This is a genomic window from Roseovarius sp. EL26, from assembly GCF_900327775.1.
Lineage (GTDB): Bacteria > Pseudomonadota > Alphaproteobacteria > Rhodobacterales > Rhodobacteraceae > Roseovarius.
In genome coordinates this window covers 403487-460297 of record NZ_OUMZ01000005.1, presented here as the reverse complement: position 1 = coordinate 460297, position 56811 = coordinate 403487, and the positions used below count along the sequence as shown (strand labels likewise).

The window sequence follows — 56811 nt, the reverse complement described above, 5'->3', positions numbered from 1 at the left end:
GCTATTCTTCTCAAATTATTCGCACACAATCGGGGCAGCACTCCGGCGACATCCGGGCCTTTGCGCGGCACTCCGCCTACCGTAAACCTCTGAAAATAAGTCCCTTCAAAGCACATGCCACTCCGACCCGCTCCGCACATCAACACCAGGAATAGACGCCAAAGCATCGCGCATCAGCCGAGTATGATGCTCTGATGCTATCTGATCGAATTCGGCCAAGAAGGCATCGAACATATTCAAAAGCGCCTCTGGATCGCTAGAAGTACCTTCGCATCGCGTGATTTCCCGCCACATTGAAGCCGCACTCAATGGGGTCTCGTTCATCAGTTCATAAGGTTCTTCACCAGTGCAATCTTCAGATGCCACCTCAACAGCATCTGGCTGAGCATTGCTATCGGGCATGAGATCAGCCAATGGCATCACAGCACCGCTTGCAGTCAACGCTTCGGCAACCTCTGACAGCTCTACACCAGTAGTACTTTCCTCTGCTGCAAAAGAAATCTCATCTTCAATGCCTGCATCATCGGTTTGGGTATCTTCAATGTGTTCGGCTTTGGCCGTTGGTACGCCCAGACTTTCTGAAGCATTGGGATCAAAAGCCTCAGATTGCGCCGAAACCGACGTGGCAATTGAAGAGAGGATCCCTTTGATATCTGGATCATCATCCGACGTGTCTGCTTGCGCGCCGTCAACAGTTATTTCAGAAGGTTCAGGCGCGCTGTCGCTTTCCGACAAGCGGAAAGACAATGAGGCCAGCAAGCTGTTGATACCATCTTGGGAAGATAGCTCGGGCGTCTGCAGTTCGACATCTGCTTCTTCGAAAACATCGTTTTCTGCAGCACTGTGATCAGAGGCTTCGCATTCGCTACGACCCATTTTCTCAGATGTATCCGCTGTCTCGATATTCTGACTCTCTTCGTACTCGACATCTACGGAACCATCTGTTGAATCGCTTGCCGCTGGTTCAAAGAGAATTTCATCGACCATACGGCCATCTTCCTCATTTTCATAACCAGCAGATATCTCTTCGGCATCAGAAGCTACATCCACACCAGCCTCAAGGCTACCTTCTTCCGCCATTTCAATTGTATGGCTGCTCTCATCATCCTGCGTTTCGATCTCCAACGTAAGTGCACTTGCTTCATCTACACTGGTCTCGGAAGTAGAATTATCTTCTGACGCGGACGCCATATCGACATCATTTTCTGCGCCTTCTACATCCAATTCAGGTGTCGGACCTTCGGCCACAGAAAGCTCCGGCTTATGGGCCAGTTGCTCACGCAATTTCTGCGCTTCATCGACATCGATACGGGTCCGCTCTTCCCTGGGTGTGCGATCTTCCTCGCGTCTCAATACCCTTGCCGGGCGCACCGGAAAGATTGCAACAGAGTTATCAGATTGCGGCCGGACAGCGTTGCCTTGTGGGGTTACTTCATTCTCCTGGCGCAATAGGTAAGGCGATTGCGTCGCAACCGAGCCCGTTTTCTCAACATCATAACGCGCCAAGATTTGCGCCCTTGTGTTCATTATGCTCTCAGTGATTTCAGACAAGCTGTCGAACATCTTGCCGCTACCACTACGCAGGGCAAGCTCTGGATCGTCATCATTCACACGGGCATTTATCGCATCGCGTGCGGAAAACAGTATCAACCGGTTGAACAATGATCCGGTTTCACGGTTAAGCCGGCGCAATACCTTTTGCCGATCTTTCGCACCCAACGTATCTGATCGGGTGATAAGGAGTAGTGAATTCTGCTGCAACCGCTCAGGCAAAGACACCCAAGTAGCTCGTTCAGTCTCACGCCAGGCCTGAGTGGCATGGGTGCACCAGATTACGCCATTCGCTTGACCGACAGCGCGTTGCCAGACATCACCTGAAATCTTGGGGTCCGAAATGCCCGGTGTATCGATCAAATCAACCGCTTCCAGAATTTCAGCTTCCACAAAGATCCGGACAAACTGCGCATCTTCTACGCCGACCTCTTCCAGTCGGTCCAAGGTAATATCTTCGCGGCGCCCATCATTCCGCAACACATAAGGTGAACGATTGCCCCACGAAAACCATACAGGCGGCAACTGTGTTGCGGTCACCTGTGTCGGTAGTGTTTCTTTGCCAAGCAAGAAGTTCATCAATGTTGATTTTCCAGCGCTAAATTCGCCCATAAGTGCGAACACAGGCTTACGACGGGACCATTCTTCGATACGCTCCCACTGCTTGGAGTTAATATGGCGGGTTTTTTTGTTATCTAACATTTGTCTGTTCACGCCGCTTCATTATTGAGGTCTTTGAGGATATCTCCGAGAATATCATCACGAGATTTATCGGGCTGCGCCTTGGCCAACAGCCCCGCCTGATGCTGCGGGTTTTGATCCTTGGAATTGGCAATGCTCAACAAGGTTTCTTTTTGCTCATTCAGGAAATCCGCCAATGCAGCCCGAATATTTTCCAAGACCGCCGCGATCTGATTTTCCTCAAGATCCTTGGTGATTGAATTCGCCTCCGAGGCAATCAAGCGAGTGTAGTCCGCGGCAAAGGCTTCAAAGCCTTTGCGCCGCTGCCACCAGCGTTTCCACCACGTGCTTTGTAAATCCAATGCAATGGTTCGCCCAATGCCGAGCGGCGGTGGAACCTGAGGTACAATAGGTGCTTCAATCGCAAACTCACCCAGATGATTACCCAGTAACTGATGGTACAGGGCCTCGACATCTTTCGCGGCCGACGCATAGAGGCCGCCCGTTTCACGGCGCATTTTGCGGCCAAAACTGAAATAAGCTGCTTTTTGTAACGTCCGCAATCCCGCAGGGTCATATTGCCAAGTGCCTTGCTCACCATATTTTTCAAGGTGAGAGATCAAAGAATCGGTCGCACGTTTGACAAAGTTGTTTTCAGCCCCGGAAAGACGATGCATGACCTTTTCGCGCAACATCTTGCTTAAATCGGCGGCTTTTTCATCATACTCTTTGATCAAATTGGCGATCGCATCTTCCGGCGACAATCCATCAAGATCACGCTTCACATTATCCGTATCGGACAAGCCTTTTGCAACAGAGGTTGCGCGAATTTGGCTAGCAACGTTACGGGCCCGATTTTTGATCCGTTCGACCAAGCGTGCGCCCGCACCTTCGGCGATGCGTTCATTGATCGCATACAACAGGTCTGGCATACCCGACAGCGCCCAAATCTTATCCAAAGAGATGCTTTCGGAATCGAGTCCTGTTGCAACATAGAAGGTATTCAGCGCCTCGCGTGAATCTTCGGTAAGAATGTCAGGATTGCCTGTCAACGCCGCCTCGGCCCAAATCGCACTGCCGAAAACCACACTGGTTTCCGCCGAGATGTCGTTGCTTTTCAAAGTATCAAGGATCCGTTCGCGAATTTCAGGAACCTGTTTCACCGGGTCGTTCAATTCATCGATCCGATTGATGAAAAGGATCAGCTGGCGGTTCTCGAACTGAGCAATCACTCGCATCAGCGCCATATCCATAGTTGTCAGCGCCTGACTTGCGGCCAGGACCACAACGCATACTTCTGATCCGCGAAGGCTGCGCAGGGTGATCTGTTCACGTACCATGAAAGTATCGTTCACACCTGGTGTATCGCACAATTTCAATGAAATCGGATATTGCGGGATATCCATATATAGCTCAGCCGATTTGGTCACATCCGCAAACCGGCCGGTTTTGGGATCGATATCAGGATCATCTTCATCACCAAGACAGACATAGCGCTGGATCAATTCATCATCAAAATAGTCGTACTGATGGCTTTGTCCAAGAACCAAATCGAAGTGCTTACCCAAACGTTCTTCTGAGGCGGTCTTCATTTCGCCAATCTGACGGCGGATATCCTCCATCTCATCATCGGCGCCTGCACGATTGGCCAACTCACCCAATCGACCACCGCCTATCATCAGATTGTCCCATTCATCCTGATTGAAGAAGGTGAATTTGGATTTCATATCGCTGGGCGCACGAGTGTTGATGTTCAGCGTTGTCACCACCGAGGTCCATGGGTTCACATCCGACGGCAACAGTGCTGGACGGCCCGCCAGAATATTCACTGTCGAAGATTTACCAGCCTTGACCTGCCCGACAAAGGTCACACTTGCTGTGAATTCCTCCATCCGAGTTTTCAGCGTCGCAAGACGCGCTGATGTCCTTGCATCAGCAACTGATGTCAACTGGTCGATCTGAGCGGTCAGCCCAGATATCGCTGATGTCATAGGCTCTAACGCCTCGTTGCCGACAGATAAAAGATGTTCATTACGCGCCATATTCATTAACCTCCTGTGCCATTAGCAGCACACACATTTTCGACTTGCGAAACGAAACGTCCGACCGGCAGACTGGTCGGTGCCTCGATCTGTGCAATCAATTTCATAACATCCCCCAACAACGCGGCTTCTGCACGTGGATCACGAGCTTCAGCAGCTTCAATGTCGGCCAATACTTCCACGGCTTTGAACCGTGCACCGTTTTCCAAACACGCGATCGTACGTCCTGTGGGGAACCCTTTGTCTTTCGTATCTGGTAGCGGCATATTAACGTTAGCCAGCAAGTAGTGTTCGCCTGCATGGGTCTGCAACGAAACGCCGAAACCGACGTTCGGATGCTGTTTGGTAAGCGCCTTCAATTCACCAACAAAACTTTCACGAGCCACAAAAATTGGTCTCTGTTCTGCGATTGCATTATTCAGTATTTCGCCCATTACAGACCCCTCATTACTGCAGAGTGAAAACAGCGAGCTATTCGCCCCCAACCAGGAAAAAGACTCACTCCCCATCCTTTGCGAGCATGGCGTTCAAGGCGGTGTTTATTTGACCTAAATGGGAATTTTTAGCGCCTCAAATGAGGCGCAAATATGTCTCAGCATCAAACGTCTCTAAAAGCCCAATAAATCAAGGGAAGAACGTACTTGTGAATTTTCAATATGCGCCGATCACGAAGAAACAATTTCTAGAAAATGTCCCGTCTGTCCATGGAAATTCACTTCAAATCCAATGTTGTCACAAACTCAAGATGAGCGTCATCAGTACCCGCCGCCTTTGAAAACACCAAAATCACGGCACGTGACCGGATAGGGATGCTGGCGGACATTCCTCATCGGAACCTTCGCGCAATGGGCATGTGACTAGTTACTGGGCACAGTTGCCCCTCTTAGTTCTTGACTGAAAGGAACCGGATGTGGCCGCTTGCCTAGACGTGCCCGGTAAACCGGCAGGCTTTCGGCCACACGCATTACATAATTTCGGGTTTCCCGGAATGGAATATGTTCAATCCAGTCAACCACATCGACAGAGGTCGAGCGCGGATCGCCGCGATCTTTCATCCATCGAACGGGACGAGACGGCCCGGCATTGTACCCCGCAGACATTAGTACGACATTACCGTCAAACCTATCCGACAACCCAGCCAGATAGGCCGATCCAAGTCGCGCATTATAGCGCCAGTTCCTCAAAACCTGCGCCGGATCATGATTGATTCCCAGCTCGCGGGCTACATCCGCAGCCGTGCCCGGCAGGATTTGCATCAACCCTTGTGCCTTGGCTCCGCTGACAACATTCGGATCGAATTCACTTTCGCGGCGTGCAATCGCCAGCGCCATCTCAGTTGGAACAGGGAATTCCATTTTATACATTGGGTGCAATGCGTAATACGGCCCCGGCAACACCATACCGCGTTTGGCAGCAGCCTTGCCCATCATCACTTGCAAATGCGGTTCCTGCATCTCCTCCAGCGCTGCACCCAGCTGTCCTAATTCCGGGCGTGACAGAGTTTCAGCCATCTGCACCACGAAACGTTCCGCCAAATTCAGATCACCGGCAGATCGCGCCAGCGCCATGGCCTGAAACAGGTTTGATTTGGCGAAATCGGCCTGTTCCCAGCCGGAAAAATCTTCACGCCCGGCCAAATCGGGATCATGTGTCTGCTCCACTTTTTCCGCCGCCAGCAATCCATAATAACTAGTCTGATGTCGCGCGCCCTGCGCATAAGCAATCTTGGCCGCTTCGGGGTCGCCCAGCGCATCTTGCGCCCGACCTAACCAATAGCCGGCACGCCCCATGGAAATCGGTGACTTCACCGCCACCCGAAAACGTTGAAAATGATCCAACGCCAATTCAGGCTCATCCAGATAGGTTAAGGCGAGATAGCCAGCCAGCCATTCCAGATCTGCATAAGAGGCCCCGCTGGTCATCTGGTGTACAGACGCCAAATCATAGGCCAGCTGCGCATTTCCATCGAGCATATTCTGGCGCACAAAAACCCGCCGCCACCCAGCCCAGCGATCGGGTTCCCCCAGCCCTCCATTTATCCGGCTTTGATGCAGAATGGTTTTTATCGCCGCTTCTGGTACATCTCGGCGAATGTAATAGTTGAATGCCTCATACGCTACGCCTGGATCTTCGCGCGTCGCTTTTGGCAGGCCTTCGATATAATCTGAAAGGCCGCTTTTTCCGTTCTTCAACTTCAGTCTGATCTCAGCCAGTTTGCGTTTCTTCTCAGAGACCATGGGCAACATCTGCTTGTGATCTTTCAACCCACGCCACAGGGCCATATCCAACCGATCTTCGTGATGCACTTTCAGCTCATCACCGTAGACCGCCAAAATTGCATCATGCTCTTTGGTGGTTAGATCCAGTGACAACCAAGCCAGCGTGATAACAATCTCGGCTCGCTCCAGCCGTTCCGATGCTTCAAGTGCCCGCGCATAACTAAGCGCCCCTAACCCGGTTTGCGGCAGGTAACCATCATAGAATCGCAAGATTGTATCATTGTCCGCCGTGGACATCATAAATTCGCTTTGCTTGCGCAAATATGGAACCCCGGGCCAATCGCCATTGCGATCCAGAAACGCCAATATTTCAGCCGGTGCGCCGTTTCCTTCTCGCAGGCGGAACCATTCGATCATATCAACCGCAACCGGGCCATCCCGAACAGCGATTCTTGTGGCCACATCCCAACGATCCGCCCGCATGGCATGCAACGCGCTGGCCAACGGGCGTGGCGCGATCGGGGGTGGGTCTGCCGCCGGGGCCATTGTCCCCAGACACAGAAGACCAAACAGTATCGAAAAGCCGCACTTCATCTCTTGCATTTCCAGCTCAGGCAAAGGATAGACATCGCCAACCTATGTGCGCAGCGCGCGAAGGTCCACTCACAAGCTTGGCAGAGTGGCATAATAGCGCTAAATGTCACACGGATTTTACAACCGGGCCCTTCGCCCGCCACACGACAATGAAAGGAGCGTGTCATGTTCAAAGGATCTTTTCCTGCTTTGGTCACGCCGTTCAAGAACGGCGAGCTGGATCTGGAGACGCTCAAGAAGCTGGTTGAGTGGCATATCGGTGAAGGCAGCAGTGGGCTGGTTCCAGTTGGAACCACCGGTGAAAGCCCCACTCTGACCCACGAAGAGCACGAAACCGTGGTCGAAGAAGTTGTACGCGCCGCTGCAGGCCGTATTCCTGTCATCGCAGGAGCTGGCAGCAACAACACGCTGGAATCCATGCGTTTCATGCAGCACGCCGAAAAAGTCGGCGCCGCTGCTGCGCTGGTTGTAACACCGTATTACAACAAGCCCACCCAACGCGGGTTGATCGCACATTACACCGCGCTGCATGACTGCTGTGAACTGCCGATCGTGATCTACAACATCCCCGGTCGCTCGGTCATCGACATGACACCTGCAACCATGGGCGAGCTGGCCAAACTGCCTCGTATTGTCGCCGTCAAAGACGCCACTGGTGATCTGGCCCGCGTGTGCCAGCAGCGCATAACTTGTGGCAAAGACTTTGTTCAGTTGACAGGCGAAGACGCCACCGCGCATGCGTTCAATGCCATTGGCGGTCAAGGTGTGATTTCGGTCACTGCCAACGTGGCACCAAAACTGGTCGCACAAGTGCAAGCGGCCACTCAAGCTGGCGATTTCGCCACCGCGCTGGAGCTGCAAGATAAGCTGATGCCCCTGCATCAAGCGATCTTTACCGAACCGGGTCTAGTGGGCGCAAAATATGCCATGTCCAAACTGGGCCTGTGCAGTGAAGAGGTGCGCTCGCCCCTCACCAGCTTGAGCGATGAGACCAAAGTTCTGGTCGACGACGGGCTGCGCTTTGCCGGGTTGATGAATTAAGACTGAACAGCCCGAACGATCTGGAACCCCTGTACAGGTTGTACAACTTGTACATGGGTTTTGTACAAAAGTCAGGGTGTGGTGTGGTCTAGCCGCCAAAACGCGTCAGTTTGAGCGCGTGCGGAGTGGTAATGTCAGGTTAAGGATTGGTGGGCATATATTGCCCACCCTACTTACTACTTGCTAGCCACAGTTCAGAACAGCGGCTACTCCGACAATTACTCCGTAATTTATCTTTCGACTATACACACCTTTGCCCTTGATGCAGCCTGTCCATGCTGACATTTTTTCATTGATGACCTTCAAATCATCTCTCGAGAAGGGCCTTGGTATCAGCTGACCGTTGGCAGGCGTCACTACTCCAATCTCTGTACCGTCAACACTTATACGGCTCAACCTACGTTCTTTTCCGTTAACCGTTACGCTGGTCGCGGTCGTCTTTCGCTTGCCCGCTTTATTGATGGCTTCGTTAATTCTGCGTTCCAAAGTGCTTTTGCTGATTTTCTGTGACGCTGATGCATCGCCATAACTATGTTGTGGAACCGTTGCTGCTGCGGATGAGGTTTGTGCAACACTGCCTCCACCCAAGGGTTTGTAGGCATACCCCGTAGCGGATTGCGGCGCAGAGTAACTTGCCTCACTTCCAATACCGGTAAAGCCAACACCTTTCGTTGTGTTCTGGCTGCTACAAGCTGACAGTGTCACAACAGAACTCAACAAAATCACTTTAACAATTTTCATGACCATTCCCCATTATTCGCATTCTCGCTTTAGGGAACATCACTTCTCGTCACAATTATGGCGAGAAATAGAAATCCAACATTCCGCTTGAAGCACCAAACATTACCGCAGCTTCGGCGGCCTATCAGGGTCGCGACCCGGGGCCGTGGGGGTGAGGGCTTGGGGCTCTTCCGGTGTGGGCAGGTCGATCCTCAGAGCCTGCGCGGCGAGGGTTTGGACGGCCGGATCATTTGCGCGCAGAAAGCCAACGTCCATGGCGGCGGCTTCAAGGCCGGAAAAGGCCAGCACCTCGGCAATCATCTGGGCCAACGCGGATTGGGCGGCAATGGGCGCGCCGGTGAAGCCGACAAAGAACCCCTGCTCGCCGCTGTCGTAGGTGGCCTTGGAGATATAGGCGCTTTCAGCCAGACCAGCGGCGTGGCTTAGACGGGTGTCCAATGCGGTCAACACGTTTTCGGGCAGGCCTGCCGGGGTCTCGAACTGCACCGGACGACGGGTGATTTCATCGGGCGTGTCAGGCAGCATTTGTTGTAGCCACGCTAACGCGGCGGGTTCCAGCAAGTTTTGGGCGTCTTCAATGCCCAGATTGACGCCCATGCCAATCCCCTGCCCGGCCAGCATGTTGATCAGCGCCCGACCAGAGAGCGCGGCATAGGGGGCTTCGCGTCCGACGAAACCCGCCAGACGCTCAGGTTGATCAAAGGTCAGCGCGAACCCAGTGCCCTCGACCTCGAACAGGTCGGGCGAGATGTTGTCGCCTTCAGGTTCCTCTGTCAGCAGCAAGAACAGCTCGGACCCAGCAAGATGCTCAAAATAGCGCAGCTCAGCCTGCGCGTTGTCTGGCGCGGCCTGCATCGCGGCAAAGGCATGATCGAGCGGGGTATCAGGCATTTAGGGCGTCCTTTACACGGGCGCGCAGGACGGGCAGCAGCTCCGCCTCGAACCACGGGTTTTTCTTGAGCCAGCCAGTATTGCGCCAGCTAGGATGTGGCAGGGTGAAAACATCGGGCGCGTGGTCACGCCATGCTTTGACCGTCTCGGTCACGCCGGTTTTGGTGCCTAGGTGGTATTTATGGGCATAACCACCGACCAGCACGGTGGTGCGCACCTGTGAGAGGGTCTGCATCACGCGGGTGTGCCATGTCTGGCCGCAAATCTTGGGCGGTGGCAAATCCGATCCCTTGGCATCATAGCCCGGAAAGCAAAAGGCCATCGGCACCACCGCCACGCGGGAGGTGTCGTAGAATTCCTCGGGGCTGAGACCCAGCCAATCGCGCAGGCGATCACCGGAAGGGTCATCAAACGGTTTGCCTGATTTATGCACTCGCATTCCAGGGGCTTGACCGGCGACAAGAAGGCGCGCGGAGGGTTGGAACCAGGCCACAGGGCGTGGTTCATGCGCCGTGTGAGTGGCGGCGAAGCGGTCTTCGCAGATCCGGCAGGCAGTGATTTCGGTGGTTAGATCAGGCAAACGTGACCCCGGCTTGTGTCATCGCATCGGTGGCCGCTTTGAGCGAGCCATCCAGATCAATCGAGCGGCAGAGATCGGTGCGCACGGTGGTAACGTAGCCGAGTTTGGCCGCATCTTGCGCCGAGAAGCTGACGCAGAAATCAGTGGCAAGCCCAACCATGGTCAGGTCGGTGATACCGCGGGTTTGCAGGTAGCCATGCAGGCCGGTTGGGGTTTTTTGATCGTTTTCAAAAAAGGCTGAGTAGCTGTCGATTGCTGGGTTATACCCCTTGCGCACAATCATATCGGCACGGTCGGTGTTGAGACCTGCATGGAAGGCGGCGCCGGTGCTGCCCTGAACGCAATGATCAGGCCATAGAACCTGCGGGCCATAGGGCATCTCAATCATCTCAAACGGGGCCTTGTCCTCGTGAGCACTGGCGAAAGAGCTGTGGCCGGCAGGGTGCCAGTCTTGCGTCAGGATCACAGCAGAGAAATCCGCCATCAGGTCGTTGATGCTCTGCACGATCTCATCGCCCCCTGCCACGGCCAGCGCGCCACCGGGGCAGAAATCATTTTGGACATCAATCACGATCAATGCTTGCGTCATTTTAGGCCCTCCCTTTGCGCCAAAGAGGTAGGGGGTTGGGTGGAGGGGGTCAAGCGCAACGAGAGGGCGACGCCCGGAACGAACCCAGTCGGGTAGCATATTGAGGAACCAATTTGACCCACATCAAAGACCGCCCTCTTGATCATGCGGCATGAGAGGCGTATTGCCGCCTGTCAAAGGCGGTTTTGTCGTGCCTTGCTCGAACTGCCCACTCTCATAGCTGAATGATCTGACCCCATGTATACCATCGCTGCCCTCTATCATTTCACCCGTTTTGACGACCCTGCGACCATTCAGGGGCCGCTCAAGGATCTGTGCGATGCCCAGGGCATCACCGGCATTCTGTTGTTGGCGCAAGAAGGCATCAACGGCACGGTTGCGGGGCCGCGCGCGGGCATTGATGCGTTGCTGACTTATCTGCGCGCCCTGCCCGGCTGTGCCGATCTGGTGCATAAGGAAAGCTTTAGCGAGGCGCGCCCATTTGGCCGGATGAAGGTCAAGCTGAAAAAAGAGATCGTCACTATGGGCCAGCCTGACGTGGACCCAACGGCCAGTGTTGGCCATTATGTCGAACCTGCGGATTGGAATGATCTGATCCGCTCCCCGGATGTGGCGGTGATTGACACGCGCAACGATTACGAAGTGGCGATTGGCACCTTTGAGGGCGCGGTTGATCCGGAAACTGCCTCGTTCCGGGATTTTCCGGCGTGGTGGGAAGAAAACAAGGAACGGTTCCACAACAAACGCATCGCGATGTTTTGCACCGGTGGCATTCGCTGTGAGAAATCAACCAACTTTTTGATGGGTCAGGGTATCGAGGATGTTTACCACCTGAAGGGTGGCATTCTGAAATACCTTGAGGAAGTGCCGCAAGATGACAGCACCTGGGAAGGTGAATGTTTTGTTTTTGACGGGCGAGTGTCTGTGGGTCACGGGCTAAAAGAAGGGCCGCACGAGCTGTGCTATGCCTGCCGCCGCCCGATCCTGCCCGAAGACATGGAGCGCGAAAACTATGAGCGCGGCGTGTCGTGCTATCAGTGCGTGAATGAAACCTCGGATTGGGACAAAGGCCGGTTTCGCGAGCGGCAGAAACAAATCGCCCTCTCTGAGAAGCGTGGCGAGGTGCATATGCCCTATCTGCCGGGTGGCGAATAATCGCAAACTGTCAGGGGGTTGGCCCCCGGGCGGCTTCGGGCTATCACAGCGCATAGGATTTGCGTGAAGGAACGCTGATGACGACCCCCTCGAGCCATGCCCGCAACGTGCTAACGATTGAAACGGATGCCCTGATAGACATGCGGGACAACCTGCCCCCCGATTTTGATGCGGTGGTTGAAATGCTGCTCAAAGTGCAGGGGCGCGTGATTGTTTCTGGCATGGGGAAATCTGGGCATATCGCCGCCAAGATTGCCGCCACCATGGCCAGTACTGGAACACCGGCGCAATATGTTCACCCCGGTGAGGCAAGCCATGGCGATTTGGGGATGATCACCGCACAGGATGCGGTGGTGTTGATCTCTAATTCCGGTGAAACCAAAGAACTGGCCGATATGATCGGCCATACCCGTCGGTTTTCCATCCCGCTGGTGGCGATCACCAAACGTGCCAGCAGCACCCTCGCGAAACAGGCCGACTTCCTGCTAAAACTGCCTGAGGCCCGCGAGGCCTGCGCCATTGGCATGGCCCCCACGACATCAACCACCTGCACGTTGGCGTTGGGTGATGCTCTGGCGGTGGCGATGATGCATCTGCGCGGCTTTGGCAAAGAAAACTACCTCACCTTCCACCCCGGTGGCACTTTGGGCGCGCAGTTGCTGCAAGTCTCTGCCGTGATGCACACAGGCGATGATCTACCCATCGTACATGAAACCACCCCCATGAGCGACGCGTTGTTGGAAATGACCGCTAAGGGGTTTGGCGTGGCCGCCGTGATCGAAAACGGGCGGCTGACCGGAATTATAACCGATGGTGACCTGCGGCGGAACATGGACGGGTTGATGAATCACACCGCCGGATCTGTCGCCACCCGTACCCCCACCACGATCTCACCCGAGGCGTTGTTGTCCGAGGCATTGGGAGTGATGAACAGCAAAAAAATCAGTGCCCTGTTTGCTGTCGATGACGCGGGACAATTGCAGGGGTTGGTCCATATCCACGACATCCTGCGCACGGGTGTGGCGTGATCTGATGATGGAATGAGGGGGGAGCGCCCGCCCTTTGCAGGGAAACTTGCCAGTATCGTATCTGTGGGTCTGCAACATCAACGATACTTTCAAAACAAGGACGGCTTTGAGTCCAGAATGACCGATGCTGCGTGTCGATCGAAAGTCAATTTTGGTTTGGAGCGCCTGTTTTACGAATTAGAATCTTCTTGCAGGCGTGTTTTCAAGAGACTGATGACCTGTTGCGTCGTCGCTATGTCATCGGGCGAAATGCCTTTTGATAGATCATTCACCCAAGGAATTTGTAAGGCGATAGCAGCTTCAAACAGTTTTTGGCCTTTTGATGTGAGCACGACGAGGTGCGCACGTTTGTGATGAGGATTCGGTCGGAACTCAACAATTCCTTCTTTTTCCAGCTCATTTACAATGCGCTGAATGCCTTGCCGATGAACGCCCATAGTGCGTGCATGCCACGCAACTGACTCCGGCCTTTCTGCATATGCAATTGTTCCAAGGATTTGCCAGCGAGCACTGGTCAATCCAAGCTCCGCGACGAGCCGATCACCAGCAAGCTGTAGTCGACCACTCAGCCGAAACACCTCTAGTATCAGCGCTGTCACGGCTCCCCCGGTCTCAGTCCATTGTTCATTTGTCATGTCGATTGCTTATTGTATTGACAACGTATTGTCAAATTGATTAAAGAACTTAAATTGACAACATGTCACCATATTTAACAACCACTCACGGAGCACTAAACATGGTTAACTTCAAACCTCTCGATCCCGAATTTCCGATTGATAAGCAACTTGGTGTCGATGCCGGGCCTGTTGTCTTGGTCAACCTGTTCACTGTTGATCCCGCTGATAAGGACGCTCTTGTTGAAGCCTGGAAAGGCGATGCGATCTGGATGAAGAAGCAGCCAGGCTATATCAGTACGCAGCTACATGAGGCCGTTGGAGAAAGCTGCATGTACCTGAATTACGCCATCTGGGACTCGGTCGCTGACTTCCGGGCGGCATTCTCGAACCCAGAGTTTCAAAAAGCACTCAGCCACTACCCATCCAGCGCCGTCACGGCGCCGCATCTGTTTGAAAAGATTGCCGTGTCAAACTGCTGTACGGCCTGACGGAACTCTCCCCGAAAAGTTGAACTGGAGGACAATGAAGATGAAAAAACGCATACACGCAATTGCAGGTGGAATTGGCTTCCTAATGATCTTCCTATTCTGGACGTCCACTGCGTTCAGCGAGCTATTTGCAAGTCACGAGACGATTGCAGCCATCAAGGGTTTGATCCTCAAAGGTATGTTCGTTCTTATCCCAGCAATGGCAATCGTTGGCGGATCCGGCATGGCAATGGGTCGGAGACGCAAAGATGCCCCTGCGAGGGCGAAGAAAAAACGCATGCCCATCATCGCGCTGAATGGTTTGTTGATCCTTTTACCGGCAGCATGGTTTCTAGCTGGCAAAGCTGCCGCTGGCGAATTCGATAGCACCTTCTACATCGTTCAAGCTGTTGAACTGATCGCCGGTGCAGCAAATCTCACCATGATGGGATTGAACATTCGAGATGGTCTGAAAATGACTGGGAAAATCAGGCGTTCAAGATAAAACCGTGTCTTTAAAACAAGTGTAAAAGGTTTCGAACAGCTCGAGAAGCTGACATTCGGCGTCCGACATCAGACGTCCGCTTTATCCACACTGCGGCCGTTGGTCAGTGTGGGGTAATCAATAGCTCCCGAATACATTTTCGGGGGCTATTGATTGACGAGGCAAATATCCAAAACGCTAAGGGTCAGGACTGGCCCGCAATCTCTTCATATTCGCGAACAGTTTTGGCCAGGCCTTCAGCCATAGTAACCTTTGGTTCCCAACCCATGCCCAGCAATTGTGTGCTGTCCATCAACTTGCGCGGTGTGCCATCTGGTTTGCTAGTGTCGTGCACGATCTCGCCTTTGAACCCGACCTGATCCACGATCAGCTGGGCAAGCTCTTTGATCGAAACCTCTTGACCCGAGCCGACATTGACATGCGGTACGTCAGAGTAATTTTCCATCAAGAAGATCAATGCGTCGGCCAGATCATCGGCGTGCATGAATTCACGAAGCGGGCTACCGGTGCCCCACATGACGATCTCTTTGTCGCCAGCCTCGCGTGCCTCAATGACCTTGCGCACCAGCGCAGGTAGGACATGGCTGGTTTCCAGATTGTAATTGTCGCCCGTGCCATAAAGATTGGTTGGCATGGCTGAAATGTAATCAACGCCGTGCTGTTTACGATATGCCTGACACAGTTTTATGCCTGCGATCTTGGCAATAGCATACCACTCGTTAGTGGGTTCCAACGGGCCGGTCAGCAGGGCGTCTTCGCGCATCGGCTGTTCGGCGAGCTTAGGGTAAATACAAGATGAGCCGAGGAACATCAGCTTTTCCACACCGCTGTCAAAGGCGGCGCGGATGATGTTGCTTTCTATCATCAGGTTGTCGTAGAGAAAATCTGCCGGAAAATTGTCATTGGCAAGAATGCCGCCTACTTTGGCTGCCGCCAAAAACACCGCATCGGGTTTGTTAATCTCAAACCAAGCTTCAACCTCGGACTGACGGATCAGATCTACATCGGCACGGGTGGCAGTCAGCACCTCGCAGTTCATCTGTTCCAATTGGCGTACAATGGCAGAGCCGACCATCCCACGATGGCCAGCCACATAGACCCGCTTACCATTGAGCGAATACAGACGATCAGCCAAAGCGCTTTGCCTCTGCAAGGTCGGATTCTACCATTTCGCGCACCAGCTCTTCGAACGGGGTTTCAGGCGTCCAGCCCAATTTTTCACGGGCTTTGGATGCATCACCCAGCAAGGTTTCCACTTCGGCCGGGCGGAAATACTGTGGGTCGACTTTGACCACCACACGACCGGTTTCGTCGCGTGCAACCTCGTCCAAACCTTCGCCTTCGAACGTCAGCTTCATGTCCAAGCCTTCGGCGGCACGGGTAACAAATTCTCGAACGGAATATTGCTGCCCGGTGGCGATTACGAAATCTTCGGGCGTGTCTTGCTGCAACATCAGCCACATCATCTGAACATAATCACGGGCATGGCCCCAATCGCGCAGAGCATCCATATTGCCCAATAGCAATTCATCCTGCATACCAAGCTTGATACGGGCCAGAGCGCGGGTGATTTTACGAGTTACGAAGGTCTCGCCGCGGATCGGGCTTTCGTGGTTAAACAAGATGCCATTGCAAGCATAAAGGTCATAGGATTCACGGTAGTTCACCGTGATCCAATAGGCATAAAGTTTTGCCACCGCATAGGGTGAACGTGGATAGAACGGCGTGGTTTCACGCTGCGGCGTTTCCTGTACCAGACCGTAAAGCTCGGACGTCGATGCCTGATAAAACCGGGTCTTGTCCCCGAGCCCAAGGAAGCGGATCGCTTCAAGAATACGCAGGGCACCAATTGCATCAGAGTTGGCGGTGTATTCAGGCTCTTCGAACGACACCGCGACGTGGCTTTGCGCGGCAAGGTTATAAACCTCATCCGGTTGAACCTTGTTGATGACATTGGTCAGCGAGGAACTGTCGGTCATGTCGCCATGGTGCAGCTGGAATTGACCAGATTGCCCCGGTTCACCCTCAAAAAGGTGGTCGATGCGCTGTGTGTTGAACAAAGAGGTCCGGCGTTTGATGCCATGCACCTGATAGCCTTTGTTCAGAAGAAATTCAGACAGGTATGCCCCATCCTGTCCTGTCACACCTGTAATAAGCGCTTTTTTCACTTTGCGATCCCTCAACACAGTCAAATTTATGTCCTAACTGCCATAATGCGTTCACACGGCAATGAACAGGCCGTTTTCATCAAATGCACCGGCCTCCATCCACCTCAAGACAGACACCCGTGATCATATCGGCCTCGTCGCTGCACAGAAAGGCAGCTGCGTTACCCATGTCTTTTGGGGTGGAAAACCGCCCAATCGGTATGGTCGAAAGGAATTTCTCACGCATCTCGGGCGTATCTTCACCCATGAACGATGCGAGCAAAGGCGTTTCACCCGCAACAGGATTGAGCGCATTGACCCGGATGCCAAAAGGCGCAAGTTCAACCGCCATGGCGCGGGTGGCCGTGATCATCCAACCCTTTGAGGCGTTATACCAATTTAGATTGGGCCGTGGGCTAACCCCGGCGGTCGAGGCGACGTTCAAAAACACGCCGCTCTTTCGGGCTTTCATCTGATGCACGAATTGCTTTGCACTCAGGTAGACAGATTTGCAATTGACTGCCAACACGCGGTCAAAATCGGCCTCGCTGACCTGTTCCATTGACTGCGGTTGATGTGTCACGCCGGCATTATTCACCACGATATCCGGCACACCAAAGTGCGCAATGACCATATCCGCCAAACGGGTCATGCTGCGAGGGCAAGCAACATCAACCCCGCAGTAGGCCGCGCCTAATTCTTCGGCTTTGGCTTGTGCTGCGCTCTCATTAATATCGGCAATCACGACCTGCGCGCCCTCGGCCCGGAATTTTCGCACGATCCCTTCGCCAAAACCACTGGCACCACCGGTGATCAATGCGGCTTTCCCTTTTAGACGCATGCTGTTTTCCCCTCATGTTTTGGGCGCGCAACTGCCCAGTGCACCGCTGTAATTCCAGCCAACCGTGCAAAACGCTGTAATTCGGCATCAAGCTTGGCCAGACGGACAGCCCCCCATTTGACCCCGGGTTCGGGCCAGAAACCGATCACCTGCATGCCCCCTTGCGCGCGATCTGCCTTGAGCTCTAGGCGGCCAACAAAACGATCGCCCTCTAACAATGGGTATACATAATAGCCCCACCGTCGTTTGGCCTTGGGTACAAACATTTCATTCCGGTAGGCAAAACCAAATAGGCGCTCCAACCGGATGCGGTCTCGGATCATTGGATCAAATGGGTTCAATATACGCAAGCGTATGGTGGGGTGTGTAAGCTTCAACAAACGCTCCTCTATGTCTGCAACAGCCCACGCATCACGGTATAGTCCATCAGCCCCCTGAACCGAAACCGGCACTAGGTTTTGCCCCGATGCGCCGGTCTTTGCCTCTTGCGCGTTCATCGCATCCCAAAACCGTTGTATTTCCCCTGTAGTTGCCACACTCAAGCGATCAATAGCCTGATTGCAAAGCTTATTAATATGATCTGCATCGTTGCCATGATCGGATGCGCTAGCGGGGAACACCCGTTCACCAAGATCATAATATTTCACAAAGTTTTCTCTGTGACAGGTCGCTAATTCTCCCGAGTACCACATCTGGTCGAGCGCCTTTTTATGTGGCGGCCGGGCCCACATTTCACGTTTGTCGGCTTTGGTTTCAAACGCATGAGTCGACAGCGCGCCTTCCAATTCAATACGCTTACGTATGGAAGAAATTTCTTCCTGCCCAAGACCTGATTGGTACCAATCGCTTTTGGAAACCTTTTCGCCCAAACGTCGAAACTGGCGTCGCCACATCGGCAGGTATTCCATCGGTATCAACGAGGCATCATGTGTAAAATGTTCAAACAATTCCCGTTTGGCCAACAAATCCCATATCATTCCTTCGCGATAGTTTTGATTGCGAGACCAGATAATATGGTTATGGGCGCGGGTGACATTGCGGATGGTATCGATCTGAACAAAGCCCAGGTTGCGGATGAGACCCATCACATCCAGCGGGCCGGTCGGTGCCTCGGACAGACCATTGGTCCAAAGCCACAGATGCCGCGCCTGTTTGTTGGGGATTTGCAATCTTGCGGTCATGGCATGCTCAGAAAAATCATAGTGTCCCTCAAATCCGCCCCGGTTTGCGCCAGAGCCTCTTGTACGTAGAGCCGTGACAAAACGCAGGCCTGCGTAGTGTTGGCGCGCGCTGGGTCCTTCAGGGCTCGTGTCAGCTTCTTTGCGTCTTTGTGACCCTGAAGTTGCTGTTCAACGCCTTGCTGGATCATGGCCTCGACCTGATCCCGGCGCTGGTCTGACAGGTGTTTGGCCTGTCTGGTCACCCCCAAACGCGCCGCCTTGTGCTGAAGCCGGTAATATTCCTTGAGGGCTGGGGTATTGAGCTTGGATGCGGCGGCGGCAACCGTGCGGCTATATCGCTCAGACGACAGACGTCCCGTCACCAACTGGCCACAGTTTCTCAGTGGCAATGCCCCCAGAATGGCCTGTTCAACCTTGTAGAAATAAACCAATTCCGATGTCGGAAGATGCCCCATACCCCGGTCAACCAATGGCAAGATAAATCCATTGGCCTGAACCGCAATATCTTTGGGGTTTTCGTAGGCATCAATCACTAAATCTGCGACATATCCGATGATCACCGGGTCGGAATTGATCCGCCTGACATGTGTAACAGCCACCTCAAGGTTTGCCCCAGCGTATCCAAGCCCGACCAACTCTTCCCGAATCGGCATTCCCGCCTGCCATTCCAGCAGCAGCCGTTCGATATCGGCCTTTTTGACCTCAACTGTTTGCGCCCACAGTGGGGCAGCAAAGCAACAACACAACAGTATCAGAAATCGCTTCAAACTCGGTCCTTCCACAGGGCACAAATCATGCCTGCAATACGTAAAGATGCACTAAGCTTAGCTGGTTTCAGGCAAATGGAAACGCTTCAGCCGGAAATAAAGAAAATATCGATCAGCAGGATTTTTAACTCTGTAATGGATTTCCTGTTCAGGAATTGCTATTTAGTGCTGCAACGCAGCATTAGACGGTGAATAGACATGAGCGCTACCGCCCGTAAAACCGCCCCCCTGCCCGAAGATATCCGGGCCGCGAAGGGTGGAACGCCTTTGGTCAGCCTGACCGCCTATACCACGCCAATGGCGCGGATGATGGATGGTCATTGCGACTTTGTCCTTGTGGGCGACAGTGTCGGCATGGTTTTGCATGGTTTGCCATCGACCCTTGGTGTGACCATGGAGATGATGATCATGCACGGTCAGGCCGTCGCGCGTGGGCTTGATAAGTCGATGCTGGTGATCGACATGCCGTTTGGCAGTTACGAGGAAAACCCAGCGCAGGCGTTTCGTAACGCCGCCCGCATCATGCGCGAGACCGGTGCCGTCGCGGTCAAGCTTGAAGGCGGTCAGCATATGGCCGAAACCATCGCCTTTCTCGTCGCTCGCGGCATCCCGGTGATGGCGCATATTGGCCTGACACCCCAATCAATCAACACATTGGGTGGCTACAAAGTTCAGGGCCGTGACGATCAAGCTGCGACCCTTTTGGCCGACGCACTTGCCGTCAGCGAAGCGGGTGCATTTTCAGTCGTGCTGGAAAAAATCCCCGCCGTGCTGGCCGATCAAATCACCGCCGATATCCCCATTCCAACCATCGGCATTGGGGCTTCTGCCGGATGTGACGGACAAATTCTGGTGGTCGATGACATGCTGGGCCTGTTCACCACGTTCAAGCCCAAGTTCGTCAAACGTTACGCCGAATTCGGTGCTGCGGGTGAAGAGGCGATCAAAGCCTATGCCGAAGAAGTGCGCGCGCGCAGCTTCCCGGCATCAGAGCATACCTTTGCGGATAAGGCCCCCGGCAAATGACACCACCGATTTTGCGTACTTTGCCCGCGCTACGCGCGGCTACATCCGACTGGCAAAAAGCCGGAGAAACCATTGGCGTTGTCCCGACCATGGGTGCCCTGCATGATGGGCACCTGTCGCTGGTTAAGTTGGCCAAGGAACACTGTGATCGGGTGATTGTCACAATTTTTGTGAATCCCAAACAGTTCAACAATCCTGATGATCTGAAGAACTATCCACGCACCGAAGAGGATGACGCCCGTAAGCTGGCGCGGTTCGGTATTGATGTGCTGTATGTGCCCGAACCCGATCAGATATATCCGCAGGGGTTTTCGACAACGGTGTCGGTGTCTGGCCTGACCGATGTGATGGACGGTGTGATGCGCCCGGGCCATTTTGATGGCGTTGCAACGGTCGTCAGCAAGCTGTTTTTACAAACCTCAGCCTCAGATGCCTTCTTTGGTGAGAAAGATTTCCAGCAGTTGCAGGTCGTACGCCGAATGGCACGGGATCTAGATATTCCGATCACTGTGCATGGCTGTCCGACAATCCGTGAAATCGATGGGCTGGCGATGTCATCGCGTAACCTGCTGTTGTCTGATCGTGCGCGGGTCAATGCGCCGATGCTGTTTGAAGAAATGGAAGGCATTGCCGCGGGTGTTGGTTCTGGACAGGATTTTGCTCAGCTACAGGAACAAGCGGTTCAGCGTTTACAAAACGCCGGCTTTACAAAAGTCGAGTATCTTGAAATTCGCGCAAATGATGATCTGTCACTTTTGTCTACCCCGACGCGCCCTGCCCGGCTGTTTGCCTCGGCCTGGCTGGCCGGTGTGAGGATGATTGATAACATCGCGATCTAAGCACGACCCGGGCAGACGCTGTTTTGCACATGCACCGTAGTGATTAACCTTTCATAAACCCTCTGTGCCTAGCGTTAACCACGTTGAACAAGGCAGGTCGGTTACATGGTCGCACGCGCCTATACAGTCGCTTTTGAAGGGGTCGAGGCCCGTCAGGTTGAGGTGCAATGTGCCGTAACCCCGGGCCTGCCGGCGTTTTCACTTGTTGGCCTGCCGGACAAGGCCGTATCCGAGGCGCGCGACAGGGTGCGCACCGCGCTCAATTCCATGGCAATCGCCCTGCCCTCCAAACGTATCACCATCAATCTAAGCCCTGCCGATTTGCCCAAAGTCGGCAGCCATTTTGACCTTCCTATTGCGCTGTCCCTGCTGGCCGCACTGGAAATCATCCCCATGGATGCCGTCGAAGGCACAACCTCTTTGGGAGAGCTGTCACTGGACGGCACGTTGATCCCTGTGATCGGCGCCTTGCCCGCCGCCCTTGCCGCCGCGCAGGAAGATCGCACATTGCTATGCCCAAAAGCCTCGGGGGCTGAGGCCGCATGGGTCGATGCGGCGCAGGTGATCGGTGCGGTAAATTTGGCAGATGTCATCCGGCACTACACTGGACAATCCCCCTTGCCCCCTTCGACCCCCGGTGAAGTTTTGCAAGACGCATCGGCCCGGGATCTACGCGATGTCAAAGGTCAGGAACGCGCCAAACGCGCCTTGGAAATCGCGGCTGCCGGGCGCCACCATCTGATGATGGTCGGGTCTCCCGGGTCTGGAAAATCCATGTTGGCGGCACGGATGCCTGGCATCCTGCCCCCATTAGATGCATCTGAGGCATTGGAAACGTCTATGATCCATTCATTGGCAGGCTTAATTGACGAGGGAGGTATCAACCGCACCCGACCTTTCCGTGAGCCGCATCACACCGCATCGATGGCGGCAATCGTGGGCGGTGGTCGCAGGGCCGGACCAGGTGAGATCAGCCTTGCCCATAACGGGGTGCTGTTCATGGATGAGTTTCCCGAGTTCTCACGTCCGGTTCTGGAAACCCTACGCCAACCAATCGAAACTGGTGAAGTGATCGTCGCGCGCGCCAATGCACATGTGAAATATCCCTGCCGGTTTTTGCTGGTGGCAGCGGCCAATCCTTGCAAATGTGGCTATATGTCTGATCCCGCGCGCGCCTGCGCCCGCGTGCCGCTTTGTGGCGAAGATTACATGGGGCGCATTTCCGGGCCATTGATGGACCGATTTGACCTGCGCATCGAGGTGCCCCCTGTTGCCTTTGCTGACCTTGATCTGCCGCCGTCAGGTGACAGCACCACTGAAGTCGCTGCACGTGTAGCAGCCGCGCGTACAGTACAACGTAAGCGGCTCCAGGATTTCGTCGGGACGCATCTGAATGCCGATGCCGAGGGCAGTGTGCTGGATGAGGTTGCCACACCCGACATGGACGGCCGCAGCTTGATCACCAAGGCGGCGGAGCGCTTTGGCCTGACGGCACGAGGGTATCACCGTGTCTTGCGCGTTGCCCGCACGATTGCCGATCTTGATCAGTCAGAACAGGTCAAAAAACCGCATATAGCCGAGGCGCTCAGTTATCGGATTTCAGGGATGAAGGAGGGGTGATCAGGCCGGTTTCCGCAACTGTTACCATCAACACCCCAAACCTGATCGGATCATCGTTATGCCGTGCCTGCCCGCCGTGACGTGGCATTCGGCTGGGGAATTTATCGTTCACTTGCAGCCGAAGGCAGAGAACTGATCCATTTGGAAACCGCATGCAATGTCGCTCTTGCTTCAGGCAGGTAGGCTTCGAAAAGGGGCCAGACATGTGGCAGGTCATGCTCCAGCACTTTCGTCACTTCAACGCCATCTTGCTGTAGTTTTTCGGTCATCCGGCGTGCGTCATCTAGTAGGATTTCCTGATCAGAGACCGCCAACCAAACCGGCGGCGCACCGGTGAAATCAGCATAAAGTGGCGACGCTGTCGGTGTTTTGGGATCCACCCCATTCAGATACAACTGCGCCATATCTTGCACCCGCGACGCTGGCAGCACCGCCTCTGAACGCGCATTTTTACGCAGGCTGTCTCCGGAAAAGCTCAGATCCGTCAAAGGAGAAAAGCAAAATACGCCGACAGGTTTTGATAGCCCCTGTCGCAAAATCTCTCCTAACAAAGACAAAGCTAAACCACCGCCAGCGCTGTCTCCTCCCAGTATCACGCCTGCCGGATGTGCCATAACGGCTTGGTATGCCAACAACGCATCTTCGACAGCGGAAGGAAAGGGGGCAGCTGGAGCTAGCCGGTAATCAGGCAGATATGCAGGCAAGCTGGTCTCATGTACCAATCGCGCGACCATGGAGCGGTGTGTTCGGGCGGATCCGAACACATATCCCCCGCCATGGAAATACAGTATCAACGGCCCTGTTTTCGCAACTTGAGGAACGACATGTATTGTCGAAAGACTACGCCCCCCATGCCCCAGAGAGCAATCTTCAAATCGGCTCCCCTTAGGGGAGGGGAACAGCAATTTTGCTTTGCGTTCAAACACGCGCGCCAAACGTTCCGGGTTCTTTTCCCAACTCAGATAAGGTTTCTCAACAGCTCTCAGCAACGCATTCAGAATTGGCCTCATCCGGCTCATTTGCGTTTGGCCTCAATCGCCTCCCAGATCCGTTCTGCAACGTTTATGCCATCGAAACGCTCCAGCTCCTGAATGCCTGTGGGCGAAGTTACGTTGATTTCGGTCAGGTAATTGCCAATCACATCGATGCCGACAAACACTTGACCTTTTTCCTTCAAAAGAGGGCCAATACGGTCACAGATTTCGCGGTCACGGGCGCTGAGTTCAATCTTTTCTGGTCGCCCACCAACATGCATATTTGATCGTGTCTCGCCTTTGGCTGGCACACGGTTGATCGCACCCACCGGTTCGCCATCAACCAGAATGACCCGCTTGTCACCGTTAGAGACATCAGGCAGGAATTTCTGCGCAATCAGCGGCTCGCGGCTGAACCCTGTGAACAGCTCATAGAGAGAACTGAGGTTGCGATCCTCCGGAGTCAGGCGAAACACGCCCGCGCCGCCGTTACCATAGAGCGGCTTAACGATAATATCTCCGTGCTCTTCCTTGAAGGCGCGGATCGTATCCAGATCACGGGCAATTGTTGTGGGCGGGGTCAGGTCTGGGAAATCCAAAACCAACAGTTTTTCAGGATAGTTACGAACCCAAAATGGATCATTCACCACCAATGTATCCGGGTGGATCCGGTCCAGAAGGTGGGTCGTGGTGATGTAAAACATATCAAACGGTGGGTCCTGACGCAGCCAGACCACATCAAAGTCGGCCAAATCCACCTCGATCTCTTCACCCAAGTGAACATGATCGCCCAACACACGCTGTACCGTCATCGGCCATCCGCGCGCGGTCACGCGGCCAGCGTTATAGGCCAGTTTGTCAGCGGTATAAAAAAACAGCTCATGCCCGCGGGCCTGTGCTTCCTCGGCCAATCGAAAGCTGCTGTCAGCGTTGATATCGACCGAACCAATCGGATCCATTTGAAAGGCGATTTTCATGAGCAGCCCCCGGCTTGAAATTATGCCCGCTTTACATGGGGCATCCGCAAGCCGAGTGCAAATCAGAAATGTCCAAAAGCGTTTTTGATCACTTCGATGTGTCCCTGATCATTCAAAACCACAAGATCAAATCGCGTCGGGCTTAACTGCCCATCCGGCGTATGCGCCAGATACTCCGACGCGGCAGAATAAATCCGCTGCATCTGGGCTGGGCGCAAGCGTTCCATAGCAGCCTGCAGACTACGCGCCTTTTTGACTTCAGCAAAAACAATCTCTTTGCCATCACGCAACACAAGATCAATTTCACCACCCTGCCCACGCCAACGGCGATGTAAGACCACTACACCACGGCGTGCATATTCGGCGGCAGCCTGATCTTCTGCCACGAGGCCAGAGTAATAAGCTGTTTCGCCCACGTGCTTTGCATTCCGTACTTTTGTGTCTGGGTTTGTCTCGCTCTTGAACTGCGACATCATTCCTCTTTCGACAGGGCCAAGGCTCGCTGGTAGACCTGCCGACGCGGTAGGGAATACAACGTAGAAACCTGATCGGCAGCATCGCGCACTGAAACGCTTTGCAATGCTTCGCGTAGGGCCTGTTCTAAATCAGAATCGCTAACAGTTTCTTTATCACCACGATCTATCAGAACCACGATCTCACCTTTGAGCGTGCGTTCGGCACAGATCTGAGCCAGTTCTTCTAGAGTGCCGCGCATGACCTCTTCGAATTTCTTGGTCAATTCCCGGCACACCACCGCACGACGCGTCGCCCCCAAGGCCTTTGCCGCATCTGCAAGCATTGCAGCCACCCGTTTTGGTGATTCGTAAAACACGAGTGTCGCCGTCACGGGTGCCACTTCTGCCAATGCAGTCTTACGCTTGCCAGATGCTGTGGGCAGGAACCCGCCAAAGAAGAACCGATCAGTTGGCAAACCAGCCAGCGTCAGCGCCGTAATCACCGCCGATGGTCCCGGTGCGGAAATCAAGGCGTGTCCCTCAGCCACCGCAGCGCGCGCTAGATCAAATCCCGGATCAGCCACCATAGGTGTGCCAGCCTCAGACGCGTAAACCACTGATTTTCCTTGCTCTAACGCCTGCATAAGACGTGGCCTCATCTTGTCACCGTTGTGATCATGATAGGCCAAAACAATCCGATCCCGCAGAGGGATGCCATGAATTTCCATCAGTTTGCGCAGGCTGCGCGTGTCTTCGGCAACCAAAACATCCGCCGCCGTCAGGATATCCAATGCCCGTAAGGTGATATCCCGCGCCGTCCCGATCGGCGTTGCAATCAGGTACAAACCTGCTGTCAGTTTTCTGCTTTCGGAATTCATCACTGGACCCGCCTTCTATGACGTTTATGATCTCCATCTGAGAGCAGGGAGTTTTTCACCTGCCACCACGAGGGAGTTTAAGAGGTCTTATGTTTGCTGTTTTCACATCCGGGTGCAAGCTATTGCGCCGTATTGCAATGCTACTGCCAATTCTTTGGCTGGCGGCCTGTCAAACCCCCGGTGTTGGGAGCAGCAGTGGTCCTTCAATCGATCCGAATGCACCCGTCCCGGTTGCTCTGCTTGTTCCGCATGGTTCTGCCGTCTCAAATGAGGCCTTTCTCGCGAAGGACCTTGAAAACGCCGCGCGCCTTGCTGTGTCCGATCTTAACGGGGTGAAAATTGACCTTCGCGTCTATGCCACCGCCGGACAGGCCGGGCTGGCCCAACAGGTGGCTTTGCGTGCCGTCGATGAAGGTGCAAAGATCATTATTGGGCCTTTGCATGCCGGGTCGGCCAATGCCGTGGCTGTTGCTGTAGCCCCTAAGGGCGTTAATGTTCTGGCCTTCTCCAACAACCCGACAATTGCCGGGGGCAACCTATTCGTTCTGGGACAAACCTTTGAAACCACGGCCAATCGGCTGGTGAACTTTTCAACCAGCCAGGGGAAATCGCGGATCATGACGGTCTACGCCAACAACTTGGCAGGTCAACTGGGTCGAGATGCGATTGCACAGGCCATCGCGAATAATGGCGCGACACCAGCGGGCGCGGTTCAGTATGAATTTTCCCAAAACGGCGTGGTGTCTTCGATCCCTGCGATCAAACAGGCCGCACAAAGCAATCAGGCCAATGCTATTTTCACAACCGCAAATGCTGCCGGTGCTCTGCCCATGTTCTCAGAAATGCTGCCCGAGGCGGGACTTGGCCCCGATGCGATGCAATACATTGGCTTGTCGCGCTGGGACACTCCACGCCAGACACTGTCCTTGCCTGGGGTTCAGAACGGTTGGTTTGCCCTGCCTGATCCGCAGCGATCGGCCCAGTATCGCAGCCGCTTTGAGACCGCCTATGGCAACACACCGCATGCAATCAGCGGGTTGGCTTATGATGGCATCGCAGCTGTTGGTGCATTGGTCAAATCCGGTAAACGCAACGCGCTGACCACATCTGCTCTGACTCAAGGCGCAGGTTTTCAAGGCGTGACCGGTATCTTCCGCCTCCGCAAAGATGGCACCAACGAACGTGGCCTGGCAGTCGCAACCGTGCGCAACCAGCAAGTGGTTGTTGTGTCACCTGCCCCTAGCAGCTTTAGCGGCGCTGGTTTCTAAATCATTTGGTGTCACAACATATGAAAACACTTCCCCCTCGCCCGGATGATCTCATTTGTCCGGTCGAGGATATTTTTGACGCCGAAACCGTCAATGCACAGATCGAAGATGCACTGCAATCAGCTGGCAACGATGCCGGCGAGCAACGCAAAGTACTTACTCAAATTCTGGCGGCGCGACATACGCTGGGACGCAAAGCCATCAGCACGGCACTAAAGGCGCACCCGATGTCAGCGCGCCCGGTGGTACGGTCTTATAGCTGGCTGACGGATTGCATTCTGCTGACCACACTCGCACATGTGACCCGTCATCTGCACCCGAATCCGAACCCAACTGAGGCCGAGCGTATCGCCGTCTTTGCAGTGGGCGGCTATGGGCGCAAAGAGATGGCTCCGCACTCTGATGTCGATCTACTGTTCTTGGTGCCCTATAAAGTCACCCCTTGGACCGAAAGCGTAATTGAAAGCACGCTATATATTCTATGGGATCTGCGGCTTAAAGTTGGTCACTCCAGCCGCTCAACCGATGAATGCCTGCGTTTGGCCGAGCAAGATTTCACCATTCGCACCGCCTTGCTGGAAAAGCGCTTTCTGTTTGGCGATGCCGCCCTTGGCGAAACGCTACGAGCCCGAATGCGTGACGAGCTATTCACTGGCACCGAGCGTGAGTTCATTGAGGCCAAGCTGGAAGAACGCGAAGCCCGGCATGAGAAACAGGGCGGCCAGCGCTATATGGTCGAACCCAACGTAAAAGAGAGCAAAGGCGGCCTGCGCGATCTGCAATCCCTCTACTGGATTGCCAAATACCTGTACCGGGTTGATGACATCGCAGAACTGGTAGCGCTGGGCCTGTTCACCGAGGACGAATTTGACACCTTTACCCGGGCAGAAAATTTTCTCTGGGCTGCGCGTTGCCACCTGCATTTGGTCACCAATCGGCCAAGCGAACAATTGACGTTTGATCTGCAGGTCGAGGTCGCTGAACGGATGGGATACCTCGATATCGCCGGGCGTCGCGCGGTCGAATATTTCATGCAAGATTATTTCCGTCACGCCACAGCGGTGGGCGACCTGACCCGCATCTTCCTGACCAAGCTGGAAGCAACGCACGCCAAGTCGCAGCCGATCTTACAACGTCTGATGACCCGAAAACGCCGATTGAAACCCGGTTACAAAGAGGTTCACGGCCGCATTGCCATCGCCGACCCAGATACGTTTTTACAAGATCGCCTGAACCTGTTGCGCCTGTTCGAAGAAGGCCTGCGGACGGGTCTTTTAATTCATCCCGATGCCATGCGTCTGGTGACCGCGAACCTCGACCTTATTGATGATGCCCTGCGCACTGATCCGCAGGCGCAGAAGTTGTTTCTTGATCTGTTATTGAAGCACGGCAACCCGGAACGCGCCTTACGACGGATGAACGAGCTGGGAGTGCTTTCTGCATTCATACCTGAATTTGAACCTATCGTCGCAATGATGCAGTTCAATATGTATCACCACTACACCGTTGACGAGCATACCATCCAATGCATCAGCCATCTGGCCCAGATCGAACGCCATGAGCTGATCGAGGAACTGCCTGTAGCATCATCCATTCTTGATGAGGGCGTCAACCGGCGCATCCTTTACGTCGCTTTACTTCTCCATGACATTGGCAAAGGCCGCACCGAGGATCACTCGATTCTTGGCGCAAAGATCACCCGCAAGGTAGCCCCTCGGCTGGGCTTGAAACCCGCCGAAGTGGACATTGCAGAATGGTTGGTGCGCTATCACCTATTGATGTCGGACATGGCGCAGAAACGCGATATTTCTGACCCACGTACTGTTCGGGATTTTGCCAAGGCGGTGCAAACGAAGGAACGGCTTGATCTGCTGTGCGTTTTGACGGTTTGTGATATTCGCGGCGTTGGCCCCACCACCTGGAACAACTGGAAAGCCACGCTTTTGCGCTCGCTTTATGCCCAAACTCGACAAGCGCTAGAGGGTGGGTTGGAAGCTCTCAATCGCGAGCAACGTGGATCAGATGCCAAGCGCAATCTGCGCAAGGCACTAAAAGGCTGGGATGCCAAGGACCTCAAGGCCGAAACAGCCCGCCATTACCCACCCTATTGGCAGGGGCTGCATGTTACAGCTCATACTATCTTTGCCCGACTTCTTCGCGATTTAGAGCCCGATTCAGTTGGCATTGATCTGGCCATTGATGAAGATCGTGACGCCACCCGCGCCTGTTTCGTGATGGCAGACCATCCCGGTATTTTCTCGCGCCTAGCCGGGGCGCTGGCCTTGGTTGGCGCCAATGTGGTCGATGCTCGCACCTATACCTCAAAAGATGGCTACGCCACAGCAGTGTTCTGGGTACAGGATGCTGACGGTCACCCCTATGAGGCCGAACGCCTGCCGCGCCTGAACCAGATGATCGACAAGATCCTCAAGGGCGAGGTTGTGACCGGCGACGCGATGCAAAGCCGTGATAAAATCAAAAAACGTGAACGCGCGTTCCGTGTGCCCACACATATCACTTTTGATAATGAAGGATCGGAAATCTACACTCTGATCGAGGTTGACACCCGTGATCGCCCCGGCCTGCTATACGACCTGACCCGTACGCTGGCTACCAACAACGTCTATATCAACTCGGCCGTTATTGCGACCTACGGCGAGCAGGTGGTGGATACCTTTTATGTTAAAGATATGTTTGGTTTGAAGTTCCACTCAGAGGCCAAGCAAAAGGCGCTTGAGAAGAAGCTGCGCGATGCGATCACTCAAGGGGCAGAACGTGCCCGCGCATAGCAAGCAAAGTTAAACTGGAGGGAACTTGCCCCTCCAGTTCTATTTATTAAGCTGCGTTATTCGGCAGGTGTGCCGTCCAACTGAGGCCCTTGATTTTTCTCACGCAGGTGATCGCGGTACAGAGCTTTACTCATTGCAATCATCATCAACCCTAGGATCACAGCAAACGGCAGCGCACCGATAATCATTGCGTTTCGTATCGCTTCCATTGGATTGTTATCACCCGCCGCAAGCAACAAGGTGCCAATTACAACGGTCAGGATAACCCCCCAAACGATCCGGTGCTTGATACCGGTTTCCTGCTCTCCACCAGACATGATGGTATTCATCACAAGAATACCTGAGTCAGCAGATGTGACCAGAAATGTCAGGACCAAGACAACGCACATCACATTCAGTGCCGCCAGAAGCCCACCATCCAGAATGTAAGACAAGGTCACAAACAACTTGTTGGTGTTCGATGCACCAATGATCGCACCATCGGCAATGCCGTTAAGCTCCAGATCAATCGCCGTGGCACCTAGGATTGTCATCCAAGCAAAGCACACCAAAGAAGGCGCAACAACACATCCTATAACGAACTCACGAATGGTGCGCCCTTTGGAAATGCGGGCAAGGAACAGGCCCACAAAAGGTGCATATGCAACCATCCATGCCCAATAGAACGTCGTCCATCCAGCTTGCCATGTGAACTGTCGGCCGTCGTTACCAGCCTCATAAACTGCAGCAAGAGTTGCTTCGTTTAGTTCAGCAGCCTCTCCAGTTAGTCCTGAAACAAACCCTTCGTAGCTGCCCCAAGCGTTGGTTGCGCCAGCAAAGAGATCGCCTGAATGGGATTGTGCCGCCGCTGGCAGCGCGGCTGCGAAATCCGCCTCACTCATTGGGAAGTAAGCGTTAAACGACAGCGAGATGAATTGGAGAATGTAATCAACCAATGCGACGCCATACGTTGTCATTGCAAAGAAAAACGAACCAAAGATTACAAAGGTGAACAGTAAAACCATGGACAGAACCAAATTGAGGTTCGACAGATACTTAACCCCACGTCCAACGCCAGACACGGCAGATATGATTGACAGGGTCATAATCAACACCAACCCGGCGATCAGACCTGCCCCACTGGGTGTCGGTGCTTCACCACCAAGATTCATGATCCATTCCATACCGGTGATTGCATACACGCCGTTCAGGAACTGACTGACGCCAAAACCGATCGTGACAGAAACCGCAAGAATTGTTGCCACGACACCAAGCGTGTCGATCACGTGCCCAAAGAACCCATTAGCATGCCGACCGATCAAAGGTGTCAGGGCGCTTCTAATCGTCAGGGGCAAGCCGCGCGTATATGAGCAATACGCCATTGCCAGCCCTGCAACGACAAAAACCCCCCATGTATGGAACCCGTAATGTGCGAATGTGAAAACGTAAGTTGATCGGATCGCCTCTTGGGAGTTTGCTTCAACATTTTGCGCCAGAACTTCTGGATTTGATCCCCACAGCCCTAATGGTTCGGCGGTGGCGAAAACCATCAACCCAACGCCCAGACCAGCCCCGAACATCATTGCAAACCAAGAGAAATTGGAAAATTCTGGTTTTTCCCCGGGCAGACCCATCACACGTTTCCCGGTTGAGGGGATAATTGCGATGACGATGAGGAATAGGGCAAAAAACCCAAACAGGATGATGTAGAAAGCGTTGAAGCTTTCAAGCAGCTCCCATTTGAAACTGCTGAGTATACTGTTGGCCTGTGCGGGCCAAAGCAAGGCCCAAAGTGCAAGCGCAACAATGATGCATTTGCTGCCAATTGCGATTGGCATACTGTAGTTTTGGTAAAATCCCGATGGCGATTTTGCAATCACGACATCAGTAAACGGTGGCTTTATCATCGTGTCCCTCCCGACAGAAGTTGTTCATCGGAACGTATCGCCACAACTCGGCAGTGGATTGAATTTCACGAGAATGCACACTTGTAATCATGTTTACACTGTTTAGTGTAAGCTTGCGAAAGGAGGAGCCATCATGTCAGAAAGTTTTTCCAAAAATTTACGCCGCCTGTGCGCCGAGCGTGTCAGCATTGCGCAGGTCTGTCGCGAAATCGGCTTCAATCGACAGCAATTCAACCGGTACCTCAATGGTGGCGGCATGCCCTCGGCACATAATCTACACCGTATCGCGCAGTATTTTGGGATAAGCGCCGATACATTGGTCTTGGATGGCGATCAGTTTGCTGTCGAAGTGGAAACACTACAACCCGATGTGCATACTCGGTCGCGCCCATCTTTGGATTATATCTTCGAAGGTCAGGCCCGTAATTTGCGGCGATATCTTGGGTTTTACCATGGCCATTTTCAGACCCCGACCTGGCAAGGTAATATCATCCGAACCCTTGTTTGGCTCAGAGAAGAGCAAGGTAAAGTGGTCAGTCATACATTTGAACGGGCCCATAGTGCAGATGGCAGCATTCGCCAAAAGACGCGGCACAAGGGGTTAGTGACCTTCAAGGGCGACAGAATTTATCTGATCGAAAATGCCAATAGCGAAGATGGCTTCATGTCCAGCACAATTATGTTTCCAGCCCATCGACAACAGGTCAACCTTATCCAGGGGCTTACCATGGGTGTCGCAACACGCCCCCGCTTGATGCCCTATGCCACACCAATCATCTGGAAGCGTATCCCCGAACGTGTCTCAGCCCGGGAAAGCATCGAGCAAACCGGGATATTCCCCGAGGCCAGTACCGCCATTGACCCGGTCATTCGCAAGCGCTTGCTTGAGGTAGCGGACCCACAGGAGTTTGTGGCGCAGATCGGGTAGATTTAAATCTCCAACAACATCCTTCCTTGGCTGGTGCACCTGAGCAGAAATTGACACTGGATTTTTCAATCATTCCCCGGCACTGATAATAAAACAGTACAGGGATCACCGTCATGCCGCCGCCATTTTCACGCGAAGAGTACAACCAACGTCTGATCCAGGTACGCACCGCAATGGCAGAGCGTGGGTTTGACGGTTTGGTCATTGGCGATCCCGCCAATATCAATTGGTTAACCGGCTATGACGCTTGGTCGTTCTACACCCCGCAGATTATGGTCGTCGGATTGGAGTGCGAACCCACTTGGATCGGCCGCGAGATGGACGCAGGGGCGGCGAAGTTTTCAAGCTACCTCCCCGATGATCAGGTGGTTTCCTTCCCCGAAACCCATGTCCAGCAACCCGGGCTGCATGCTGCGGACTTCATGGCCGACTGGATGGTGGGCAAAGGTTTTGATGGCAAACGAATTGCCATCGAAAACGATGTCTATTTCCTGACACCAGCCACCGCGGATATTCTCAAATCTCGCCTAAGCAACAGCACATGGAGCGATTGCGGTCTGCTGGTAAACTGGCAACGTCTGACCAAAAGTCCAGCTGAGATTGAGATGATACGTCAAGCCTCGGTCATCGCCGGAAAAGCCATGCAAACCGCCTATGACGGCGCGCGCCCCGGTATACGCCAGTGTGATCTGATGGCTGATATTGTTGCCGCACAAATCCGTGGCACACCAGAATTCGGCGGCGACCAAACCGCGCTGCACCCACTCGTATTAGCGGGTGAAGCCGCCTCGACCGCGCATCCGATGTGGACGGATGCGCAGTTTGAGCGCGATCAGACCATTGCGTTCGAGCTGGGCGGCTGCCGCAAACGCTACAACGCAGGCCTTGCACGAACCGTTCACATTGGAAAACCACCAGCAAAGCTGATCTCAACCGCTCAGGCCGTGGGTGAAGGCATGGAGGCTGTACTGGACAGCATGAAGGCGGGCGTGCTGTGCCGCGATGTCCACGCCGCATGGCAGGCAGTGTTGGATGGCTACGGCTTGGAAAAGAAAAGCCGGATCGGTTATTCGATCGGCGTCGGTTATTCACCGGACTGGGGTGAACACACCATCAGTTTCCGCCCCAGCGATGCCACACCCCTACCTGAGAATGCCGTTGTTCATATTATCCTTGGCATGTGGATGGATGGCTGGGGCATGGAACTGAGCGAGACTATTCACATCCGCGACAACGACGCGATTTGCCTGACCCAATTCCCTCGCGATGTGCATGTGATCGAGGCCTGATCTGATCAGGCCTCGCAGGTTCCAACATTGGGTGTGATCGGAAACAGCCGGTCGAAAACCAAGGTGAAAACATAGGTGTATCCCACCACAAAGGTCGTCACCACGGCGTCAGTCGCCAGCGCCTGCAACACACCGACCTGCAAGAACCACATCAGGATCGGCAATGAGGTCAGCATCAAGGTGACCTCGAACCCGACAGCGTGCATGATCCTGCCCAGATGCGAGCGCTGGCTGGCCACACGGCCCGAACGTGCGTCGATGCGGTCAAACACCCAGTTGTAGATCAGATGCATCAACATCGCCTTCAATGACAAGATCACCCCCAGCAGGCCAATCTCAGCCAAGCCTTTGTCAAAAAACATTGCGCCCGCCGGAATCAGAAGCACCATCAGGATCACTTCGAATGATACTGCATAGACCATCCGGTCTTTTCCCGTTCTCAATGCAACTTTGTCTGACATGGTGTCCTCCTTCGTTGCATTGCTTTCTATCTTAATTATGGGATAATAATAGTTATTATGTATCTAATTATCAGATAGGTTAGAGATGCCATCTCACGACAGCCTGCAAGCCTTTGTCCTTTCTGCTGAACTTGGTTCGTTCTCGGCAGCGGCGCGCCGATTGGGCAAAGCGCAATCTGCTGTTTCAACGGCCATTGCCAATCTGGAGATTGACACAGGACTTATCTTGTTTGACCGCAGCAGCCGGTCGCCCACACTTACCAAGGAAGGGGAAACCCTGCTTCCCCACGCCAAAGGCATCCTGTTGGGCAATCGCGAGCTCATGGCCAAGGCCACCTCGATGAGTGAAGACATCGAGGATCGCCTGACGATGGCAATTGAACAGGGTCTGAACCAGCGCCCCGTGTTAGAGGTTTTAAGCAAATTTGTAGAAACTTTCCCATATGTCTCGCTTGAGATCCTGACCACCGGGCCCAATGATACGGCAACTTTGCTGAAAGAAGGTCGCGCTGATCTGGGCCTGATGACCGAGCAGGAAGGCTATCCCACCGGGTTTCATTTTCACGGGGTCGGCCATTCGGTCATGGCATCCGTTTGTAGTATTTCACACCCGTTGGCCGACCTCAAAACTGTCGCGCACAAGGACCTGCGTGAGCACCGCCAGATCGTTTTACGAAGCCGGTCGCGTGACGCTATCGGCCTGATAGGAGACCTGCACTATGCCGATCCTTGGTATGCCGAAAGCCCGCGCATGATCATCGACCTTTTATTGCATGGTTTGGGCTGGGCCGAACTCCCGTTACCTGTTGTCCACTCCCTCATCGCATCTGGAGAGCTGACCGAGCTGCGCTACGACTTTCAACATAGTGACCAGATTGAGGGCATAGACGTGGTCTGGACAGAACAGCACGCCCTTGGCCGTGCCGGGCAATGGATTTTGGACGCGCTTCTCAAAGTGCCCCAAGAAGAATGGCGAGGGTAGAAGCCCCACCAATCGTCAGGATTTCACAAGGTCCTAAGGCTTATGTTACGATATCGGCAGAGAACGTTTTGATGCGCCTTAGGGACGTTCATACAATTGATGGAGTAATATATCATGATCGTAATTCGAGCCCTCAGACTTTTTACTATCGCATGGTTCTTTTCAATCAATGCCATGCCCATGGCAGCGCAGGCCGATGAAGATGCCAAATGGTTGATCATCATTCATGGCACGGTAAACGCAGCAACTGCGGAAGGTTTTACGCTAGAGACCGGACCAACCGGCATTGCGTTCACCGACCGGCCAGCCCGAAAAGTGCAGATTATTGACATAGCCCGGGCCGTTGGCAACGGCTGGGCCGAAGACGGAGAGTTTCGCGCGGACCCACCGAATGCTTCGCTGATCAACGAAAGCACTGACACAATATCTGTTATCGCAATCGTTGATGCGGCCTGGCAAGAAGGTGCGGTTCAAATGAGCACCACCAATCTGGAAGGTGAACCGCCCAATGTGGGCGACACGGTCGCGATCACAATTGATCAATCCAATAACAATGGTACTTGGACCAAATAATAATCAGAACATCAGCCGTTGCTCAGTTCCGGCGGTCTTACCCAATTGCGCTATGAATTTCAGCGCGCCCTTGGACGTGACGGACAATGGATTTTGGACGCGCTGCTCAAAATGCCCCGAGAAGAATGGCGGGGATAAGACCAATGCCCTCCTCCGGGAATACCGAGTTTTCCATGTTTTATGTTACAGTCCTATCCGCAAACGTTTGACGCAGACCAAATACATTTTGAAATCTTTGGAGACATCTCATGGCTATAATTCGGATTCTCAAACTCATCATTGTTACAGGGTTCTTCTCAATCGCAGTCGCACCGGCGGCGGCCATTGCAGAGGAAGATAAAAGCTGGCTGATCATTCTCCATGGTACGGTCAACGCAGCAACTGCGGAAGGTTTTACGCTAGAGACCGGACCAACCGGCATTGCGTTCACCGACCGGCCAGCCCGAAAAGTGCAGATTATTGACATAGCCCGGGCCGTTGGCAACGGCTGGGCCGAAGACGGAGAGTTTCGCGCGGACCCACCGAATGCTTCGCTGATCAACGAAAGCACTGACACAATATCTGTTATCGCAATCGTTGATGCGGCCTGGCAAGAAGGTGCGGTTCAAATGAGCACCACCAATCTGGAAGGTGAACCGCCCAATGTGGGCGACACGGTCGCGATCACAATTGATCCATCCAATAACAATGGTGTTTGGACCAAATAAAAATCAAAACCTCAGGTGCTGCCGCTTTAAAGTAAACGGTCAACTTTGGGCCCACTTCAACTGATCAAGGGTTTCCACGGCACATGGCCTCACCTGTCGCAAACGCGCCAATGCTGCATCCGGTGCTTCATCTGCAATGATCATCAAGCGCAGCACAACCATGCCTGAGCGCCCGCAGCCGCCCTTGCAATGTACCAGCACTTTGTTGCCAGCGCTTAGCAATGCTAGCGCTGCACGTCTCACTGTGGCCCACTCGGCCTCATCCGATGGTCCCAAGGTTCCAAAATCCTCGACCGGTAGGTGCAGCCAGCCGCATCCGTGTTTTTCAAGATCATCACCCAGTAAAAGCGCGCCCACTTCCGCCATTTCGTGCACTTGCGTCATCGAAACCACCAAGTCGGGCTGCCAGTTGCGCAACACCGCCAAATCATCTTCATAGTGCCCATCACGGCCCGGCAAAGGACACAGGGCCAAAACCCCTGCCCCGACCGACAGCTCATGTATCGCGAAACGTTCCACGCTTCAAAGTTGGTTCGCGCTAAAGGTATCGCAGTCCTGCACCTGCCCACTTTCATATCCAGTGGCAAACCAGCGCGCGCGCTGCTCGGACGTGCCGTGCTGGAACGTATGCGGTTGCGGAACCCGCCCAGCGCGGCGTTGCAGGTGGTCATCACCGATCATCTGCGCGGCATTCACTGCCTCTTCCAGATCGCCGGGCTCCAACAGGCTCCCGACGGCACGCGCCCAGACCCCGCTCAGGCAATCGGCCTGCAGTTCCAATCGCACGGTTAAAGCATTGGCCTGAACCTGCGTGGCGCGCTGGCGCGCACGGTGAACCTCGGGCAAGATGCCAAGCTCATTCTGCACATGGTGCGCCACTTCATGGGCGATCACATAGGCGGCTGCGAAATCTCCGCGCGCACCCAGTTGTTGCGAAAGCGTGGTGAAAAACTCGGTATCGAGATAGGCCTTTCTATCTGCAGGGCAGTAGAACGGGCCCGTTGCGCCGGATGCCCCGCCGCATGGGCTTTGTGTTACGCCAGAGTAAAGCACCATCACCGGTGGATTGTACTGCTGCCCAAGTTGTTGATCAAAAATCTGCGTCCAGACGGCCTCGGTCGTGGTCAGCACCTGCGAAGAAAATTCAGCTGCGCGTTCCTCCTCCTCGGTGATCGGGCGGGCGGTCGTGGTCTGCCCGCCCTGATCTTGTAGCAGGGGAGACACGTCAATGCCCGCGAAATACCCGACCGCCAGCACCACCAGCAGGCCAATCCCGCCAATTTTGGCGCCACCGCCACCACGCTTCCCGCGACGGTCTTCGATATTGCGGCTTCGGCCAATCCCGCGAAGTTTCATACTCACACCTCCTGAACAACTTGGGTCCACTATACCGCGTTGCTCAGGACTTGGGAAAGCTTCTTGTCAGCTACAATCAGATCTTACCTGACATGATTTGTTCAAAAACATTCGGGTCAGTCACACCTTCTGAGCCGATCAAAACCACGCGCGAATTGGCATCGAGCATGAAGTCCTGCCGCCCCTGCACATGAGACGCGGCCCAGATCATTCCCGCCAATCCGGCCACCGCACTTTCACCCGCATTGATAGGCGCCTGCGACGCTTCGTTATTGGCCAACAACCGAACGGCCGGCGCAACAACAGATTCTGGGATAGTTATGAACCCTTTTGACACCGCTGCAAGAACGGACCAAGCCAGTTCTGATGGCTCCCCACAGGAGAGCCCCGCCATTAACGTTTCCTCTTTGATCTCTACGGATGTTGGCGCATTTGCCTGCCCACTGGCATAAAGGCAGGGCGCAAGTTCCGGCTCAACAATAATCACCTGAGGCGCATCAGCGCCCCATTCTTGCTGAAACACCGCCGCAACAGAGGCTGCAAGTCCGCCAACACCACCTTGTAGAAACACATGTGTTGGCGGTGTTGGCAGATCCCGCACGATCTCTCGCGCCATCACACCGTAACCTGCCATCACGTCCAGCGGTGGCTGCGTGTACCCGGGCCATGAGGTGTCTGACACCACCAACCAGCCATTTTCTTCTGCCTCGGTCCGGGCCTGCGCGACACTAGCGTCATAGTCGCCATCAACGCGCACCACATCGGCCCCAAGATTGCGCATGACTTCGGCGCGGTGTTCGCTGACCTCAGCATGAATATAGATCCGGCATTGCGCCCCAAACCGTGTTGCCCCCCAAGCGACCGAACGGCCATGGTTGCCATCAGTGGCAGAGGTGACGGTGATTTGCGCCGCATGCTCTGCATAGGTCTTGTTGCGCATGTCTTCCAAAGACACGTCTTTCCCCACCTGCGCAGATATCGCACGGGCAAGAACGCACTGCACCGCGTAGGCACCGCCGAGCGCCTTGAAACTGCCAAGGCCAAACCGGGGGCCTTCGTCTTTGTAATAGATATCGCCAAGACCCAACTGCTCCGCCAAGCGATCCAATGACTCCAGTGGCGTCTTGGCGTAACCATCCCACCCGGTGATCTCGCGTTCGGCCCGATCAAAGCCTTCGCGCGGCAGGGTGTTCACCCCATCGCTTGAATAGCTTGGTTTGGTAACGAAATATGAAACATCAGTCGTTTTGAAGGCGGCGTTCATTTTGTGCTCCTGATTAGATTTTCGCAAAAATAGTTCACAAATCACGATAATTGCGCTCTAATATTGATGTATGAACGAAACAAACTTGCACTAGAGGCCGATGTCGCGATCAACTTCTTCATCCCAATTGGATTCCTTTGATCTGGCGATTCTCAGGATCCTGCAAAAAGACAGCACCACCCCGCAGCGCGAGATCGGCGAACAGGTCAATCTGTCAGCCCCCTCCGTGCAGCGACGGATCAAGCGCATGCAACAAGACGGTGTCATTGCAACGCAAGCCGCCATTCTTGACCCCGCCCGCGTTGGCCTGCCTCTGACGATCATTGTAGAGGTCGAGCTGAAAGCCGAAACCGGTGGCAAGATTGACGAGATCAAAGAAGAATTCCTGCAGGCCCCGGAAATCCAGCAATGCTACTACGTGACCGGAGAGGTCGATTTTGTTCTGATTGTGATTGTCGGTGACATGGCTGAATACGAAGACCTGACCCAGCGCTTGTTTTTCAACAATCACAACATTCGCAAGTTCAAGACCTTTGTCACGATGGATCGCACCAAGACCAGCACCAGCTTGAATATCTGATCTCTGCTTAAGCTCTCCGTTCCACCATCTCGCCGCTGGACCTCTGCCACCGCTCCGCCTACTGTGGCGGCAACGGATTCTAACTGCCCCGGAGGCCCCCTTGTCCGACACGCCCGTCTATCAGGTCCTTGCCCGTAAATACCGGCCGGAAACCTTTGCTGATCTTGTCGGGCAGGATGCGATGGTGCGCACGCTCAAGAACGCCTTTGATGCCGACCGTATCGCGCAAGCCTTTATTATGACCGGCATTCGCGGCACGGGTAAAACCACAACGGCACGGATCATCGCCAAGGGGATGAACTGCATCGGCGTGGATGGTGAAGGCGGCCCCACAACGGACCCTTGCGGCCAGTGCGAGCATTGCACCGCCATCATGGAAGGTCGCCACGTTGATGTGATGGAGATGGACGCCGCATCCCGCACAGGCGTGAATGACATTCGCGAAATCATTGACAGCGTGCATTACCGCGCGGCCTCGGCCCGCTACAAAATCTACATCATCGATGAAGTTCACATGCTCTCGACCAGCGCGTTCAACGCCCTGCTCAAGACGCTTGAGGAACCGCCCGCACACGTCAAATTTATCTTTGCCACGACCGAGATTCGCAAAGTTCCAGTGACAGTTCTAAGCAGATGCCAACGTTTTGACCTGCGTCGGATTGAACCAGAAGTGATGATCGCGCTACTGCGCAAAATCTCCACCTCAGAACAGGCTGAGATTGCCGAAGACGCGCTTGCGTTGATCACCCGTGCGGCCGAAGGCTCCGCACGTGATGCAACATCCCTGCTGGATCAGGCCATCAGCCACGGCGCTGGTGAAACCACCGCCGATCAGGTCCGCGCCATGTTGGGTCTGGCAGACCGTGGTCGAGTGCTCGATCTGTTTGATCTGATCCTGAAAGGCGATGCAGCGGGCGCCCTGACCGAACTGGGCGGGCAATACGCTGATGGCGCCGACCCGCTGGCGGTGCTGCGCGATCTGGCCGAGATCACCCATTGGGTCAGCGTTGTCAAAATCACGCCCGAAGCATCAGAAGATCCGACCATCAGCCCGGATGAACGCCAGCGCGGTCAATCGATGGCCGAGGCTCTGCCGATGCGGATCCTCACCAGGATGTGGCAAATGTTGCTAAAAACATTGGAAGAGGTTGCCGCTGCCCCCAATGCGATGATGGCCGCCGAAATGGCCGTGATCCGCCTGACCCATGTGGCAGACCTGCCTGCGCCCGAAGATCTACTACGCAAGCTGCAGGATACCCCTCCTCCACCGGCACCCGGCCCTGCCCCGACATCTCCAAATGGTGCACCTTCGGGAGGCGGATCAACCTATGCCGCCAGCACGACGGCGGCCCCCTCTGGTGGTTCTGGCCCTACTGGTCAGGCAACAGCATTGGCCCCACAAGTCGGCGAATCCTTGGCGCACTACCCGACCTTTGAACATGTGGTTGAGCTGATCCGCACCAACCGTGATGTCAAATTACTGGTCGAAGTAGAAACCAACTTGCGCCTTGCTGCTTATCAACCGGGCCGCATCGAATTTGTTCCCACCGGCAATGCGCCAAAAGATCTATCGCAACGGCTGGGCACGGCCTTGCAGCGATGGACTGGCAATCGTTGGGCCGTATCTCTGGTCAACGAAGGTGGCGCCGAAACCATCGCTGAAAAACGTGACGCCGCAGACAATGCAATCAAGGCCGAAGCCGCGGAACACCCCATGGTGCAAGCCGTACTAGCCGCTTTTCCCAAAGCCAAAATTGTCGACATCAAGACAGCGCAAGAGCAAGCATCAGAGGCGCTGGCTGAAGCCTTGCCAGAGGTTGAAGATGAGTGGGATCCCTTTGAGGAAGACTAAGGCGCCCCTCTCCATTGCGTATCAAAAATGATCCGATCTGTCCCCCAATGCGTATCTAATACACATGACACCAAGGGGGACCATCTTATGAACAGACGATTTTTTGCCAAAACCGCCGCTATCGTGGCCTTTGCTGCCTTTGTATCTGGCTGCACCTCGCAAGCCGACGGACCTGGGGACATCGTAGACATTGCTGCTGGCAACGAAGATTTCTCGACCCTCGTAGCAGCAGTTCAGGCCGCGGGTCTTGTAGATACTCTGAAGAGCGATGGGCCTTTCACTGTATTTGCTCCGACCAACGAAGCTTTTGCAGCGCTTCCAGCAGGTACGGTTGAAACTTTGTTGCTGCCGGAAAACAAAGACAAACTGACTGAGATTCTCACCTATCACGTGCTTTCTGGTGCTGTAACATCTGATCAAGTATTGGGTGAACGTTTGAGCGTGCCCACCGTACAAGGTCAAAACGTTACCGTTGACGGCCGTGTTGGGAAATATGGCAGCGGTGTACGTGTAAATGATGCCAACGTAACTGCAGCCGATATCATTGCATCGAATGGCGTGATCCACGTCATCGATAAGGTGCTACTTCCAAAATAAGCCACCTAACTCACTCTCGAAGGCGCACCTTGGGGCGGGATTTTCCCGCCCCAACCTCACATTCGCGCAGGCATAACCTTGTCCTTACCCGCGCGCACCCGTATCTAGGCTCAAACACAACGGAACAGAGCCGGAGTAGAGATATGCTTAAAGGATTGGGTCAACTTGGCGATATGGCCAAGATGATGAAACAGGCGCAGGACATGCAAGCCAAGATGGGGCAGATGCAAGATGAGTTGCACAACATCATGGTTGTGGGTGAATCCGGCGCTGGTCTGGTCAAGGCAACCGCCTCGGCCAAGGGAGAGTTGAAAGCGCTGGATATTGATCCGTCGATTTTCAATCCTGACGACAAAGAAGTTGCCGAGGATCTGATCTTGGCGGCCATCAAAGATGCGCAGTCTAAAGCGGCTGAACGTTCGCAGGAAGAACTGGGCAAGATTGCCGAAGATCTTGGCCTGCCCAAGGACATGAAGCTACCGTTCTGATCTGACATGAGCAGTACGCGCGATATTGATGCCCTGATCGAAATGATGGCCAAGCTCCCCGGGCTTGGCCCCCGCTCCGCGCGCCGCGCGGTACTGCATATGATCCGCAAACGTGAACTGTTGTTCACGCCACTCGCGGATCTGCTGCAACAGGTCGCCGTCACCGCCCGCGAATGCATGCGCTGCGGCAACATCGGCACCACCGATATCTGCGACATCTGCACATCGGAAAAGCGTGGCAACGGCCAAATCTGCGTGGTCGAAGATGTTGCAGACCTCTGGGCGATGGAGCGCGCAGCAGTGTTTCACGGGCGCTATCACGTGTTGGGCGGTACGCTGTCAGCCCTTGATCAGATCGGCCCGGACCAATTGCGCATCCCACAACTTGTCACGCGAGTTGAGACGGAAAATGTGACCGAGATCATTCTGGCCCTCAACGCCACAATCGACGGCCAGACAACTGCGCATTACATCGCCGATCAGCTGGAACAGCATGTCACCTTAACCTCTCTGGCACAGGGTGTGCCCATCGGTGGCGAATTGGATTATCTGGATGACGGCACCATCAGTGCCGCCTTGACCGCACGCAAAGCGCTTTAACCCATAAAAAAAGCCCGGGAAAAACCCGAGCCTTTCTATAGTTATGATGACAGACTTACGGCTGTTCGTCTTCATCTTCGTTGTCAGGCAGGTTAAAGAAGCTATCGGCATCCAGAATATCGCCTGTCTCTTCTTTGTCGTCATCATCCCCGCCGCTCAGGCTGAAGGTTTCCAGCCCTTCAATTGCAGTTGGCATGCGCGGCTCAGAGTCCATCCCGAGGCTTTGCTCAGTGCTCAGCAACTTGCGACGCTCTTCGTCGTCCATCATCTCGCCATCATTGGCGCGTTTGGCCGCAGCTTTCTGCACCATCGTGTCCAGCTCAGACTGTTTACACAGCCCCAATGCAACCGGGTCGATCGGTTGAATGTTGGAGATGTTCCAGTGTGTCCGCTCTCGGATCGCCTGAATGGTTGGTTTGGTTGTTCCGACCAGCTTGGAGATTTGGCTATCTGCCAGCTCCGGGTGGAACTTAACCAGCCATAGGATTGACGCTGGGCGGTCCTGCCGTTTTGACAACGGCGTATAGCGTGGACCGCGGCGCTTTTCTTCACCGACAGCAGCGGCGTTGAACTTCAGTTTCAGTTTGAACAGCGGGCTATCTTGGGCTGCTTCAATATCATCCTGGGTCAGCTGGTTGTTGGCGACCGGGTCGAACCCTTTCACGCCTACGGCAACATCACCGTCAGCAATCCCCTGAATTTCCAATTCATGCATACCAACAAAATCGGCAATCTGCTTGAAGCTGATTGTCGTGTTATCCACCAGCCACACAGCCGTGGCTTTGGCCATAAGCGGTTTTGCCATCTCTCAGGTCTCCTTCGTGCACATCTTCCCCATCGCCTCAAAGGCGGTTCCGGCGGGCGGAACGGTTTCCATTGTCGGGGAACTTGGACGCTATATAGTGCGCCCTGAGATAAATGGAAAGATAAAAACATGCGCCTGCGATTGACCCTGTTGTTCTGTGCCGCGCTATGCGCCTCTTTGGTGCGTGCCGACGGCGAACGCGCGGGTCAATTTGATTACTATGTTCTGGCCCTTAGCTGGTCTCCGACATGGTGCACAATTGAGGGCGACGCCCGAGACGCCGCGCAATGCGAGCAAGATCACGGCTGGATTTTACACGGGCTCTGGCCACAATACCATCGCGGCTGGCCAAGCTTCTGCCCCACGGCACAACGCCCGCCCTCTCGTGCGATGACACGTGATATGGCCGACATCATGGGTTCTTCTGGGTTGGCGTGGTATCAGTGGAAGAAACACGGACGTTGCACCAATCTACCCGCCGCCAGCTACTACGACCTCTCCCGTCAAGCTTATGATATGATCAAACGCCCTGAGGTATTTCGCAAACTGACCAAACCGGTCAAACTGCCCGCCTCGGTGGTGGAAGACGCCTTTCTAAAAGCAAACCCAACACTCAAGCGCAACATGATCACGATCACCTGCCGCGACCGCCATATTCAAGAGGTTCGCATCTGCCTGTCAAAAGACCTTGCCCCCACCCCCTGTGGCCGCGACACGATCAAGGATTGCACTCTCAAAAATGCTACGTTCACACCCATCCGATAGATTTTGATCTTTCCGCAAGACCCCAGAGATGAAACCTTAAAGTCAAGCAAGCGAAGCTCTCTACCACCGAGCAACACGTCAGTGCGGCGCAAAACCTAAAACAACCGCCCCACCAGTGTGACACACACGATCGGCACCAAAAGCACATGCGTTACATGATCAAACCAATTGCTGCTACCCCAGCCCAAGACCCACAGCAACTGACCAACGACGGCCACCAGTGGCACCAATAGATTGCCTGTCACTGCGCCATAAGCGCAGGCCAGCAACACCATCACCGCCACTGGTACCGGAGCATAGCCAAATCTGTAAGCCTCAAACGGGATCACATCAAATGCCGTCAGTAAAAATGCGATATACAACGCCAAAAATGCCAATAGCTCGATCGAACTCAGCGGTGCGATCTCAACACCGAACTTGCTTGCCAGATGGCGCAGCACCAATATCGGTAAAATCACCCCCACCGGCTCCAACACGGCCACCAGCCCTCGCAAGGCAATAGTATCGCGCAACATCACGACACAGGACGCCCCAAAGGCCAGACCCATCAGTGCCGCCATCTGCGCATCAGTCATGAGGTTGAGGGTTACAAACCCGACCCAGCCCAGCAAGATTGCCATCCATAAATACGTCACAGCACCAGTCATCGCGCATTCACCCAGGCTTGATTAAAGATATAAAGCTGCACACCGCGTTTATCGTAATGGGAAAAAGCCAGCGCGATTTCGCCGTCCGGCAAGCGCCGCAGCATCGGATAGCGCGCAGCCCCTTCTCCACTGTCTAACTCATGAATCACACGCCAACTGCGTCCCTCGTCTTGCGACAACATCATTTGCAACCGGTTGCCATGCTCTGGGTTGCCATTCATTACAGCTAAGATTTCTCCCTCTCCTACAGACAGGGCTGCCACCGGAGCACTAGGGTTAAAAATCTCAGTTTTCTCAGCCAAAGACCAACTTTGCCCGCCATCCTCGGTTCGGCTTAACAACACGACATTGCTGCGCTCAAAATCACGCAAAAAAGCCACAGCACGGGTATCGCTTAGCGGCACCACCATGGGCTGAATCGGCTTGGTTCCACGCCCTGCCATCCGCCGCTGATCGCGCACCCGGCCATCTGCGCCCGTCCTGATGAACGATCCATAGGTTGCCCCCATTTCAAAGTACGCTGGCAAAGCCTGACCGCCATCGGCCATCTCGACCGTGGGCGATTTCACCAGAAAGGAGCGGTTCAAAACCGGCGACAGGTTCAGTTTATGCGCCTTTTCCGGCACGCCGTCCTTCATCCGCACATCTGCAATCGAAGCCATCGCCCAACCGCCCACAGACACTGCGGTCACATAAAGCGCATCTCGCGCGGCCTCATTTTCAATGACATTACCTAGCGTGACAACAATCTGCCCCGGCTCAAACGCCGCTGCCAGATTTTGCCGGGTCACAACCGGTTCTGGGGCGCTTGCCTGCCATGCACCATTAATCTGCTGGACCTGAACGCCGTGGATATCCACATCCGCCTGTGCCTCTTGCGAGCCCTCGAACCACAGAACCGAAAACCCATCCTCGCCCAGAACAATCCCCGGCGAATGCGCTTGCCCCTCGGCGGCGGTGTAATTCAACACCTGTTCAAACACTGGCACATCTTCGGCGACAGCCGTGGGCGGCATGGCAAACCTCCATACCGGCGCACGATCCCGCCAGATCGCCCAGCCGCTCAATGTCAGGCTCAACACCACCAACGCAGTTAGAGTATAAGGCACCACACTCACCGGATCAGGCCACTTTCAACACGATTTTGCCAATGTGGCCGCTGCTTTCCATGCGGGCGTGTGCCGCGGAAGCCTCGGCCAATTGGAATTCCGAATCCATCACCGGGGCAACTTTACCAGCAGCAATCAGCGGCCAAACCTGTGCACGCAGGTCCTCAGCAATCCGAGCCTTCACCAGATCACTTTGCGGGCGCAGTGTGCTGCCAGTAATTGTCAGCCGTCTCAACATAATCTGGGCAAAGTTCAGCTCCACTTTCGGCCCCTGCAAAAACGCGATCTGCACCAAACGCCCTTCGTCCGCCAAGGCCTTGACGTTGCGTGGCAGGTAACTGCCCCCAACCATATCCAAAATCAGGTTTGCCCGACCTTCAGCTTTCAAAACCTCAACGAAATCCTCATCCCGGTAATTGATCGCACGCTCTGCGCCCAAATCAACACAGGCTTTACATTTCTCGTCGGATCCGGCGGTGGCAAACACCCGCGCCCCAAAAGCATTCGCCAATTGAATCGCCGTCGTGCCGATACCAGACGATCCACCATGTACCAAAAACCGCTCACCTGCCTGCAAGCCACCTCGGCCGAAAACATTAGACCAGACGGTAAAAAACGTCTCAGGCAGGCAGGCCGCTTGCTTCAAGCTCAAACCCTCAGGAACAGGCAAGCAATGCGCGGCCGGCGTGGCAACATATTCGGCATAGCCACCGCCTGGTAACAGAGCACAGACCTGATCACCTACCGACCAGTCACTCACACCTGCCCCCACTTCGACAATCTCGCCCGAGGCTTCCAGCCCCGGCAAATCACTGGCCGTCGGCGGCGGCGCATAAAGCCCCGCACGTTGCAACGCATCTGGGCGGTTGACGCCGGCCCAAATGACCCGGATCACCACCTCGCCATGCCCGGCCTGTGGCATCGGACGTTCTGTCAGTGCCAATACCTCCGGCCCACCCGGCGTGGTGATCTCAACCGCCTGCATTACCTTGCTCATTCTATTCTCCTCAGCTCGGCCCATTCCAACGCCCAGGCATACCAGCCTGATGCTCCGTTGTTGGGGCCTTTACCTTGCCCAAAATCGCCAGTGGTCCGGCCAGAACACTGGAAATCAACTTACTCTCGCGGGCTTTGGCTTTTAATTTTTCGATCTGCATCACATCATCAATGCGGCGATCCAGAAATTCCCACGTCTTGACATGGTCGTCGCTTTCATCCCCCAACCAATAAAGCACCACCGCACCGTACACCCCCGACAGGGTCGCACGCTTGCTGTACCAATTGATATCATCAGAGGTATCACCAAGCGCAGTCCAGATCCGATCACATGTACGCCACAGCGCCTGCGCTCCATCCCCCGCATATTGCGGCAGGGAAAATAGCGTCATGCCGCGACGTACCAGCTCTTTGTCTTCAACCACTTCCAGGCGGTATTGTACCGCTGCTGCAATCCGGTCGCGAAACCGCATCTCGCTCAGGTCTTCCTTCTCAAGTCGCGCTAGCATCGTAAGGTCACCCGCATCATGATAAGCCAGCGCCAGTTCAACCGCACCGCGTGGATACATCCCGCGTGCTTCATTAAGATCCAACTCGATATCCCCACAAGCAGCCTCGAATGTGGCAGTACTCCATCCGTCAAACGGAACATGCGATATGGCCGCGGCAAGAAACTGCGCCTTCAGGTCTGATTCTATTGTCATATCCGGCCTCCTGACGTGTTAAATCATTCTAGGCCCATCCTCTAACGTGGTACAATGGCAGACCTACAGTCTGCACAGAAAATCCTCACCCCCTGCTTGGCAGAATACTCTGCCGGAAGCGCGTCCTGCCTGCTTGAGGCAAAGTCCATCTTACCTGCGGGCACCACAACCGGCGCTGGACAAGCCCTAATTGCCTTGGTATAGAGCGGAGTTCCTGCAATTCATTGCAAATCCAACTTAGAAAGGTGGTGAAAACCACATGCAGGTTAGTGTTCGCGACAATAACGTCGATCAGGCGCTTCGTGCCCTGAAGAAGAAACTGCAGCGCGAGGGTGTGTTTCGCGAGATGAAGCTTAAGCAACATTTCGAAAAACCGTCCGAGAAAAAAGCGCGCGAGAAAGCAGAAGCTATCCGTCGTGCCCGTAAATTGGCACGTAAGAAAGCTCAACGCGAAGGGATGCTCTAAGCAGCTCTTTAGTTTTCTTGGTTTCGACCAACACAAAAGATAGACGACCCCCGGGCAGATGCTTCGGGGGTTTGTCATTTCTGCCACCCGAAAGCACAATTTGGCCCACAACGCTTGATACACGAGGCACTCTTACTTATCTCGTCGAAATCGTTGCAAAGATCTGGACACATCCCATGACAAACCTCGTTAAAATTGACCGCGCCCTGATGGGGCTGATTGTGGTGACATTGATTGCCACTGTTGGTGTCTATTTTTGGGATAAAGACTATTTCAGCCTGACCTTCGCCGCCGAAGACAAGCTGGTTGAATATGGCACAGCTGTGTTTTTGCTGATCTCTTCTTTTGTGTTGATCAAGAATGCCGCCAGCCTGTCAGTCAAAAAACGCCTCTTCGCTGCCGGGCTCACAGCCTTTTATGCCTTCATGTTCTTCATGGCAGCGGGCGAAGAAATCTCATGGGGCCAACGGATCATCGGATGGGAATCTGGCGAGTTTTTCCAAGATAACAACAAGCAGGACGAAACCAACCTGCATAACATGATCATCCCGACACCCTTTGGCGACTTTCATCTGGCTAAAACGCTGTTCGGCTCAGTCTTGACCACCGTGATCTTGCTGTATTTGGCAGTTCTGCCGTTTGTATATACTCGCGTCGAAAAGATCCGTAATCTGTGTGATCGCTTTGCCATCCCCGTACCGGGTATGCGCCACACGTTTTTTGCCATTGCTGCCAGCCTGATCATCGCGGCCATCGATGTATCGCGCAAATGGGAAGTCTATGAGCTGGTCTTTAGCCTGTTGACCACTTCGATCTTCCTGCTGCCGCAAAACCGCGACAAAACCACTTAATCAGACGATAATCATTATACCTCTAGATTGAGACTTACAGTACAGCACATTAACCTGAAGCTGAAATCGTTACCAAAGCTTCAGGTTAAAAATGCAACGCCGAAACTTTCTGTACATCTTAACTGGCCTCACCATGGCAGTTGGTTCGCTTTATTCCTGTGCTGCCTAATTTAGGGCGACAGGCCAGACTGCTGATGTCGTCGCGCGCCGGACGCGGCGTGAAAGATTCTACGCGGTTGATGATTTCGCACAAGGCGAAGTCAATCTTTTGAAAGTTGATGGCAAAGCGCTCTACATCTGGCACCGTTCCAACCGACAGATTTCTGAGGCACTTGCCCAAGACAATTATGCAGAATGGCCCGATAAAAGATTACGAATGGCGGCAAAACAACCCGGCCTACCAGCCTACGACACGCTACGAACAAACGGTCACAGGTGGCTGGCGGTTTGGGTGCTATGTCCCAAAGGTGACTGCGTTGCCCTAACAAAGACAGGTGAATATGACGGCTTTTTCTGCCCGTGTTGTGGCTCCCATTACGACATGGCTGGGCGCTTTCGCAAAGGGCCCACTCCACGGAACATGGAGGCCGTTCCGGTCTTGCTCACTGAAGACGGCAAGCACTTCGTACTAGACCTAGCTAAAACACCAAAGGCGATTGATCTAACAAAGAGCTAGGGGATCAATACTTCGACAAAATCTCCAGCGCTGCCTCGTGCTGTTCTGCCCCCGCAGCCGCAACAGCGCGGCCACCGTTATGCGCCTTGCCCCCCTGCCAGTCAGTAACGATGCCGCCTGCGGCCTCAATCACCGCAATCGGGGCCTGAATGTCATAAGGCTGCAATCCGCTTTCAATCACCAGGTCAATCTGGCCTGAAGCAATCATCGCATAGGCGTAGCAATCCAGTCCGAAACGAGTCAGCTGAACCTGTGCCGCGACCTCATTGAATGCGGCCGTCTCTGTGGGATCGGTCAAGTCAGGATAGGTGCTGAACAACATCGATTGCACCAGTGGGCGACTACCTCGCGTCTTGAGCGGGCGCGTGCCTTGCGGCCCAGTCATCGTGGATCGACCAAAGCCGCCCTCGAACCGCTCGCCAATGTAGGGCTGATCGATCAGCCCATAAATTGGCCCAGTCTCATCGGCGACGGCAATCAACACACCCCATGTCGGCGCGCCAGCAATAAAGCTGCGGGTGCCGTCAATTGGGTCCAACACCCAGGTCAGTCCACTTTCCGAGGATTTGTTGCCATACTCCTCGCCTAAGATACCATCTTGCGCGCAGGTGTCGGCCAGAAGATCACGCATTGCACGCTCTGCTGCGCGATCCGCCTGTGTGACCGGGTCAAAGCCGGAAACACCTTTATCTTCTGCATCAAGATTGGCGGCGCGAAAATACGGTAAAACAGCAACACGCGCGGCATCTGCCATCGCGTGTGCTGTTTTAATGATGATATCATTATCCATGTCCGCCCCCTGATTGCGCCTAAGCCCTCAGTAGAACGGTTTTAGCGTTGCCTCAAGCGACGTCGCTTAGAACCCGCGCCAAATCGAACAGGCGACGGCGTTGGTTTTCGGGAATGGCATAGTAGGACCGCACCAATTCCAGAGCTTCTTTATCGCCAAGCAGATCCGCAGGAACAGAGCCCGACCCAGCTGCTTTCTCTTCGACATCCAAGCCCTCAAAAAAGAAGCTCACATCAACATCAAGCGCATCTGCAATATCCCAAAGACGAGATGCGCTGACCCTATTGGCACCGGTTTCGTATTTTTGAATTTGCTGAAACTTAATACCAACACTTTCCGCCAATTGCTGTTGGGTCATACCAACCAACCAGCGACGGTGTCGAACACGCTTCCCTACATGTACATCAACCGGATGCGGCATATAACGTTCCTCTTCTATTTTTAGTTATCGGGTTTCACGTATTTCTTCGCGACCCTATTACGTTTCATTTACCGTTGCGCCTCCCTGCAACATAGTCCAAATCTACCACTCATTCGTTAAAACTCAAGAAATATCGCTCCCGAAATGCGGGTCCTAAATACAGGATTACAATCACTACGAGCATGGAAAATATCGCCTTTTTAGCACTATTGTCCTCAATTCGGTAACAGTATTTTGACATCCTTCCCCAGACATGGTCCCGTTTTGGGAACACTTCCCTTGCAGAGGTCAAGAATGCGCGCCTTTCAGATCGAATCACTCGAGGCGATTCCCTCGCTCCAAAATTTGCCCACTCCTCAACCAACCGAAGGTCAGGTTCTGGTCCGGATCGCTGCTTGTGGTCTAAACTTTGCCGACCTTTTGATGGCCAAAGGACAGTACCAAGACACCCCTGCACCGCCCTTCACACTTGGCATGGAAATTTCCGGCACGATCGAGGCCCTCGGCCCCGAGACCGATGGCCCCAGCATTGGCACGCGGGTGGCCGTGTTTGCCGGCCAAGGTGGCCTGGCTGATTACGGCTGTTTTCAAGCTGATCGTTGCATCCCCCTGCCCGACAACATGAGCTTTAACGACGCCGCGGCTTTTCAAATTGCCTATGGCACCAGCCACGTGGCGCTGGACCATAAGGCGCGACTGCAACCCGGGGAAACGCTTTTGGTTTTGGGTGCAGCTGGCGGTGTCGGCTTAACCGCCGTTGAGATTGGCAAACGGATGGGTGCGCGTGTCATCGCCTGCGCCCGCGGGGCAGATAAGCTTGAGATTGCACGTAAAGCCGGGGCGGATCATCTAATTGATGCCACAACCGAAGACATTCGCGAGGTTTGCAAATCACTGGGCGGTGTCGATGTGGTTTACGATCCAGTAGGCGGCGACCAATTCACTGCTGCCTTTCGGGCCTGCCGCCCAGAGGCCCGGATATTGGCCATCGGTTTTGCCAGTGGCGATGTTCCACAAATCCCTGCCAATCACCTGCTGGTCAAAAACGTCGACGTTCTGGGGCTTTACTGGGGCGGATATTTAAAATTCCGCCCCGAGGTTCTAACCAATAGCATGCGTACCCTGTTCAAATGGTACGCACAGGGGGAACTGCGCCCACACATCAGCCATGTACGGCCATTAGATCAGGCCGCTGAGGCGTTGGACCTGCTGCGGCAGCGCAAGTCCACCGGAAAGGTTGTCGTCACCCTGCCCTGACCAGCGTTGGGGCGGCACCACCCCGATAGGCCTGCCGCAACATATCCGCCAACTGCTCCTGCGCAAGATCACGACTTGCGCCATGATACATATTCACTTGTTGGATCCCAAGATCCGGCAAGGCACCCCCATGTGAGATCGCCATCTGATGCGGGGGTATACTGCTTTCCAGTAGTGCTCCTACCGCCAAATCGGCACTAATTAGCGCCTCAACTGACCTGTCTTCATCCGCCTCCAACGCCAGCTCCCACTCAATTCCCGCCTCATTCAACTTTCGTAGGGCGATGGGACGAAAAATGCAGACACTGCAAAACGCCACACGTAAAGGCCGTTGCTTCCAGATCTGGCCATCAACAGCTCCCGCCCAGCGCAGCGGGATTTCGGCCAGTGTCTCGCCGCCCTGGCGCGGGGTCTCCTCCGTGGTCAGGATCAGGTCAACCTCGCCCTTTGTCAGCCCCTCATGTAGTTTGATCGTGCTTGAAGAGCGCAAAATCACTTTTACCCTTGGGAAAACGCTGTTGAACATTTTCAACACCCGCGGGATCATCGGATAGACAATGTCATGCGGCACCCCCAACGTCAGCTCACCTTCATACTGATCATCGGTCAGGCGCCCGACCAGCTCATCATTGAGCTGGATGATTTTACGCGCGTACCCCAACAACTGCTCACCGGCCGCGGTCAATGCAATTGTACGGTTGCTACGGTCAAGCAACGCCACATCCAGAAGCTCCTCTAATCGCTTCAGCTGCATCGACACTGCAGACTGCGTCAGGTTCAATACAGTGGCCGCTCGGGTGACCCCACCGTGATCCGCAACGGTCAGAAATGAGCGGAGCGTTGTCATGTCTAGATTTCTCATTCATCAATCTCCTTGATGATAAATACAACAAACATTCATTTTCAAAATGTATCCCGATCCTCCATATATATCAACATTAAAGATGGTTTCACACCAAACCATCACAGTAGAGAAAGGGAAGATAAATGGAACTTCTGTCAAGAACACGCACAACAACCTGCTCCATCCCGTCTCATCCACACGGCTTCAAGGCGCTGATGTCCCTCTATCGTCAGCGCCGCAACTTGCGGAAACTGGACGATGCCAGCCTGCGGGACATAGGCCTGTCACGGCATGACGCACTGACCGAGGCCAACCGCGCACCATGGGATGTACCCTCGCACTGGAAAGCATAAACAGTCTTTTGCGCCATCTGGTGCAGGGAACGCCTTGAAAAACAGCGCAGACTACCCGATATTGTAGGCAAAGCCCCTCTCGTGGGCTTCGCCAGTTAACTTATCGGAGGCTTTAATGGCTCAATTCGACACAATCCGGACGACGGCCGGCGCGCGTACCGCCCAGATTGATGAGGGGCTGCGCGCCCATATGAACAAGGTCTACGGCACAATGTCCGTAGGCATGCTGATCACGTTCCTTGCGGCATGGGCCATTTCAGGTCTTGCGGTCACAACGGATCCATCAGCTGCTGTCGCGCAAATCAGCGCGACCAAGTACCTAACTTCTTTGGGTTCAGCTCTGTACATGTCACCCCTTAAATGGCTGGTCATGTTTGCGCCGCTGATCTTTGTATTTGGCTTCAGCGCAGGCATTAACCGCATGTCAGCCGCCACAGCGCAGCTGGTGTTCTATGTATTTGCAGCCGTAATGGGCCTGTCGATCAGCTCGATCTTTCTGGTCTTCACTGGCGAATCCATCGTTCAGGTTTTCCTGATCACCTCGATCGCCTTTGCAGGCCTGTCTCTCTATGGCTACGCGACTAAGAAAGACCTGAGCGGTTTTGGTACATTCCTGATCATGGGTGTTATCGGACTGATCGTTGCCTCCATCGTCAATATCTTCATTGCCTCATCTGCGCTGACATTCGCAATATCAGTACTCGGTGTCCTGATCTTTGCCGGCCTCACCGCCTATGACACGCAAAAGATTAAGACAACTTACCTGCAAATGGCCCATTCGGGCGATCAGGAATGGCTGGGCAAAGCCGCGATCATGGGCGCGTTGAGCCTGTATCTCGACTTCATCAACATGTTCATGTTCCTACTGCAACTGTTCGGCAACCGCGAATAAATCGCGACACGCTCTCCAAATTCCAAAGCCCGCCAAGAGTATCTCTGGCGGGCTTTTTCATTCTATACGCAGCTTAGGGCACAACCCCGCGCCAAACGAAACGCAGGCCTACCCTTTGTCGACCTCAGGCATGCTTGGCCTTAAGGTCCACTCTGCGGACTTTGTTGCCTTTCGCCGCAATGCAACAATCGGGGCAAACACACATCTAGAACGCAATTGCTTAGGCCTTGCGTTCAATTCCATGGAGCTCGAGTGTTATCCAATGAATAAACTTGGTCCATTGCTGGATGAATACGAACTGAGTCACAAGCATCCTTTCAATCTCGCGGTGCATTGGGTAGCAGAGCCGTTGGCCATATTTGCGTTGATGGCATTGGCGGGATCACTACGATTACCAATTGGCTCACTGCTATGGCCATTTCTTGCGATAATGCTAATTTATTATGGCTGGCTATCTATACGGATTGCCTTGGCTTTTTTGCCAGTTGTGGCCGTGTTCGTGCTATTAATAAGTTTCATTGACAATACTCTCGGTATTCAGGCTTGGAAATGGGCGGTGCCGCTGTTTGTTGCATGCTGGTTTGCACTACTATTTGGGCACAAGATTGAAGGTCGCGTTCCTTCGGTTTTCCAAAATCCGAACCTGATCTTTGTGGGACCGGTCTGGCTCATGCGAATCATCTTCCGACGGTTCCATTTTCCTGATCCATAACTCGCCTTCTTGTGAATATTCAGCATTTGATTAGTTACAGCGGAATACAGGCAGAAAGGGCTCATTCCGGTCATCGGAAGCGGTGCTACGACACGTAAACCGAAAACACCAAAATAAAAAGCCGCCCCAATCGGAGCGGCCTTTTGAAAATCCAGATCGGAAAGATCTTACTTGATCTTGCCTTCTTTGTATTCGACGTGCTTGCGCACAACCGGGTCGTATTTACGAACAACCATCTTTTCGGTCATGGTACGAGCATTTTTCTTGGTGACATAGAAATGGCCCGTGCCTGCGGTCGAATTCAGACGGATCTTGATTGTCGTCGGCTTAGCCATTTTTCATTCTCCTGCAGCAGGTGGTCGATCCACCTGTGTAATTCTCTGAAGCTGCCTTTTACTCTTAGCAACGCTCGAGTCAACCGCGATTATGCAAATCCTGCACTTTCGCGACCTTTTGTTTCGTTTCAGTTCTTCGAAAGCCGGGTTGGCTGACGATAA

Annotated in this window: 60 protein-coding genes (1 of these 60 running past the window's edge); 27 read left to right on the top strand and 33 right to left on the bottom strand. The window is 54.1% G+C overall.

The annotated features are described in order from the left end of the window. Positions 1-105: 105 nt before the first annotated feature. The 4 genes from D9A02_RS04135 to D9A02_RS04120 form a co-directional block, all read right to left on the bottom strand. Positions 106-2253, bottom strand: coding sequence for a dynamin family protein (locus D9A02_RS04135; protein WP_120499699.1), 2148 nt, complete (start codon positions 2251-2253; stop codon positions 106-108). An 8-nt stretch (positions 2254-2261) separates the two neighbouring features. Next, on the bottom strand, positions 2262-4274 hold the full coding sequence (locus tag D9A02_RS04130) for a dynamin family protein (protein WP_120499895.1): 2013 nt from the start codon (positions 4272-4274) through the stop codon (positions 2262-2264). A gap of 5 nt (positions 4275-4279) precedes the next feature. Beyond that, positions 4280-4708, bottom strand: a complete 429-nt coding sequence (locus tag D9A02_RS04125; RefSeq protein WP_120499698.1) for a hypothetical protein — start codon at positions 4706-4708, stop codon at positions 4280-4282. A 423-nt stretch (positions 4709-5131) separates the two neighbouring features. Further along, the gene (locus D9A02_RS04120) at positions 5132-7096 is read right to left on the bottom strand and encodes a lytic transglycosylase domain-containing protein (RefSeq protein ID WP_120499697.1); all 1965 of its coding nucleotides are present in this window, start codon (positions 7094-7096) and stop codon (positions 5132-5134) included. A 156-nt stretch (positions 7097-7252) separates the two neighbouring features. Here D9A02_RS04120 and dapA point away from each other — a divergent pair, with 156 nt between their 5' ends. Next, a complete protein-coding gene (dapA, locus tag D9A02_RS04115) occupies positions 7253-8128 on the top strand; it encodes a 4-hydroxy-tetrahydrodipicolinate synthase (protein WP_120499696.1) in 876 nt (291 codons plus the stop codon). A gap of 183 nt (positions 8129-8311) precedes the next feature. On the opposite strand, the gene D9A02_RS04110 is transcribed toward dapA, so the two are convergent. The 4 genes from D9A02_RS04110 to pncA all read right to left on the bottom strand — a co-directional run bounded on the left by D9A02_RS04110 (position 8312) and on the right by pncA (position 10929). After that, the gene (locus tag D9A02_RS04110; RefSeq protein WP_162932961.1) at positions 8312-8869 is read right to left on the bottom strand and encodes a hypothetical protein; all 558 of its coding nucleotides are present in this window, start codon (positions 8867-8869) and stop codon (positions 8312-8314) included. A 102-nt stretch (positions 8870-8971) separates the two neighbouring features. Then, a complete protein-coding gene (locus tag D9A02_RS04105; protein ID WP_120499694.1) occupies positions 8972-9760 on the bottom strand; it encodes an SseB family protein in 789 nt (262 codons plus the stop codon). Beyond that, the gene (locus D9A02_RS04100) at positions 9753-10340 is read right to left on the bottom strand and encodes a uracil-DNA glycosylase family protein (protein ID WP_120499693.1); all 588 of its coding nucleotides are present in this window, start codon (positions 10338-10340) and stop codon (positions 9753-9755) included. The genes D9A02_RS04105 and D9A02_RS04100 overlap by 8 nt, the downstream gene beginning before the upstream one ends. Continuing rightward, positions 10333-10929 (bottom strand): bifunctional nicotinamidase/pyrazinamidase, encoded by a 597-nt coding sequence (gene pncA / locus D9A02_RS04095; RefSeq protein ID WP_120499692.1) that lies wholly within the window; start codon positions 10927-10929, stop codon positions 10333-10335. Before pncA ends, D9A02_RS04100 begins: the two co-directional genes overlap by 8 nt. A gap of 237 nt (positions 10930-11166) precedes the next feature. Here pncA and D9A02_RS04090 point away from each other — a divergent pair, with 237 nt between their 5' ends. Both D9A02_RS04090 and D9A02_RS04085 read left to right on the top strand, forming a co-directional pair. After that, positions 11167-12084 (top strand): rhodanese-related sulfurtransferase, encoded by a 918-nt coding sequence (locus D9A02_RS04090; RefSeq protein ID WP_120499691.1) that lies wholly within the window; start codon positions 11167-11169, stop codon positions 12082-12084. 77 nt (positions 12085-12161) lie between these two features. Next, positions 12162-13112 carry an SIS domain-containing protein gene (locus D9A02_RS04085; RefSeq protein WP_120499690.1) on the top strand — a complete coding sequence of 317 codons (951 nt, stop codon included), beginning with the start codon at positions 12162-12164 and terminating at the stop codon, positions 13110-13112. 170 nt (positions 13113-13282) lie between these two features. On the opposite strand, the gene D9A02_RS04080 is transcribed toward D9A02_RS04085, so the two are convergent. Then, positions 13283-13747: a MarR family winged helix-turn-helix transcriptional regulator gene (locus tag D9A02_RS04080; RefSeq protein WP_120499689.1), complete on the bottom strand. Its 465-nt coding sequence runs from the start codon at positions 13745-13747 to the stop codon at positions 13283-13285. A gap of 101 nt (positions 13748-13848) precedes the next feature. Between D9A02_RS04080 and D9A02_RS04075 the strand changes: the two genes are divergently transcribed. Together D9A02_RS04075 and D9A02_RS04070 are read left to right on the top strand one after the other, a co-directional pair. After that, positions 13849-14217 (top strand): antibiotic biosynthesis monooxygenase, encoded by a 369-nt coding sequence (locus D9A02_RS04075; protein WP_120499688.1) that lies wholly within the window; start codon positions 13849-13851, stop codon positions 14215-14217. 40 nt (positions 14218-14257) lie between these two features. After that, complete coding sequence (locus D9A02_RS04070) at positions 14258-14701, top strand: hypothetical protein (RefSeq protein WP_120499894.1); 444 nt, start codon at positions 14258-14260, stop codon at positions 14699-14701. A 184-nt stretch (positions 14702-14885) separates the two neighbouring features. Here the strand turns inward: D9A02_RS04070 and D9A02_RS04065 are convergent, their stop codons facing one another. The 5 genes from D9A02_RS04065 to D9A02_RS04045 form a co-directional block, all read right to left on the bottom strand. After that, complete coding sequence (locus tag D9A02_RS04065) at positions 14886-15836, bottom strand: GDP-L-fucose synthase (protein ID WP_120499687.1); 951 nt, start codon at positions 15834-15836, stop codon at positions 14886-14888. Further along, complete coding sequence (gene gmd / locus D9A02_RS04060; RefSeq protein ID WP_120499686.1) at positions 15829-16869, bottom strand: GDP-mannose 4,6-dehydratase; 1041 nt, start codon at positions 16867-16869, stop codon at positions 15829-15831. The genes D9A02_RS04065 and gmd overlap by 8 nt, the downstream gene beginning before the upstream one ends. Positions 16870-16948: 79 nt before the next feature. Then, the gene (locus D9A02_RS04055) at positions 16949-17689 is read right to left on the bottom strand and encodes a glucose 1-dehydrogenase (protein ID WP_120499685.1); all 741 of its coding nucleotides are present in this window, start codon (positions 17687-17689) and stop codon (positions 16949-16951) included. Then, complete coding sequence (locus D9A02_RS04050) at positions 17680-18870, bottom strand: winged helix-turn-helix domain-containing protein (RefSeq protein ID WP_120499684.1); 1191 nt, start codon at positions 18868-18870, stop codon at positions 17680-17682. The genes D9A02_RS04055 and D9A02_RS04050 overlap by 10 nt, the downstream gene beginning before the upstream one ends. Beyond that, the gene (locus tag D9A02_RS04045; protein ID WP_120499683.1) at positions 18867-19637 is read right to left on the bottom strand and encodes a hypothetical protein; all 771 of its coding nucleotides are present in this window, start codon (positions 19635-19637) and stop codon (positions 18867-18869) included. Before D9A02_RS04045 ends, D9A02_RS04050 begins: the two co-directional genes overlap by 4 nt. 198 nt (positions 19638-19835) lie before the next feature. Here D9A02_RS04045 and panB point away from each other — a divergent pair, with 198 nt between their 5' ends. The 3 genes from panB to D9A02_RS04030 all read left to right on the top strand — a co-directional run bounded on the left by panB (position 19836) and on the right by D9A02_RS04030 (position 23122). Beyond that, the gene (gene panB, locus D9A02_RS04040) at positions 19836-20663 is read left to right on the top strand and encodes a 3-methyl-2-oxobutanoate hydroxymethyltransferase (protein ID WP_120499682.1); all 828 of its coding nucleotides are present in this window, start codon (positions 19836-19838) and stop codon (positions 20661-20663) included. Beyond that, complete coding sequence (gene panC, locus D9A02_RS04035; RefSeq protein WP_120499681.1) at positions 20660-21502, top strand: pantoate--beta-alanine ligase; 843 nt, start codon at positions 20660-20662, stop codon at positions 21500-21502. Before panB ends, panC begins: the two co-directional genes overlap by 4 nt. A 105-nt stretch (positions 21503-21607) precedes the next feature. After that, positions 21608-23122 carry a YifB family Mg chelatase-like AAA ATPase gene (locus D9A02_RS04030; RefSeq protein WP_120499680.1) on the top strand — a complete coding sequence of 505 codons (1515 nt, stop codon included), beginning with the start codon at positions 21608-21610 and terminating at the stop codon, positions 23120-23122. A gap of 101 nt (positions 23123-23223) precedes the next feature. Here the strand turns inward: D9A02_RS04030 and D9A02_RS04025 are convergent, their stop codons facing one another. The 4 genes from D9A02_RS04025 to rsmI all read right to left on the bottom strand — a co-directional run bounded on the left by D9A02_RS04025 (position 23224) and on the right by rsmI (position 26406). Continuing rightward, complete coding sequence (locus D9A02_RS04025) at positions 23224-24141, bottom strand: alpha/beta hydrolase (RefSeq protein WP_120499679.1); 918 nt, start codon at positions 24139-24141, stop codon at positions 23224-23226. Further along, positions 24138-25073, bottom strand: a complete 936-nt coding sequence (gshB, locus tag D9A02_RS04020) for a glutathione synthase (protein ID WP_120499678.1) — start codon at positions 25071-25073, stop codon at positions 24138-24140. Before gshB ends, D9A02_RS04025 begins: the two co-directional genes overlap by 4 nt. A 62-nt stretch (positions 25074-25135) precedes the next feature. Then, positions 25136-25546: a YraN family protein gene (locus D9A02_RS04015; protein WP_254054539.1), complete on the bottom strand. Its 411-nt coding sequence runs from the start codon at positions 25544-25546 to the stop codon at positions 25136-25138. Then, positions 25546-26406, bottom strand: a complete 861-nt coding sequence (gene rsmI, locus D9A02_RS04010; protein WP_120499676.1) for a 16S rRNA (cytidine(1402)-2'-O)-methyltransferase — start codon at positions 26404-26406, stop codon at positions 25546-25548. The genes D9A02_RS04015 and rsmI overlap by 1 nt, the downstream gene beginning before the upstream one ends. An 89-nt stretch (positions 26407-26495) precedes the next feature. On the opposite strand from rsmI, the gene D9A02_RS04005 reads away from it, so the two are divergent. After that, positions 26496-27674 (top strand): penicillin-binding protein activator, encoded by a 1179-nt coding sequence (locus D9A02_RS04005; protein WP_120499675.1) that lies wholly within the window; start codon positions 26496-26498, stop codon positions 27672-27674. Positions 27675-27694: 20 nt separating this feature from the next. Continuing rightward, positions 27695-30463 carry a [protein-PII] uridylyltransferase gene (locus tag D9A02_RS04000; protein ID WP_120499674.1) on the top strand — a complete coding sequence of 923 codons (2769 nt, stop codon included), beginning with the start codon at positions 27695-27697 and terminating at the stop codon, positions 30461-30463. A 56-nt stretch (positions 30464-30519) separates the two neighbouring features. Here D9A02_RS04000 and D9A02_RS03995 read toward each other — a convergent pair whose 3' ends face one another. Next, the gene (locus D9A02_RS03995; protein WP_120499673.1) at positions 30520-32349 is read right to left on the bottom strand and encodes a BCCT family transporter; all 1830 of its coding nucleotides are present in this window, start codon (positions 32347-32349) and stop codon (positions 30520-30522) included. Between the two features lie 133 nt (positions 32350-32482). Between D9A02_RS03995 and D9A02_RS03990 the strand changes: the two genes are divergently transcribed. Both D9A02_RS03990 and D9A02_RS03985 read left to right on the top strand, forming a co-directional pair. Beyond that, positions 32483-33277, top strand: a complete 795-nt coding sequence (locus tag D9A02_RS03990; RefSeq protein WP_120499672.1) for a helix-turn-helix transcriptional regulator — start codon at positions 32483-32485, stop codon at positions 33275-33277. Between the two features lie 113 nt (positions 33278-33390). Further along, positions 33391-34566 carry a Xaa-Pro peptidase family protein gene (locus D9A02_RS03985; protein WP_120499671.1) on the top strand — a complete coding sequence of 392 codons (1176 nt, stop codon included), beginning with the start codon at positions 33391-33393 and terminating at the stop codon, positions 34564-34566. A 5-nt stretch (positions 34567-34571) separates the two neighbouring features. On the opposite strand, the gene D9A02_RS03980 is transcribed toward D9A02_RS03985, so the two are convergent. Continuing rightward, positions 34572-35027 carry a PACE efflux transporter gene (locus tag D9A02_RS03980; RefSeq protein ID WP_120499670.1) on the bottom strand — a complete coding sequence of 152 codons (456 nt, stop codon included), beginning with the start codon at positions 35025-35027 and terminating at the stop codon, positions 34572-34574. Between the two features lie 85 nt (positions 35028-35112). Between D9A02_RS03980 and D9A02_RS03975 the strand changes: the two genes are divergently transcribed. The 3 genes from D9A02_RS03975 (at position 35113) to D9A02_RS03965 (ending at position 37289) form a co-directional block, all read left to right on the top strand. Next, a complete protein-coding gene (locus tag D9A02_RS03975; protein ID WP_120499669.1) occupies positions 35113-36009 on the top strand; it encodes a LysR family transcriptional regulator in 897 nt (298 codons plus the stop codon). A 114-nt stretch (positions 36010-36123) separates the two neighbouring features. Continuing rightward, positions 36124-36582 (top strand): hypothetical protein, encoded by a 459-nt coding sequence (locus D9A02_RS03970; protein ID WP_162932960.1) that lies wholly within the window; start codon positions 36124-36126, stop codon positions 36580-36582. 248 nt (positions 36583-36830) lie between these two features. Next, on the top strand, positions 36831-37289 hold the full coding sequence (locus D9A02_RS03965) for a hypothetical protein (RefSeq protein ID WP_120499667.1): 459 nt from the start codon (positions 36831-36833) through the stop codon (positions 37287-37289). Positions 37290-37328: 39 nt separating this feature from the next. Here D9A02_RS03965 and D9A02_RS03960 read toward each other — a convergent pair whose 3' ends face one another. The 3 genes from D9A02_RS03960 to D9A02_RS03950 form a co-directional block, all read right to left on the bottom strand. Next, complete coding sequence (locus tag D9A02_RS03960) at positions 37329-37808, bottom strand: protein-tyrosine phosphatase family protein (protein ID WP_120499666.1); 480 nt, start codon at positions 37806-37808, stop codon at positions 37329-37331. Between the two features lie 3 nt (positions 37809-37811). Continuing rightward, a complete protein-coding gene (locus tag D9A02_RS03955; protein ID WP_120499665.1) occupies positions 37812-38645 on the bottom strand; it encodes a neutral zinc metallopeptidase in 834 nt (277 codons plus the stop codon). Between the two features lie 76 nt (positions 38646-38721). Next, positions 38722-39909, bottom strand: coding sequence for a diaminopropionate ammonia-lyase (locus tag D9A02_RS03950; RefSeq protein WP_120499664.1), 1188 nt, complete (start codon positions 39907-39909; stop codon positions 38722-38724). 100 nt (positions 39910-40009) lie between these two features. Here D9A02_RS03950 and D9A02_RS03945 point away from each other — a divergent pair, with 100 nt between their 5' ends. The 5 genes from D9A02_RS03945 (at position 40010) to recR (ending at position 44026) form a co-directional block, all read left to right on the top strand. Beyond that, positions 40010-40489, top strand: coding sequence for an Lrp/AsnC family transcriptional regulator (locus D9A02_RS03945; protein ID WP_120499663.1), 480 nt, complete (start codon positions 40010-40012; stop codon positions 40487-40489). Positions 40490-40589: 100 nt separating this feature from the next. Then, positions 40590-42341, top strand: coding sequence for a DNA polymerase III subunit gamma/tau (locus D9A02_RS03940; protein WP_120499662.1), 1752 nt, complete (start codon positions 40590-40592; stop codon positions 42339-42341). An 87-nt stretch (positions 42342-42428) separates the two neighbouring features. Next, positions 42429-42938, top strand: a complete 510-nt coding sequence (locus D9A02_RS03935; protein ID WP_120499661.1) for a fasciclin domain-containing protein — start codon at positions 42429-42431, stop codon at positions 42936-42938. Between the two features lie 143 nt (positions 42939-43081). Next, a complete protein-coding gene (locus tag D9A02_RS03930; protein ID WP_120499660.1) occupies positions 43082-43426 on the top strand; it encodes a YbaB/EbfC family nucleoid-associated protein in 345 nt (114 codons plus the stop codon). Between the two features lie 6 nt (positions 43427-43432). Continuing rightward, positions 43433-44026, top strand: a complete 594-nt coding sequence (gene recR, locus D9A02_RS03925; RefSeq protein WP_120499659.1) for a recombination mediator RecR — start codon at positions 43433-43435, stop codon at positions 44024-44026. A 55-nt stretch (positions 44027-44081) separates the two neighbouring features. Here recR and D9A02_RS03920 read toward each other — a convergent pair whose 3' ends face one another. Beyond that, the gene (locus D9A02_RS03920) at positions 44082-44831 is read right to left on the bottom strand and encodes a DUF1013 domain-containing protein (protein ID WP_120499658.1); all 750 of its coding nucleotides are present in this window, start codon (positions 44829-44831) and stop codon (positions 44082-44084) included. A 129-nt stretch (positions 44832-44960) separates the two neighbouring features. Here D9A02_RS03920 and D9A02_RS03915 point away from each other — a divergent pair, with 129 nt between their 5' ends. Beyond that, positions 44961-45596, top strand: a complete 636-nt coding sequence (locus tag D9A02_RS03915) for a ribonuclease T2 (RefSeq protein WP_120499657.1) — start codon at positions 44961-44963, stop codon at positions 45594-45596. Positions 45597-45691: 95 nt separating this feature from the next. On the opposite strand, the gene D9A02_RS03910 is transcribed toward D9A02_RS03915, so the two are convergent. Genes D9A02_RS03910 through D9A02_RS03895 form a run of 4 tightly spaced genes read right to left on the bottom strand, consistent with a single transcriptional unit; the run spans position 45692 to position 49052 of the window. Further along, a complete protein-coding gene (locus tag D9A02_RS03910; protein ID WP_120499656.1) occupies positions 45692-46243 on the bottom strand; it encodes a hypothetical protein in 552 nt (183 codons plus the stop codon). Next, positions 46240-47352, bottom strand: a complete 1113-nt coding sequence (locus D9A02_RS03905) for an exo-alpha-sialidase (protein ID WP_162932959.1) — start codon at positions 47350-47352, stop codon at positions 46240-46242. The genes D9A02_RS03910 and D9A02_RS03905 overlap by 4 nt, the downstream gene beginning before the upstream one ends. 13 nt (positions 47353-47365) lie before the next feature. Continuing rightward, positions 47366-48349 (bottom strand): NAD(P)H-quinone oxidoreductase, encoded by a 984-nt coding sequence (locus D9A02_RS03900; protein ID WP_120499654.1) that lies wholly within the window; start codon positions 48347-48349, stop codon positions 47366-47368. Positions 48350-48359: 10 nt separating this feature from the next. Then, complete coding sequence (locus D9A02_RS03895; protein WP_120499653.1) at positions 48360-49052, bottom strand: COQ9 family protein; 693 nt, start codon at positions 49050-49052, stop codon at positions 48360-48362. A 259-nt stretch (positions 49053-49311) separates the two neighbouring features. Here D9A02_RS03895 and rpsU point away from each other — a divergent pair, with 259 nt between their 5' ends. Then, positions 49312-49518 carry a 30S ribosomal protein S21 gene (gene rpsU, locus D9A02_RS03890; RefSeq protein ID WP_008207378.1) on the top strand — a complete coding sequence of 69 codons (207 nt, stop codon included), beginning with the start codon at positions 49312-49314 and terminating at the stop codon, positions 49516-49518. A 176-nt stretch (positions 49519-49694) separates the two neighbouring features. Continuing rightward, the gene (locus D9A02_RS03885) at positions 49695-50369 is read left to right on the top strand and encodes a hypothetical protein (RefSeq protein ID WP_120499652.1); all 675 of its coding nucleotides are present in this window, start codon (positions 49695-49697) and stop codon (positions 50367-50369) included. Between the two features lie 680 nt (positions 50370-51049). Here the strand turns inward: D9A02_RS03885 and D9A02_RS03875 are convergent. After that, positions 51050-51835 carry an inositol monophosphatase family protein gene (locus tag D9A02_RS03875; protein ID WP_120499650.1) on the bottom strand — a complete coding sequence of 262 codons (786 nt, stop codon included), beginning with the start codon at positions 51833-51835 and terminating at the stop codon, positions 51050-51052. A 52-nt stretch (positions 51836-51887) separates the two neighbouring features. Continuing rightward, entirely contained in the window at positions 51888-52256 is a 369-nt protein-coding gene (locus D9A02_RS03870) for a helix-turn-helix domain-containing protein (protein ID WP_120499649.1), read from the bottom strand. A 294-nt stretch (positions 52257-52550) separates the two neighbouring features. On the opposite strand from D9A02_RS03870, the gene D9A02_RS03865 reads away from it, so the two are divergent. Continuing rightward, complete coding sequence (locus tag D9A02_RS03865; protein WP_120499648.1) at positions 52551-53513, top strand: NADPH:quinone oxidoreductase family protein; 963 nt, start codon at positions 52551-52553, stop codon at positions 53511-53513. Here the strand turns inward: D9A02_RS03865 and D9A02_RS03860 are convergent. Beyond that, positions 53500-54375, bottom strand: coding sequence for a LysR family transcriptional regulator (locus D9A02_RS03860; protein ID WP_120499647.1), 876 nt, complete (start codon positions 54373-54375; stop codon positions 53500-53502). The two genes, D9A02_RS03865 and D9A02_RS03860, sit on opposite strands and share 14 nt — an antisense overlap. A 125-nt stretch (positions 54376-54500) precedes the next feature. On the opposite strand from D9A02_RS03860, the gene D9A02_RS03855 reads away from it, so the two are divergent. The 3 genes from D9A02_RS03855 to D9A02_RS03845 all read left to right on the top strand — a co-directional run bounded on the left by D9A02_RS03855 (position 54501) and on the right by D9A02_RS03845 (position 56314). Further along, entirely contained in the window at positions 54501-54710 is a 210-nt protein-coding gene (locus D9A02_RS03855) for a DUF1127 domain-containing protein (RefSeq protein ID WP_120499646.1), read from the top strand. Between the two features lie 115 nt (positions 54711-54825). Next, a complete protein-coding gene (locus tag D9A02_RS03850; protein WP_120499645.1) occupies positions 54826-55602 on the top strand; it encodes a Bax inhibitor-1/YccA family protein in 777 nt (258 codons plus the stop codon). 262 nt (positions 55603-55864) lie between these two features. Beyond that, positions 55865-56314, top strand: a complete 450-nt coding sequence (locus tag D9A02_RS03845) for an Mpo1-like protein (RefSeq protein WP_162932958.1) — start codon at positions 55865-55867, stop codon at positions 56312-56314. Positions 56315-56481: 167 nt separating this feature from the next. On the opposite strand, the gene rpmG is transcribed toward D9A02_RS03845, so the two are convergent. Continuing rightward, positions 56482-56649 carry a 50S ribosomal protein L33 gene (rpmG, locus tag D9A02_RS03840; RefSeq protein WP_007814563.1) on the bottom strand — a complete coding sequence of 56 codons (168 nt, stop codon included), beginning with the start codon at positions 56647-56649 and terminating at the stop codon, positions 56482-56484. 128 nt (positions 56650-56777) lie between these two features. Beyond that, positions 56778-56811 carry the end of a cell wall hydrolase gene (locus D9A02_RS03835; RefSeq protein ID WP_120499643.1) on the bottom strand. It continues 590 nt past the right edge of the window, so 34 of the gene's 624 nt are visible here — the last part of the coding sequence; its start codon lies off the right edge, out of view — the gene reads right to left on this strand; its stop codon occupies positions 56778-56780.

Coding starts and splice junctions, on each gene's coding strand:
- D9A02_RS04050 (WP_120499684.1), bottom strand. CDS start 18,870: ATGACCGCAAGATTGCAAATCCCCAACAAACAGGCGCGGCATCTGTGG.
- D9A02_RS03850 (WP_120499645.1), top strand. CDS start 54,826: ATGGCTCAATTCGACACAATCCGGACGACGGCCGGCGCGCGTACCGCC.
- gshB (WP_120499678.1), bottom strand. CDS start 25,073: ATGAAAATCGCCTTTCAAATGGATCCGATTGGTTCGGTCGATATCAAC.
- D9A02_RS04085 (WP_120499690.1), top strand. CDS start 12,162: ATGACGACCCCCTCGAGCCATGCCCGCAACGTGCTAACGATTGAAACG.
- D9A02_RS04005 (WP_120499675.1), top strand. CDS start 26,496: ATGTTTGCTGTTTTCACATCCGGGTGCAAGCTATTGCGCCGTATTGCA.
- D9A02_RS03950 (WP_120499664.1), bottom strand. CDS start 39,909: ATGAACGCCGCCTTCAAAACGACTGATGTTTCATATTTCGTTACCAAA.
- D9A02_RS03855 (WP_120499646.1), top strand. CDS start 54,501: ATGGAACTTCTGTCAAGAACACGCACAACAACCTGCTCCATCCCGTCT.
- D9A02_RS03990 (WP_120499672.1), top strand. CDS start 32,483: ATGTCAGAAAGTTTTTCCAAAAATTTACGCCGCCTGTGCGCCGAGCGT.
- D9A02_RS04070 (WP_120499894.1), top strand. CDS start 14,258: ATGAAAAAACGCATACACGCAATTGCAGGTGGAATTGGCTTCCTAATG.
- D9A02_RS03930 (WP_120499660.1), top strand. CDS start 43,082: ATGCTTAAAGGATTGGGTCAACTTGGCGATATGGCCAAGATGATGAAA.
- D9A02_RS03900 (WP_120499654.1), bottom strand. CDS start 48,349: ATGAGCAAGGTAATGCAGGCGGTTGAGATCACCACGCCGGGTGGGCCG.
- D9A02_RS03955 (WP_120499665.1), bottom strand. CDS start 38,645: ATGAAACTTCGCGGGATTGGCCGAAGCCGCAATATCGAAGACCGTCGC.
- D9A02_RS03860 (WP_120499647.1), bottom strand. CDS start 54,375: ATGAGAAATCTAGACATGACAACGCTCCGCTCATTTCTGACCGTTGCG.
- D9A02_RS03995 (WP_120499673.1), bottom strand. CDS start 32,349: ATGATAAAGCCACCGTTTACTGATGTCGTGATTGCAAAATCGCCATCG.
- D9A02_RS04130 (WP_120499895.1), bottom strand. CDS start 4,274: ATGGCGCGTAATGAACATCTTTTATCTGTCGGCAACGAGGCGTTAGAG.
- D9A02_RS04000 (WP_120499674.1), top strand. CDS start 27,695: ATGAAAACACTTCCCCCTCGCCCGGATGATCTCATTTGTCCGGTCGAG.
- pncA (WP_120499692.1), bottom strand. CDS start 10,929: ATGACGCAAGCATTGATCGTGATTGATGTCCAAAATGATTTCTGCCCC.
- rsmI (WP_120499676.1), bottom strand. CDS start 26,406: ATGAATTCCGAAAGCAGAAAACTGACAGCAGGTTTGTACCTGATTGCA.
- D9A02_RS04015 (WP_254054539.1), bottom strand. CDS start 25,546: ATGTCGCAGTTCAAGAGCGAGACAAACCCAGACACAAAAGTACGGAAT.
- D9A02_RS04055 (WP_120499685.1), bottom strand. CDS start 17,689: ATGCGTCTAAAAGGGAAAGCCGCATTGATCACCGGTGGTGCCAGTGGT.
- D9A02_RS03885 (WP_120499652.1), top strand. CDS start 49,695: ATGACAAACCTCGTTAAAATTGACCGCGCCCTGATGGGGCTGATTGTG.
- D9A02_RS04090 (WP_120499691.1), top strand. CDS start 11,167: ATGTATACCATCGCTGCCCTCTATCATTTCACCCGTTTTGACGACCCT.
- rpsU (WP_008207378.1), top strand. CDS start 49,312: ATGCAGGTTAGTGTTCGCGACAATAACGTCGATCAGGCGCTTCGTGCC.
- D9A02_RS03965 (WP_120499667.1), top strand. CDS start 36,831: ATGGCTATAATTCGGATTCTCAAACTCATCATTGTTACAGGGTTCTTC.
- D9A02_RS03845 (WP_162932958.1), top strand. CDS start 55,865: ATGAATAAACTTGGTCCATTGCTGGATGAATACGAACTGAGTCACAAG.
- D9A02_RS04135 (WP_120499699.1), bottom strand. CDS start 2,253: ATGTTAGATAACAAAAAAACCCGCCATATTAACTCCAAGCAGTGGGAG.
- D9A02_RS03970 (WP_162932960.1), top strand. CDS start 36,124: ATGATCGTAATTCGAGCCCTCAGACTTTTTACTATCGCATGGTTCTTT.
- panB (WP_120499682.1), top strand. CDS start 19,836: ATGAGCGCTACCGCCCGTAAAACCGCCCCCCTGCCCGAAGATATCCGG.
- D9A02_RS04075 (WP_120499688.1), top strand. CDS start 13,849: ATGGTTAACTTCAAACCTCTCGATCCCGAATTTCCGATTGATAAGCAA.
- D9A02_RS03875 (WP_120499650.1), bottom strand. CDS start 51,835: ATGGATAATGATATCATCATTAAAACAGCACACGCGATGGCAGATGCC.
- D9A02_RS04120 (WP_120499697.1), bottom strand. CDS start 7,096: ATGCAAGAGATGAAGTGCGGCTTTTCGATACTGTTTGGTCTTCTGTGT.
- D9A02_RS03945 (WP_120499663.1), top strand. CDS start 40,010: ATGTCGCGATCAACTTCTTCATCCCAATTGGATTCCTTTGATCTGGCG.
- D9A02_RS04080 (WP_120499689.1), bottom strand. CDS start 13,747: ATGACAAATGAACAATGGACTGAGACCGGGGGAGCCGTGACAGCGCTG.
- D9A02_RS04105 (WP_120499694.1), bottom strand. CDS start 9,760: ATGCCTGATACCCCGCTCGATCATGCCTTTGCCGCGATGCAGGCCGCG.
- D9A02_RS03910 (WP_120499656.1), bottom strand. CDS start 46,243: ATGACTGGTGCTGTGACGTATTTATGGATGGCAATCTTGCTGGGCTGG.
- D9A02_RS03980 (WP_120499670.1), bottom strand. CDS start 35,027: ATGTCAGACAAAGTTGCATTGAGAACGGGAAAAGACCGGATGGTCTAT.
- recR (WP_120499659.1), top strand. CDS start 43,433: ATGAGCAGTACGCGCGATATTGATGCCCTGATCGAAATGATGGCCAAG.
- D9A02_RS03920 (WP_120499658.1), bottom strand. CDS start 44,831: ATGGCAAAACCGCTTATGGCCAAAGCCACGGCTGTGTGGCTGGTGGAT.
- D9A02_RS04125 (WP_120499698.1), bottom strand. CDS start 4,708: ATGGGCGAAATACTGAATAATGCAATCGCAGAACAGAGACCAATTTTT.
- D9A02_RS04030 (WP_120499680.1), top strand. CDS start 21,608: ATGGTCGCACGCGCCTATACAGTCGCTTTTGAAGGGGTCGAGGCCCGT.
- D9A02_RS03915 (WP_120499657.1), top strand. CDS start 44,961: ATGCGCCTGCGATTGACCCTGTTGTTCTGTGCCGCGCTATGCGCCTCT.
- D9A02_RS03865 (WP_120499648.1), top strand. CDS start 52,551: ATGCGCGCCTTTCAGATCGAATCACTCGAGGCGATTCCCTCGCTCCAA.
- D9A02_RS03895 (WP_120499653.1), bottom strand. CDS start 49,052: ATGACAATAGAATCAGACCTGAAGGCGCAGTTTCTTGCCGCGGCCATA.
- D9A02_RS03935 (WP_120499661.1), top strand. CDS start 42,429: ATGAACAGACGATTTTTTGCCAAAACCGCCGCTATCGTGGCCTTTGCT.
- rpmG (WP_007814563.1), bottom strand. CDS start 56,649: ATGGCTAAGCCGACGACAATCAAGATCCGTCTGAATTCGACCGCAGGC.
- D9A02_RS03985 (WP_120499671.1), top strand. CDS start 33,391: ATGCCGCCGCCATTTTCACGCGAAGAGTACAACCAACGTCTGATCCAG.
- D9A02_RS04025 (WP_120499679.1), bottom strand. CDS start 24,141: ATGAGCCGGATGAGGCCAATTCTGAATGCGTTGCTGAGAGCTGTTGAG.
- D9A02_RS03870 (WP_120499649.1), bottom strand. CDS start 52,256: ATGCCGCATCCGGTTGATGTACATGTAGGGAAGCGTGTTCGACACCGT.
- D9A02_RS04110 (WP_162932961.1), bottom strand. CDS start 8,869: ATGAAAATTGTTAAAGTGATTTTGTTGAGTTCTGTTGTGACACTGTCA.
- dapA (WP_120499696.1), top strand. CDS start 7,253: ATGTTCAAAGGATCTTTTCCTGCTTTGGTCACGCCGTTCAAGAACGGC.
- D9A02_RS03975 (WP_120499669.1), top strand. CDS start 35,113: ATGCCATCTCACGACAGCCTGCAAGCCTTTGTCCTTTCTGCTGAACTT.
- panC (WP_120499681.1), top strand. CDS start 20,660: ATGACACCACCGATTTTGCGTACTTTGCCCGCGCTACGCGCGGCTACA.